We start from the raw sequence: 55681 nt of genomic DNA, 5'->3' as shown, positions 1-55681 counted from the left end.
GCAGCTTCAATATTGCCAAGGATAAATTATACCGCCAGCCTGCAGGCGTCAGCCAGCCGCGCGCAAAGTCCGTGACATGACGCAACAATGCCGCCCCCGCTTGCGCAAGGGCGGCATCAGCTTGACAAGCAGGCACGGTCAGCGGCGCGCGCCCGCCAGGCGCTTGACCACGACGATCATGCGGTCGATTTCCTCGTACGTGTTGTAGAAGGCGAACGATGGCCGCACGGTCGCTTCCACGCCGAAGCGGCGCAGGATCGGCTGGGCGCAGTGGTGGCCCGAGCGCACGGCGATGCCCTCGTCGTTCAGGGCGCGCCCCACTTCCGCCGGCTCGTAACCGGCCAGCACGAACGAGGCCACGCTCGCCTTTTCAATCGCCGTGCCGATCAGGCGCACGCCGGGAATGGCCTGCAAGTGGTGCGTCGCGTATTCCAGCAGCGCGTGCTCGTAGGCGGCGATGTTTTCCAGGCCGATGCGCTGCACGTAATCGATGGCAGCGCCCAGGCCCACAGCATCGGCGATATTGCCCGTGCCCGCCTCGAAACGATTGGGCACGCCCTGGTAGACGGTGCGCTCGAACGTGACGTCGGCGATCATGTTGCCGCCGCCCTGCCATGGCGGCAATTGCTCGAGCAAGTCAGCCTTGCCATACACGGCGCCGATGCCCGTCGGACCAAATACCTTGTGGCCCGAGAACACATAGAAATCGGCGCCCAGCGCCTGCACGTCCACGCGCAAATGCGACACGGCTTGCGCCCCGTCAACCAGCACGCGCACGCCGGCCGCATGCGCCAGCGCGATGATCTGCGCCACGGGCGTCACGGTGCCCAGCGCATTCGACACCTGCGTCACGGACACCAGTTTCGTACGGCCGTTGAGCAGCTTGCGGAATTCATCGAGGATGATCTGCCCGCTGTCGTCGACGGGAATCACGCGCAGGGTGGCGCCCTTTTCCGCCGCCAGTTGCTGCCACGGCACGATGTTGGCGTGGTGCTCGAGCTGCGAGACGATGATCTCGTCGCCGCTGCCGATGTATTTGCGGCCGAACGTGTTGGCGACCAGGTTGATGCCTTCCGTGGCGCCCCGCACGAAGATGATTTCGTTAGGCGAAGCCGCGCCGAGGAAATTGGCCACCTTGGCGCGTGCCGCTTCATAGGCATCGCTGGCGCGCGCCGCCAATGCGTGCGCCGCGCGGTGGATGTTCGAATTCTCGTGCGCATAGAAATACGACACGCGGTCGATCACCGACTGCGGCTTGTGCGTGGTAGCCGCATTGTCAAACCAGGCCAGCGGCTTGCCGTTGACGCGCTCCGCCAGCACGGGAAAGTCGCGCCGCACGGCATGCACGTCGAACGGCGCCGGCGTTTGCCCTTGCTGCCGCGCTGGCAGCTCGGTCTGGAAATAGAACGCGGGCTGGCCACCAGCTGGCGATACGGGCAGCTGGCGCGCGGGCGAGCGCTGCGGCGTGGCAAACAGCCCCCGCACATCATCGGGCGCGGCCTGTCCCAGCCCCTGCTGCGCCAGGCCATCAAGCTTGCCGTTCGACGCGGGATAGCCATGCGCGCCGCCGACAAAATAGTAGGGCGACGGCGCACCGAGGGCGGATGCCCGTGGCGTCGGCACGGAGGCCGGCGCCGGCGCAACCGGTGCTTCCAAAGGTGGCGTCACGGGCGGCACTTGCGCCGTCGCCACGCCGGGGGCAATGGCGGCGAAGGAAGGGCCGGGCTGCGGCGGCGGACGATTCGCATAGCGGGGCGCCGCATCGAGCACGCTGCCGGAACCGCCAAGGCTGGGTGACTTGTCCAAGCCCGGCAAACGGGCAAAGAATTCACCGGCCAGGCGGTTCAGGGTCGCCTCATCGGGCGAGAACGGGACGGCAGGCAAGCCCGCCGCGCCATCACTTGTAGGTGTCTGGGTAGTCATGGTATTTACCGATCTCCACGTCTTCCAGTACGGCCAGCGCATCGTCGGTCAGCACGGCCAGCGAGCAATACAGCGAAATCAGGTAGGACGAAATCGCGTGGCGGTTGATGCCCATGAAACGCACGGACAGGCCGGGGCTTTGCTCGCCCGCCAGGCCAGGCTGGAACAGGCCGATCACGCCCTGGCGCTGCTCGCCAGCACGCAGCAAGATGATCTTCGTCTTGCCGTCTTCGATCGGCAGTTTGTCGGACGGCACCAGCGGCACGCCGCGCCACGTGAGGAACTGGGAGCCGAACAGACTGACCGTCGGTGGCGGCACGCCGCGACGCGTGCATTCGCGGCCAAAGGCGGCAATGGCCAGCGGATGGGCGAGGAAAAAGCCCGGCTCCTTCCACACTTTCGTCAGCAGTTCGTCGAGGTCGTCCGGCGTGGGCGCGCCCGTCAGGGTAAAGATGCGCTGGTCATCGTGCACGCTGGCCAGCAGGCCGTAATCGGGATTGTTGATCAATTCGCTTTCCTGGCGCTCCTTGATCGTCTCGATGGTCAGGCGCAGCTGCTCCTTGATCTGGTCGTGCGGGCTGCTGTACAGGTCCGACACGCGCGTGTGCACGTCGAGCACCGTGCTGACGGCATTGAGAAAATATTCGCGCGGCTGGTCGTCGTAGTCGACGAAGGTTTGCGGCAATTCCGACTCGTCGCGCTGCGAGCAGGCCACGCGCACGTCCTTCGGATTTTTCACGCGATTGAGGCGGTAGATACCCGCTTCCACGGGCAGCCATTGCAGCAGGTGCACGAGCCAGCGCGGCGTGATCGTGGATAACTGGGGGACGCTCTTGCTTGCATTGGCCAGCTGGCGCGCGGCGTTATCGCCCAGCGCGAACTGGTTCTCTGTTGCTTCTGCCATGACTACTCCTGATGAGAAAAGTGAATATGCTTATCTGAAAAACGAATAAAGTATCGAGCGTCTCCCCATTCTTCTCAACATGCTATCGCCACCAACGCGGCGTTTTAATCGACCCGCTTTAATCCACCAATTCCGGTTCGCAGCGCGCCATCAGTCCCGCCAGGCCGATGCCCAGCGCGCCGGCCAGTTTTTCCACCGTCAGCAGCGACGGCGTGGCGGCGCCCCGTTCGATTTCGCCGATGAACGAGCGGTTCAAGTCGGCCGCTTCGGCCAGGCGCTCCTGCGACCAGCCATGCCCTTCGCGCAACTGGCGCACGGCCAGTCCAAACTGTTTGATCAACATGCTGTCCTCATGGGTGGTGGGCAAAGGCGGGGTGGGATGGCGCCGGCAATTCCGGTGCCTCCTGCTGGTTGTGCGCTTGCGTGACATGGCTGCCGGGCGCCACGCTGCGGGTCAGCCAGACATTGCCGCCGATGACGGAGCCCTGGCCGATGGTCACCCGTCCCAGGATCGTCGCGCCCGCATAAATGACCACGTCATCCTGCACGATGGGGTGGCGCGCCAGTCCCTTTTTCAGCGCGCCGTCGGCGCCGGCGGGAAAGCGCTTGGCGCCCAGGGTGACGGCTTGGTAAATGCGCACCCTGTCACCGAGGATGGCCGTCTCGCCGATCACCACGCCCGTGCCATGATCGATGAAAAAGCTGCTGCCGATGATGGCGCCCGGATGGATGTCGATGCCCGTCTGCGAATGGGCCACTTCGGCGATGATGCGCGCCACCAGAGGCGCGCCCAGTGCATACAGGGTGTGCGCCAGGCGGTAATGGATGATGGCCAGGATGCCCGGATAGCACAGCAGCACTTCGTCGACGCTGTGCGCGGCCGGATCGCCATGGAAGGCGGCCGCCACGTCCGTGTCGAGCTGGGCGCGGATGCGCGGCAGCGCGCGGGCGAAGCGCTGCACGATGGCCAGCGCCTGCTGTTCGATCGACACCGTCTGCTGCAAGCCGTGCTGGCGCGCGTGGTAACTGAGTTCGCGCCGCACCTGTTCGTGCAATCCCGTGAGGGTCGTGTCGAGCGTGTGGCCGACAAAGAAATCCTCGCTCTCCTGCTGCAGGTCGAGGGGCCCCAGGCGCATGGGGAACAGGGCCGCACACAGGGCGCCGACGATATCGCGCAAATGCTGGCGCGACGGGAATTCGCGCGCGCCGCACTCCTGGTTGCTGGCCAGCCCTTCGCGCCACTGCTCGCGCACGGCGCGCAATTCATCGACGATCTGGCGCAATTCCCATTGCGGCTGCGCGGCAAGGGAAGCGGGGGGAATGGCTCGCTGGTTCATGGTGGTCCCGGGAAGAGGTTTAATCTTGCAGCCAAGGCAGCGCATGCCAGCGCCAGCCACCGCTGTGGCCGCGCTGCTGCTGCTCGTCGAGATCGCCCTCGAAGCCTTGCGCGATATTGAAGACGTGCGTGAAACCGGCCTTGGCGGCCGCTTCGGCAGCCGCGGCCGAGCGCTTGCCGCTGCGGCACAGCAGCACCACGACGGCATCCTTGCCGCCCACCTTCGCTTCCAGTTCGCGCGTAAAGCGGGGATTGCGGTTCATGGCCGTGCCGGTCGCCCACGCCACGTGCAGCGAGGCGGGCACATAGCCGACGAAAGTGCGCTCTTCATTCGTGCGCACGTCGACCAGCACGGCCTTGCCGGCCTGCACCAGCTGCCACGCATCCTGCGCGCTGACGATGCCCGCATACGGCAAGCCTCGCGCCTGCGCCTGGGTGCGCGCCAGATTGAGCACTTCGTCAAAAGCCGCCTCGCCATGCGCGGCGCGGGGATCGAAAATCAGTTCTGCAGCAGTCATCTTTCCACCTCTTTATTCCGTCGTCAAAAACCAGCACGAGTCCACTGTAGCGAACTTATGTTGTTCGGAAAACAAATTAAAAAGAGTTTGGAAAGCTGAAAAACGTATATGGAGATATTGCAGCGTAAAGCCGGGGTCAGACCCGCCGGGTCTGACCCCAGAACTTGTTTTGGGGGTGAATTATAAAAAGACCAGAATCAATATGCTCTACGACGCTCTCGTAATAAAAAGCGCGCAGGATCCAAGGCAGCGGCCAATTGACTCTCCAGCGGCAGCGGCTCGCCCTCCAGCTGGCACGCCAGCAGCTCGGCCGCCAGCGGCGCCCAGATCAGGCCGCGCGAAGCGTAACCGAGCAAGCCAAACAGGCCAGGCCAGCGCGGTACGTCGCGCAGGCGCTCGCAGCGGCCTGGCACGCCCGGGTCGGGCAAGGCCCCCGCCAGCGGCAGGCGGTCCGGTGCCATGCAGCGAAAGCCCGTGCGACCCGCCAGCGGCGCGTCGAACGGAGCCACATCAAGGATGTCGGCGATCTTCCCGATATTGTCTTCCTGGCTCGATGGGCGCAAGCTGGTGTCAGCGTCCGCATCGTAGCTGGCGCCCACGCAGACGACGCCCTCGTGCGCCGGCGTCATGTAGGCTTCGCGGCAGACGACGAACGGCAACGATGGCAAGCTGCCTTCGGCCAGGTGCGTGACCTGGCCGCGCACGGCGTCCAGCGGCAAGCCGGCCGCCTGTTCGAAATCCACAGCCCCCGTGCCCGCCGCCAGGATGACGGTGGGCGCCGCCGCGATCAGGGCGCCGTCCGCATCGCGCACTAGCCATTCCTGGTCGCCACGTTCCAGGCGCAGGGCGCTGCTGGAAAAGCGCCGCGTGAGCAAGGCGCCGCAGGCGTTCAGCATGGCCGCGCAGACGGAAGACGGGCGCGCCCAGCCGCCCTGCTCGAACCACCAGGCGCCATCGGGCGCCGGCGCGCCCAGCATGGCGGTCGCCTCGGGCGCTTCCAGCCAGCGGGCGAATTCATGCGGATACAGGCCGCTGGCGGCAATCTGCCGCTGCACCTGCGCATGCGCGCCGTCGCGCGCCAGGTGCAGCACGCCGCTTTGCACACCCTCGATGGCGGCGCCGATGCCGCCCAGGTCTTTCCAGCGGCTCAGCGAATACAGATAGGCGGCACGCACGAGGCGCGTGGCGATATTGTCGTCCTTCGACATCAGCGGCATGAAGATGCCAGCCAGGTTGCCCGACGCCTCGCTGGCCGGCTGCGCGTGGCGCTCGACCAGGGTCACCTTCCAGCCGCGCGCGGCCAGCCGTTCGCAGGCGGCCGCGCCGGCCACGCCCGCGCCGATGACGATGGCGCGGCGCTCGGGCACGGTGACGGCCGCATACTCTGCGCGCCGCGCATAAAACATGGCGCGCAAACGGCTCTCGTCGAAAACAAAACCATGCTTTTGCAGCGCCGCGCGCTGCGCCTCGTCCAGGTGCACGGCTTGCAGGCGGGCGCCGTCGACCATCAGGCGCGCCAGCACCGACGTGGCTGCCGGCACCCAGGCCAGGTGCACTTCATCGACTTGCGCCGACAATTGCGCCAGGCAGGCATCGGCCTCGCCGATCAATACATCGAGCGTAACGAGGCCATCGTGCGAAACCATGCGGTGCAGGCCCGGCACGCAAGGCGGCCACTGTGCGCGCCACTGCTCGGGCAAGTGGCGCGCATCGACGGGACGCGGCGCCAGCGCGATGTAGTGCAGGCGGCGGCCGCCATGCGCCGCACAGGCGGCGCGCAAGCGGGCGCCGTCAAAATCCGTGTCGAGCAGGACCAGTACGCGGCGCATCAGCGCCCCGCGCGGCAAAAGCAGGTGGGCGCATGGTCGTTGACCATGCCGATGCCCTGCATGTAGGCGTAGATGATGGTCGAGCCGACGAACTTGAAACCCAGCTTGAGCAAGTCTTTCGACAGTTTGTCGGACAAGGCCGTCTTGGCGGGAAATGCGCCCGGCTGCCAGCTGTTGACGATGGGCTGGCCATCGACATACGCCCACAAAAAGCTGTCGAGGGTCTGCCCTTGCGCGCGCAGGCGCAAATAGGCTTGCGCATTCGTGATGGCGGCCGCCACCTTCAGGCGGTTGCGCACGATGCCGGGGTCCGCCAGCAGTTGCGCCGCCTTGTCCGGGCCATACGCGGCGATCTTTTCCGCGTCCCATCCGTCGAAGGCGGCGCGGTAGGTGTCGCGCTTGTTGAGGATGGTTTCCCAGCTCAGGCCAGCCTGCGCGCCTTCGAGGTTGAGCATCTCGAACAGCCGGCGCTCGTCGTGGCAAGGTACGCCCCACTCCGTATCGTGATAGTCGAGATAGCGGGGATTGGCCGGATTGGCCCAGGCGCAGCGGGTAATATTCATGGTCGTGTTCTTCGTGTGCAGGCAAATGCCAGTATAGTTTATCGGCCGCGCAGGATGCGTCCCAATTCCTGCAGGCCGTGCACCATCTCGTCCGGGGGAATGGCCGCAAAGCCCAGCAGCAGCCCCGGCGGCGTGGCGCACTCGGACCCGGCCGCCGGATCGGCATAGTGGCCCAGCGGGCGCAGTTCGATACCGCGCGACAGCCCCGCGCGCGACACTGTTTCTTCCTCGTGGCCGGCGCGAAAATACGCACACAGTTCCAGGCCGCTGTCGGCCGGGCCGCACGCCAGCAGGTCGCCCAATTCGCGCGCGATGCCGCGCACCAGCAGGTCGCGCCGCTCGGCATTGCTGTCGCGCGTGCGGCGGATATGGCGGCCAAAGTGTCCCTCGGCGATGAAGTCGGCCAGCGCCATCTGCGGCACGATGGCCGTGTGCCGGTCCATCACGGACTTGGCTTGCACCAGCGCGTCGGCCAGCGCGGGCGGCGCCACCATGTAGCCCAGACGCAGCCCGGGAAACAGCACCTTCGACAGGGTGCCCACGTAGACCACGCAGCCGGCCCGGTCCAGGCTTTGCAGCGAGGCCAGCGGCGCGCCCGCGTAGCGGTATTCGCTGTCGTAATCGTCCTCCACCAGCCACGCCTTGTGCTGCGCGGCCCAGGCCAGCAAGGCCAGGCGGCGGGGCAAGCTCATGCTCACGCCCAGCGGCATCTGGTGCGACGGTGTCACGTACGCCAGCTTCGCCTGCGGGCAATGCGCCACGCCGTACGCCACGTCCAGCCCCTGCGCATCGACGGGAACGGGAAACACGCGCGCGCCGGCCGCGCGCAGCGGGCCGCTGGCGCCCCGGTAGCCGGGCGACTCCATCCAGACCGGATCGCCCGGCGCCAGCAAAATGGTCGACAGCAGGAACAGCGCCTGCTGCGAACCGGAGGTGATGACGATCTGCTGCGGCGTGCACTGCACCCCGCGCGACGCTTTCAGATACACGCACAGCAGCTCGCGCAGCGGCAGGTAGCCGGCCGGGTCGCTGTAGCCGAAATGGTGGTCGGGACGGCGCCAGCGCCGCGCTTCCAGGCGGTTCCACACGTCGAACGGGAAATGGTCGATGCGCGGCATGCCGACACGGAAGGCGCGCAGCGGGCCACGGTGATATGCCACCTGGCGCATGGCCGTCACCACGCCCTGGCCGCGCGCCGACAGGGGCCGCAGCAGGCCCGGCGCGGGGGCGTCCGCCTCGGCCGCCGGCGCGGCCATGGGCACGTCGATGCTGACAAAAGTGCCGCGCCCCACGGCGCCATCGAGATAACCTTCGGCCGTCAGAAGCGCATACGCATTGAGCACCGTCTGGCGCGACACGGCCAGCAGGCGGCAAAAGTCGCGCGTGGGCGGCAGCTGCATGCCGGGACTCATGCGGCCATCGAGGATGGCCGCCTTGATGGCCGCATACAGCTGGCGAAACAGCGGCTCGCTGGCGCCGCGCCGCAACGGCAAGGCGGCGATGATCTGGTTCAGGTGGGATGCAGGCATGGTGGCATTCTTGAATTGGTAGCCTCAAGATAGCACTTATTGGATATTTTAAATAGCCAAGACTGGCGCTAAGATGGCGCATCCCCCTCTACTCTCGCGGAGCACCCATGCATCAGTTTTTCGCCACCGTGGCCTGGCAGCGCGACGGCCAGGATTTTGCCGGCCAGCGCTACAGCCGTGGCCATGAATGGCAGTTCGACGGCGGCCTGACGGTAGCCGCCTCGTCGTCGCCCCTGTCCGTGCCGCTGCCCATGTCGGTGGCGGCAAATATCGATCCGGAAGAAGCGCTGGTGGCGGCCACGTCGAGCTGCCACATGCTGTTCTTCCTGTCGCTGGCAGCGCAGCGCGGCTACGTCATCGACGACTACCGCGACGACGCCGTCGGCGACCTGGGCAAGAATGCGGCAGGCCGCCTGGCCATGACGCGCATCGTGCTGCGTCCGCGCATCGCGTTTGCGGGAACGCCGCCCTCGCCCGAGGCGCTGGCGGCCCTGCACCACGACGCGCACGAGCGCTGCTACATCGCCAATTCGCTGACGGCCGACGTGGTCGTGGAAGGAGCCGATTAAATGTACTCGCCCGCCAGCTTTCGCGAAGAACGCCTAGAGGTGCTGCATGGCTTGATCGACGCGCATCCGCTGGGCGCGCTGGTGCGCCACGATGACGATGGCTTGTGCGCCGACCATCTGCCGTTCGAGATCGCCGCGCCCACGCCCGAGGCCCCATTCGGCATACTGCGCGCCCACGTGGCGCGCGGCAATCCGCTGTGGCGCGCCGCCGGCGGGAACGATGAAGCACTGGTGATCTTCCAGGGCCCGCACGCCTACATCACGCCCGCCTGGTACGCGGAAAAGCAGCGCAGCGGCAAGGAAGTGCCGACCTTCAATTACGCGGTCGTGCATGCCCACGGCCCGCTGCGCGCCATTGACGATGCGGCGTGGCTGCTGGGATTGGTGGAGCGACTGACGGCGCGCCATGAGGCGGGGCTAGCCGCGCCGTGGCAGGTGAGCGATGCGCCGGCCGGCTATATCGAGAAACTCCTGAAAGCCATCGTCGGCATCGAAATCCCCCTCACGCGCATCACGGGCAAATGGAAGCTGGGCCAGAACCGCAGCATGCAGGACCAGGCCAGCATGGCGCATGGCCTGGCGCTGGAGAATCAGCCCGGCGCGGCGCAGGCGCTCGGCGCGCTGATCGCCGCCAACGTCACGCCAGCCAGCTGACGGCCGCCGAAAACGTCAGGAACGACAGCGCCGTCGAGACCAGGATGATGCGGGCGATGCGCGCCGTATTCGCCCCGAAACGCTCCGACAGCAGCGAAACGTTGCTGGCGCTGGGCAGGCACGCCACCAGCACCATGCAGGTCAGCGCGAACGGATCGAGCGGCGCGCCCAGCGCGATGGCCGTGTGGCCGATGCCCCACACCAGCAGCGGATGCAGCAGCAGTTTTTTCAACGCCACGGGTACATATTCCCCCAGCGGCGCCGGGTCGGCCGTGCTCATTTGCGAACGGGCCAGCACGGCGCCGATGGTAAACAGGGCAACGGGCGAGGCGGCATCGGCCAGCAGGCCCACCGTCTGCATCAACGGCTTGGGCAAGGCCAGTTCCAGCCACGACGACATGGCGCCCAGCACGATTGCCCACGGCATCGGATTGCCCAGCATGCCCTTCATGGCGTTGGCGACGGCGGCGCGGCTGCCGTGCGCGCCGCCGCTGCCGATGCGCGACAGGGCGATGCACAAGGAACTGGTAATCAACATGTCGACGACGATGGTGACGATGACGGGGCCCGAGGAACGGGGTCCCAGCAAGGTCAGTAGCAGCGGCACGCCCATGAAACCCGTATTCGGGAAGGCCGCCACCAGCGCGCCGAAGGCGGCGTTGTTCCAGTCGATGCGGTGGCTCAGGGTCATGGCCGTTGTGACGCCCACCATGATCAGGGCGCACAGCAAGTACACGCCGAACACGCTGGCGTCGAGCAACTGCGCGATGGGCGTGGCGGCGCCAAAGCGGTACAACATGCACGGCAGCGCGAAGTACAGGACAAAACTGTTCAAGCCGCCGATGGCGGCCAGCGGCAGCAGTGTGCGCCGCACGGCCAGGTAGCCGCACAGCACCAGGGCGAAGAAGGGAAAGGTGATGGCGAGAATGGTCAGCATGAAACGCCATTGTAGCGCGCGTTACCGGCTGGCCGCCGGGCGCAAAAAAAGGCCGCTCGCGCGGCCCAAGGAGGTTTCGGGGAAAACGCCGCTGGCAGGCTAGGGCTTGAGCTGGGCGCGGATCTCGCCGGCCGGGTAGGCGGCGCTGTGCACGTTCACGTACAGGTTGCCGGCCTGGTAGCTCGCATACTGGGGCGGCGTCAGCATGGTGTTCGGCGGCACGGCAAACATGCCTTCGGCCGTTTTTACGAGCGGCACGATGACGGGGCCGTTGGCGCCCGCCGGCGCTTCATGGATATGCGCGACGGTGGCCACCATGCCCGTATAGCGCACGCCGCCGCTGACGCTGCGGTCTTGGGCGACGCGAATGGTGCTGCTGCCGCTGGCCGTGCTGGTATTGGCCGGTACTTCCTGCGCGCCCGTCAAGGTGACGTCATGGCCACCCGGGTGATGCGGGCCGTGGGAACAGGCGCCCAGCAGGGCCGCCAGCGCCAGCACGGTGGCGGCGCGGCGAGCATATTGTGGTAATGCAGTCATCGCAGTACTCCTTCAACGGACATCGGGTCACGGATGGCGCCACACCCTGCACAGCCGGGCCTGCGCCGCACTTGAATTGCATAGTGCGACGGTAACGCCATGCCGTGCAGTCCGTCTTGCTTTGCGCCAAACTCGGCGCACCTCCGCCAGCGCGTTTTCAGGCCAGATGCCCTTCCGCCACCCAGCCGCGGTTGGCGGCTGGCGCCTTCGGCTTGGGCGCGATGCCGTTGCTTTTTTCCGCATCGAGGATGATGCTGCGCATGCTGTCGCTGGCGGCCGGCCCTGGCGCAAACGCGTAATACTCATCATTGATGGGCAAGCCCGTCGTCGCGTCGACCAGCACCGGGTCGGCGGCCAGGCCCGTGTCGCGGCTGGCGATGACGAGGCTGGCGCCTTCCGGCGCAAAGTTTTCATTGCCCCAGGCGATAAACGCCAGCAAGACGGGCTTGAAGGCGCGCCCGGACTTGGTCAGCACATAGTCGTAGCGGGGCGGCTTGGCGCAATACAGGCGGCGCGTCATCAAGCCGCCCTCCACCAGGTCGGCCAGGCGGCGCGTCAGGATGGTGGGCGCGATCTTGAGGCTTTTTTCAAATTCGTCGAAGCGCGTCTTGCCATAAAACGCTTCGCGCAGGATGAGGATGCTCCACCATTCGCCCACCTTGCCCAGGCTGCGGGCAATCGGGCAAGGCAGATTATTAAAATTGGTATGTTTCATGGCCATCTCCTCACATTGATTCAACACAACAATCGAAAGTATTTAAGTTGCAACACGGAAACTTAGTGACTATCATTTTGAAAGTGAGGTGCTTGCCCTTGCGGCGGGCTGAAAATACACGAAAACTCACACTTTCCTTGTTCAAGTACAATCATGGCTGGTTCTGCTCCCCCAATCCCGGTGCGAAAAACGGTGCCAGCCACGCCTTCCAGCGCTGCTGCCCACGCCCGTTTTTCACTCGATGCGTTCACGATGACCCCTTTGAAGCTTGCCGTACTGCCTGCCCTGCTCGCCCTGTCCCTTTGCCAGACCACCACCGCCGGTACCGCCGCTTCCGCAACGCTGCAGGCCACCTTCGTCGTGCAGGAAGCGTGCACCGTCGTCTCGCAGCGCAGCGGCACCCAGGTGCACTGCCAGCACAACACGCCCTATCTGCTGCACCAGCAGGCAACGCCATCGGGCGCCGGCCTCGTTACCGTCACGTTCTAAAAATAAATCGTTGCCGTCACCGTGTCCTTGTAGTCGCCGGGGCGCGGCGACACCTGCGCCGGCACGCGGCCGTAAATCGTCAGCGGCACGCTGGCGCCCGTGCCCGTGCCTGTCACCATGCTTGTGCCCGCCGTGCCATCGCCCCATGGCGCACCATCGAGGCTGGCTGACAGCAGGTAGCTGACCTTGTCCGTCGTTAAGAGGTTTTTCATTTGCCGGTTGGCCACGTTGGCCGCCACGCTGCCGCCATTGAGGGCAATCTGGTAGGCGTTGTTATTCACGCAGCGCACCGACAAGGTGCTGGTGCTGCGCAAGTTGCCCGTCAGGATGGAGGCGTTGGCGAACGCCATCGGGCTGGCCGCGATGGTGCAATCGTTGACGGCCGTGGCACTCACCGTGAAACCGAAGCTGCCGCTGGTGGCCGTGCAACCCTGCAGGTTGACGAGGCCATACGTCGTGTACGTGTAGGTGCCCACGCCGGCAAAGCTCGACGTATAGATGGTATTGGCATTGGCGACCGTGGGCACGGCGGCCAGCGCCGTGCCGGCAGGAATCTTGGCGTACACGGTAAAGGTGGTGGAATACGTGCCGGGCGGGGCCAGCAAGCCGGCCGACAGGATCATGCCAAAGGTCGATGGCGCGCCCGCCACGCCGGCGCCGCCCCAGATCTTCGCCGTCGCATACGAATTGTCCACATACACGTTGTATTCCATGCGATTGCTACCGTTGCCCAGCTTGCGCGGCAGGGCCGACGTGGAATTCGTGCCCAGTCCCAGCGAAATGCACACTTGCGCGTTGGGCGTGAGCAACTGCCCCAGGTTCAGCGACGAAAACAGGCAGCTGAAGGTGCCCGTGGCCTGCGCCACGTAGTCGGTGCCGGAAATCGGGCTGACGGAGCCGAAATTGATATTCGTCATGCTGACCGTGCAGGTATCGGCCGCCTGCGCCCCACTGCCCCAGGCGCAGCCCAGCAGCAAGGTCAGCCATAGCAGCAGGCGGCGCATCAGCGTCCTCCCCCGGCGCCAGCGCAGCGCAACGGGCCGATCACGGGCAAGCCGCCCGCGGCCGGACGCACATACGCAAAGCCGACCGTGCACGCGCTGTCGCCCTCGCCCACTTGCAGCTGATTCTGTTCGCGCAGGTCGTCGACGAAAATGATGCCGTCAAATCCCACGACCGTCTGCTTGCCGCTTTGCACATGCAGCACGGGCAAGCCCGTGGTCAGCGGCTTGCCATCGGCGCCTTGCACGATGACGGTGGCGGCGCTGTAGCGTTCGACGGGAAAGGCCGCCAGCACGCCGGCAAGGTGTTGCGGCACGACAGTCATATTGGTCACGGGCACGCGCGCGTCGACGTCGAGTTCATCGGTGGCGATGCTGATCTGGTTATTGCCATAGGGATTCAAATTCGGCACCAGCAGATAGCCGCTCCTGCCCGTCACGCCGATCTGGCGGTTTTCATGCAGCACAGGAATATTGCCCACGCCGCCAGTGGAGACCAGCGCAAAACCGTTGCCCACCTGACGCGCCGTCTCGACATGGCCATCCATCAGCACCAGCGCGCCGGCCGCGCCCAGCGAAGAGGCATTGCCCATGCTGCTGCTTTGCGTGCGCGCGCTCACGCGGCCGTCATTGCCCAGGTATTCCACTTGCGCTTGCCGGTAGGCATTGCCGCCAACCGTGCCAGCTTGCAAGTTCCAGCCAAAGCCGCCGCCAAAGTCCGCCGCGCGCTGCGCGCTGACGCTGCGGCCGCTCTCGCCGTTTTGCCGGCTGCCGCTCGTGCTGATGGACAGATTGTTGTCGAAGGCCATGCTCAGGCCGACATAAAATCCCCGCTTCTCGCGTTGCCGCAAATCCTGGAACAGGCTGGCGTTCAGGAACAGGCCGTGAAACAGGGTGGCCGAATAGCCCAGGGTGGCCAGCTTCGATGGCGGCGCGCCGGGCGTGCGGTAGCTGATATAGCTGCTGCTGATGCTGCTGCCCGCCGGCAAGGGCAAGCTCACGGTGACGCGGTCCGCCGCGCGCACCACGGGACTGCCGTCGCGCGAAGCCAGGTCGCCAAACCGGGCGCTGGCGCGCACGCTTTGCACGTCGACGCTGAAGCGCGGCCCCATGTACTGGTAGCCGGCGCCCAGCTGCACGCCACGGCTATGGCCGGCGCTGGCCGACAGCGAGCCGCTGAGCACGCCCGCCTGGCCCAGCCGCACCAGCGCGCCCGCCCCCGCCTGATACAGGCCGGCAGCAAGTTCCGCATGGCCTTCGATGGTGAAGTTGTCGCTGACGCCGTGGCGGACAGAAGCGCTGGCAACGAGCTGGCGTTCATAGCCGAACAGGCGGCGGCCATAGTCGCGCCGCACGGCGCCCGCCTCGAACGAATAATCGCTCAAGCCGCTGGCCAGCATGCGCGTATCGACGTACAGGGGCAGCACGGTCGTCACGCTGCGCCCCAGCGCGTCGCGCGTGATGAGGGTGGCTTGCCCGGCGCCATTGATGCCGGCCACCTGGTTCAGCACGAACGGGCCGCTGGGCACGCTGGCAGCATATTGCTGCACGCCATTGACGTACAGGCTCAGCGACGAGGGCACGAGCGCCGTGCCATCGACGGAGGCGACGGGAAAGGTCAGCAGGTCGGGACGCAGCTGGAAATTCTTGCGCCACTGTACGCCGCCCACGCGCACGGCGCGGCTCCAGCTGAGCGAAGACGAAATCAGGTCGCCCACTTGCCACGTTTGCAGGGTCTCGGGGTCGGCATGGCTCCAGAAGGTGTCAAAGCGCATGTACTTGCGCTGGTCCGACCCCAGGTTCACGGTGCCGGTATTGCTGAACACGCCGCTGTCATTGAAATAGCGCAAGTCGTTGAAGATGGCGGCGCGCCGCGTCCGGCCCAGTTCCGCATAGGCTTCGTAATTGAGGACGGCGCCGGGCGTGACGCTCGACGGCGGCGTCTGCGGGGCCAGGCGCGCGTTGATGCGGTACGGCGAACGCAAGTCGTCCGCCACCTGCAGCGACACGCTCTGGCGCGCCGCATCATAGTCATAGCTGAGTCCGGGAATCGCATCGAGCGCCACCTCGGTCTGACCGGGTGCGACCAGGCGCGCCGGGTCCAGCCCCAGCTGCTGCAAGTTCGCCACACTGCTGCGCAAGCCTTTGCCCACCTGGGTAAAGCGCAAGATCAGCCCGGTTGATTCAGCATTCACAGTCACCTCCAGATACAGTTCATTCGGCGCCATCGGATCGCTCGGCAAGCTGGCCGGACCCGGATCGGCGCCCGTCTCGGCGGCAGATCCATCGGCCCTGGCCCCCGGTGCCATGGCCAGCAACAGCAACAGCAAGGATGCCAGTGCGCGTCTCATGGTTTAACCCGGTTCGCGGCAAGCCCGCCCGCCATGGCGGCCCAGTTCAAGGTGTCGAATTCGTGGCAACGAGCGCCTTTGCATTCACGTTTGCCGCAATACTCAACGGTCCATCCAGTTCAGCCTCGCTGGCGACGGGCAGGCGCCATACGCGCATGCGTGCCGCCAGGACATAGCCAAACAGCCCCTTGCTGACGACAAATTCCTTGCCCGCCTGGTTCGTCAACGTCATCGCACCGATCTGCGCATGGAAATTGCCGCTGTTCTTGACGCGCAACATCCACTCACCCCGCTCGCGAAAGACTTGCCAGTCGAGTATTTCCTTGCCCGGCGCACCGGCCGGCAGCACGAACACGGGCACCGAGTAGCGCAGGCGGATATCGACGCCGCTGCGGCCCGCCGCATCCTCGCGGCTGACTTCATCGATGAGCACGCGATACGTTTTTTCCTGCGCGACGGGGCCAGCCTGGGCACGCACGAGGCGGATGGTCTGCCGGCTGTTGGCGGCGATTTCGACGATGGGCGGACTGGCCACCAGTTCCTGTGTCGGCGCCAAGGTTTCCTCTCCATCGCGCTGCTCCCAGGCGAACACCCGCACCTGCCCGTAGATGGGCTGGTCGCCGAGGTTTTGCAGGCTGATGCCGGCCGCGTTCTGTGGGGCGCGCAAATTGAGCGTCACCGGCGAAATCTGCAGATTGGCGCCGTGCGCGCCCGCCGCACAGCAAGCCAGCAGCGCCAGCACGCTTTTCATCAGGGAAACAGCACCGGCCTTCACGCGGCGCCTGGCTTAAAAGTACACGGTGGCCGTGATGGTCGACTTGTAGGTATCGGGCGCCGGCGTCGCCTGCGGCGGAATATTGCCGTACACCGTGATCGGCTGCGATGAGCCGTTGCCGGTGCCGCCGACGGTATTCGTGCCCTGGGTATCGCCCCACAAGGTACTGCCGGCCGTCTGGTACAGATTGAATTGCACCGTCCCCAGGTTGCCGCCCGTGCCGCTCATATAGCGCGTGGTGCCGCTCGATCCCGTGCCCGAGCCGGCCGTCAAGCCCACGTTATACAGCGTGGTATTGGTGCAGGTGACGTTCACGGTCGTATTGACGTTCACGGCAGTAGCCAGTACACCCTGACTTTGGCCAAAGTCGAGATTGGCCGCCGCGATGGTGCAGTTGGCGATGATTTTCAGGGTGACGTCAAAGGTGGTGGTGGCGTTGCCGTTCAGATATACGGCGGCGTCGGCGTCACGCGGCAGGAGCGCCGTGGCGGCAACCGCCACGCTGGCGGCAACGATAAGGCGGGGAAAAATAACTCGCAACATGATACCTCCTGATGATGGAACATCATTAATGAGCCCACCAATATGAGGGGCGTCGAGGATAGTCACGGTATTGCCGGCGTTTTCTTGGGCACGCAAACCAGGACGACAAAATACTTGTGCCGAGAGTCAGGAACCCGGGGACTCCGGCATTGTTTGCAGCATTTGCAAAACAGATTTTTTTGCAATCGACATTGCTTAAAATCAATGCATGAGTGGATTATTGGCGATCTGGGAAATCCGCGCTTCTTCTGGCGGAGAAACATCTTTTGAAATACGAGAAAAGCAGAAAAAAAAGAAAAAGCGAGGCATAATAAGCCACAACTTGCTATTTGGTTAAGTCATCCATGCCATGCCATTGACCAGCGAAACCGTCAAAAAGAATATCCTGCTCGTGGACGATTCCGCGTTCGAGCAGCGCATGCTGATGGAGCTGCTCAGTGAGCAGCCCTACCGCTTCAGCATTGCCTTCAATGGCTACCAGGGCTACCAGCTGGCATTGGCCACGCACCCCGACCTGATCCTGCTCGACGTGCGCATGCCCGAGATGGATGGCTACACGGCGTGCCGTTTGCTCAAGGCCAATCCCGAGACGGAAGAGATTCCCGTGATCTTTCTCAGCGGCGCCGATGCCGCCAAGGAACGCGTCATGGGCTTGCAGGTGGGCGGCGTCGACTACATTTCCAAGCCCTTCCTGCCGGAAGAACTGGCCGCACGCATCCATATCCACCTGGGTTTGATGCGTAAAAGCAACAGTACCTTGCCGGCCGCGCCCCAAGTCAGCGACCGGCAGCAACATCCGGACCTCGTGTTCGTCAATGCCGTCAAACAACTGATTCTCGACAACCTGGGCAGCCTGCCCAACCTGTCCGACATCTCCCGCAGCGTGGGCACCTACCGCGAAAAGCTGACCCTGATGTTCCGCGAGCAGACAGGCATGACGGTCTTCGCCTTCATCCGCGAAGCGCGCATCGCCCGCGGCGTGGAATTGCTGCAGCAGACCGAGATCGACGTGCAGGATATCGCCCTGCTGATCGGCTTTCACAACGCGGGCAACTTTGCCACGGCCTTCCGCGAACGCATGGGCGTCACGCCCAGCGCCTACCGCCAGCGCCTGCATGAGCAGACGGGGCAGCGGCAGGCGACTGGCTAGAACTTGTAATTCAGCTTGAGCGACGCGAAGCGCCCGCGCGGATCGGCCTGCGTATAGTCGAAGCCCGAAGCCGAGTAATCCCACGGCGCGCGCTTGTTGGCCAGGTTCTGCACGATGAAGGTGACGTTCGCCTTTGGCGTGACCTGCCAGCTGGTGGTGACGTCGAAGGTGCTGAAGGCCGCCACGGATTCATCCAGGTGCGTATTCTGCGCATAACTGCCCACGTAATTCCAGGTGAGCGTGGACGACCACTTGCCCTGCTCCCAGGTGGCCGACGTGACCCCGCGCCATTTCGGAATCGAACCGAAATAATTCGTGCCGGCGCCATCGGTCAGCGGCGCGCCATCCGACAGCGGTTCGGCAAAGCGCAGCACGCGGCTCAGCTGACCGGCCAGGGTCAGCTTGCCCCAATCCTTGTCGACGAAGCGCTGGCGCAGGTCCAGGTCGATGCCCGACACTTCGCGCTGGCCCTGGTTGCGGTACTGGCGATACAGGGTCGTGATGCGGCCATCGGCGTCGCGCGTGATCTTCTGCGGCGCCGACGCTTCGTTGGCGAGGGTGGTGGTGGCGCTTTCCGTGCCGATCACGCCATCTTGCTTGATGCGGTAGTAATCGAGGCCGATGCTCGAACTGCTGGTCGGCGACACCACCACGCCCAGGTTCAGGTTATTCGACCGTTCCGGACGCAGCGCCGTATTGGCGATGGTAATGGCCGTCACGCCGCGCGTCTGCGTGGGCGTGATCGGGTCGCGCGGATCGAGCACGCTGACATAGCTGACGGCCGTGCTTTGCGTGATTTCCGGCAGCGACGGCGCACGGAAGCCGCGCGACACGGTGCCGCGCACCAGCAGCCACGGCGCCGCCTGGTAGCGCGCGCTGGCTTTCGGCGAAAACGCATTGCCGAAATCGCTGTAATGGTCGGCGCGGCCCGCCAGGTTGACGGACAGGTCTTTCACGACGGGCACGTTGAATTCGGCAAACAGGGCCGACACGCTGCGCGAACCGTTGATGATGTTGATGGCCGGGCGCAGCTCCGTGCCCGACAGCACGGCCGTCGAGGTTTGCGAATCCATCTTTTCGCGGCGCCACTGGGCACCCGCGGCAAAGCCCAACGGACCGGCTGGCAATTGCCACAGGTCTTTCGCGGCCGAGAAATCGACGGTGTCGAGAGTCGACTCGGCCGGACGCAAGGTCGACAGGCGCAGGCGGTTGCGCACGGCTTCGCTGTTTTGCGACTGGTCGAAGAAGTTATAGCTGCCGTCAGCCAGCACCTTCTGGAATTCGTAGCGGTTGACGAAGTTCTGCACGGTTTCTTCCAGCTTGCTGCTCGAGTGCCCCACGGCCGCATCCCAGTCCCAGCCCGCCAGCGTGCCTTTCACGCCCGCCAGCGCGCGGTAGAACGTGACCTTGTCCTGCTTCAGGCGCGGCCCCAGGTCGAACAGGGTGGCCGTGAACGGCAAGGGCGTGGCGCCCGGATTGTTCGGGTGGCCCACGGGCAGCACGACGGGTATCGTGTCGAGCGCCTGCGTGGCGTTGTTCCACACGCGCGTGGCATTGTTGACGGTGAGCGGCGCGCTGAAGGTCTGGTCGGCGCGCGAATAGCTGTGCAGCAAATCGACGTACGCTTCCGTGTCCGCATTCAGTTTGAAGGTGGCGCGCGCGGCCGTGTGCACGCGCTGGATGCCGGGTATCAGGGTTTTATATGGCGACGGGTTATACGCCAGCACCTGCCCCGTCTTGCCGGGCGAGATGTCGCCATAATTGACCAGTTCCAGCGGGCTGCGCACGCCGCCCAGGGTTCGCGTGGGGTCGCTGCCCGCATAATTGGTGGCGACCCAGCCCAGCGCGCCACGCTGCTGCTTGCGGAAATCCGCGTCGCGCATCCACGCCACGTCGCTTTGCTGCAGCTTGTCGCGCTGCTGCGCGTCGATCGAGAAGACCAGACTGTAGCCGTCTTCCTCGAGCTTGCCGAAACCCGTCTGCAGCGCCGCGCTCTTTTCATGCTGGCCCGTGCCTTCGGTCGAGCCGCCCCACTGCGCCGTGATGTCCGTGCCCGTGAATTCCTTGTACAGGATGATGTTGACGACGCCGGCCACGGCGTCGGAACCGTAGATGGACGAAGCGCCATCCTTGAGCACCTCGATGCGCTGCACGGCCGCCATCGGCAGGCTGTTCAGGTCGACAAAGGTTTCCTGCAGATTTTGCGCCGTCGCATAGCTGGCCACGCGCTTGCCGTTCACCAGGATCAGGGTATTTTTCTGGCCGATGCCGCGCAGCGACAGGCCCGACGTGCCGGCCGAGAAACTGCCCGTATATTGTTCGTTATAGCTGTTGCCGCTGTTGGCGGAAATGGCGCGCAGCACATCCGACACGCTGGTCTTGCCGCTGGCTTTCAATTCCTTGGCCGTGATGACCTGCACGGCGCTGGCGCCCTCCTTTTCGCTGACGCGGATATTCGATCCGGTGACGTTGACGCGCAGCATGTCGTCCTCGGCGTGGGCGATGCTGGAGACGGCGGGAAAGGCGGCGGCGATGGCAAGACTGATGGCGAGTGGTTTGAACATGGTTTCCTCTTATTGGGATTGCAGCCTTTTTCAGATAAAAAAGGCCGAGCAGGGGCACGCGGACCGGATGGGCCTGCGGGCAAAACGACGACGGGGGATGAAGGAATTACGGGATGCGTGGACGGGCACGCATCGGCATCCACTGCGCCATGCATTGCATGGTCAGCTGGTGCCGGGCGGCGTAAAAACAGGCAGAAAGGGTAAAGCGCAACATAAAAGACACCGGTAAGCGGGGAAAGGTCACTATATCCCGGTGTCTTTATGGGGTGAACGAATTAAAAATTGAATGTATATACGATTTGGATCTAAGGACTTGGTTTTTGGCAATATCAGGTGTCGGCCAGCGCCTGCGGCATGGCCGCCGCGCGGCGTGCCTGCACGTTCCACCAGTACCAGGAAATGACGGCGTTGACCCAGTAGGCCGCATACAGCACGGCCGTCAGGTGCAGGCCGCGGCTGTAGTAGAGCGGCACGGCCACCGTGTTGACCAGCAGCCAGAAGGCCCACGTCTCGATGCGCCGGCTCATCAGCAGGAATTGCGCGATGATGCTAAATACCAACACCGCCGAATCGATGAACGGTGCGTAGGCATTCGTGAAGCGGTGCAGCAGCATGCCGTAGATCACCACGGAGGCGATGCCGGCCGGTACCACCCAGGCCAGGCTGCGCCAGCCCGTGCGCGTGATCGGCAAGGGCTTGCCGCCGGCGCCGCGCCGCCATTGCAGCCAGCCGATGACGCAGGTGACGATGAAAAACAGCTGCAGCATCACGTCGGCATACAGGTTGACCTGGAAAAACAGCACGGCAAACAGCACGCAGCCGACGATGCCGATCCACCAGGAATGAATGTTGTTGCGTCCGGCCAGGACGATGGAGGCAGTCATCAAGACATTGGCGGCGATTTCGAGCGGGGGAGTCAAGCGGATTTCCTTGGAATGAAGGCACGCCGCCACTATAGCCCATTTGATATCCGCAACCCGCCAAGCACTGCTTGACTTCCGTGGCCATTCTGGCAAATTGGGAAGCACTACCCCCTGAACCACTGCGGAGATGTCCATGCGCTTGCGCCACGTGCTGCTTGCGGCAACACTACTCGGCAGCGTCCTGCCCGCCCTGGCGTGCCGCATGACGATGGCGCTCGAGCAGTGGCCGCCGTACGTCTACCGCGACGCCCAGGGCGGTTATACGGGGCTGGACCTGGAACTGCTGCGCGCCATCTTCAAGGAAGCGCACTGCACCTTGGTCACCTTGCCGGAATTGCCGACGGCGCGGCGCCAGCTGCTGTTCCAGAAAGGGGGACTGGATCTGATGCCTGCCGCGTCCGACACGTTGGAACGCCACGCGTATGCGCGTTTCAGCGTCAGCTACCGCGATGAAACCGTCGGTGTCTTCGGCAAGGCCGGCGCGCCCGCCGTGCCGCACCACGCCGGCAGCTTCGCGCAACTCGCGCGCGGCAAGTCCACCCTGCTGGCGCCCAAGGTGGGCTGGTATGGGGCAGACTATGCGGCGGCCCGTCCGGCGCTGGAAAAGAATGGCCGCCTGAATACCTTCGGCAGCTTCCGGCAAGGCATCCTCATGCTCGACGCGGGCCGCGCCGACCTGCTGCTGGGCGACGTGCTGGCCGTGCGCCACGAAGCGCGCCAGCAGGGTGTTGCCTTGAGCACCCTGCCCTTCCTGGCCTTGCGCGCACCCGTGCACCTGATGCTCAATGCGCGCACGACCAGCGCCGCCGACCTGGCGCGCCTGAACGCCGCCATCACGCGCCTGGAACAGCGCGGCGTGCTGGCGGCGATACGCAACAGCTACGCAGCGCCGTAGCGGCAATCAGCCCTTGGCAGCCGCTTCCAGGATTTCCAGCTTGGTTTCACGGCCATTCTTTTGCACGCCCTGCGCCTTGTCGTAGCTTTCGATCAGGGCGCGATACGGCGGCACGATATGGTCCGTCATGATGGCGGCGAATTCCATCGCATCGGCGCGGTTCCAGGTGCTCATCACTTCAGCCAGCACGGCATACGTGTCGATCGGCACGGCGCCCGCCTGCGTCACGCGCGCCATGGTGATGTCGGTGGCCATCTTCGACCAGTTGCCCGAGGCGTCGATGATGGCAAACACCTTGTAGCCGGCCGCCAGCGCGCTGATGGTGGGGAAAGCCATGCACACGCTGGTGAGCGTGCCGGCGATCAGCAGGGTCTTGCGGCCCGTCTTTTCGATGGCATCGACCCAGGCCGGATTGTCCCAGGCGTTGATCTGGCCCGTGCGCGGGATGTAGACGGCTTCCGGGTTGAAATGGTGGATTTCCGGGATCAAGGGGCCGTTCGGGCCGTCAGGCACGGACGCGGTGGTGAAGGTCGGCATGTTCGCCAGGCGGGACAGCTTGGCCAGCGCCGTGACGTGGCCGCGCAGCACGTGCTGCTCGATGTCGCGCACCAGCTGGAACAAGCCGCTCTGGTGGTCGATCAGCAGCATGACGGCGTCGTCGGGATCGATCATCGGTGGCAAACCTTGGAAGTTGGCGGGGGTGCTCATGGTGGTCTCCTGAAAAACCGTGCCGCGGGATGCGGCACGGGTACTACACAAATTCACTGCACAAATTACTTTGCGATGCGGGCGAAGCGGCCGCTGTTGAAATCCTCGAACGCCTGCGCGATTTCCGCTTCGGTGTTCATGACGAAGGGACCATGGCCGACGATGGGCTCGTCGATCGGCTCGCCACTGAGCAGCAGCACCACGGCGTCGTTGTTCGCTTCGACGGTGATGCTGTCGCCATCACGCTCGAACAGCGCCATCTGCGCTTCGCGCACCACGCTCTCGCCATTGACCAGCACCGTGCCATGCAGGACGATCAGCGCCGTGCTCCAGCCTTTGTTCAAGGGCAGCTCCGTCAGCTTGCCCTGGGCCAGGCGCACATCCCACACCTGCATCGGCGAGAACGTGCGGGCGGGGCCATGCTGGCCGTCGAAGTCGCCGGCGATCACGCGCACGGAACCTGCAGCATCGGGCAGCGCCAGCGTGGGAATCGTGTCGCTGGTGATGGCCTGGTAGCCGGGCGCCGTCATCTTGTTTTTCGCCGGCAGGTTCACCCACAGCTGCACCATTTCCAGGGTGCCGCCCGACTGCGTGAAGGCAGGCGAGTGAAACTCTTCATGCAGGATGCCGGCGCCGGCCGTCATCCATTGCACGTCGCCGGGGCCGATCACGCCGCCCTGGCCCGTCGAATCGCGGTGCGCCACTTCGCCCTTGTAGACGATGGTCACCGTTTCAAAACCGCGGTGCGGGTGCGAGCCGACGCCGGGCGGACGGGTGCCGGGCGCAAATTCGGCGGGACCGGCATAGTCGAGCAGCAGGAAGGGGCTCAGCTGCTTGCCATGGCCGCTGTACGAAAACATCGAGCGCACGGGAAAACCGTCGCCGACCCAGTGCTGGCGCGGTGCGCTGTAGATACCTGTGACTTTGTTCATCTCGATCTCCTGTTGGGGTTTGCATTACGATGGAGACAGAATACGCTTGCAACGATGAAGCGGGTAGACGGTAAAATAGGTCATCAGCGTTCCAAAAATAGAACGATCCAGGAGGCGGCATGCAGGACCTGAATGACTTGTATTACTTTGTGCAGGTGGTCGATCACGGCGGCTTCGCGCCGGCCGGGCGCGCGCTGGGCATGCCGAAATCCAAACTGAGCCGGCGCATCGCGCTGCTGGAAGAGCGCTTGGGTGCGCGCCTGCTGCAACGCACGACGCGGCATTTTTCCGTCACCGATGTGGGGCAGACGTTTTACGAGCATTGCAAGGCGATGCTGGTGGAAGCGGAGGCGGCGCAGGAGGCGATCGAACTGACGCGGGCCGCGCCGCGCGGCACGGTGCGCCTGTCCTGCCCCATCGCCCTGCTGCAATCGCTGGTCTCTCCCATGCTGGCCGGTTTCATGCGCGCGCATCCGCAAGTGACCCTGCTGCTGGAAGCGAGTAACCGCCGCGTCGACCTGGTGGCCGAAGGCATCGACGTGGCCATCCGCGTGCGTCCGCCGCCGCTGCCCGACAGCGACCTGGTGCTGCGCGTGCTGGCCGAACGTGGCCAGTGCATGGTGGGCAGCCCCCTGCTGTTCGCCGGCGCACCGCTGCCGAAGGCGCCGGCCGACCTGGCCGACTGGCCCAGCCTGGCCCTGGGCATGCCGCAACAGCACTATCAGTGGGATTTATATGGCCCCGATGGCGCGCGCGCCCAGCTGCGCCACTTACCGCGCTTCGTCACGGGCGACATGCTGACCCTGCGCGACGCGGCCGTGGCCGGCGTGGGCGTGGTCCAGCTGCCGACCATGATGATCACCGAGCAGGTGGCCAACGGCAGCCTGCTGCCGCTAATGGAGCAATGGCGGCCGCAACGCGAAATCATCCACGCCGTCTTCCCGTCGCGGCGCGGCCTGCTGCCGGCCGTGCGCGCGCTGATCGACTACCTGGCGCACAGCTTCGCCGCGCTGCCGGAAGAGTGAAGGTTTTCAGGTACGATGGTGCTCTTTCAACAGGCGTGAAAACAGCATGCGTTTATTGATACTGTCGGACCTGCACCATGAGTTATGGCGCAACGACGCGCCGCAGGGCGACCTCGCGCTCAGCTGCCCCGACGCCGTCATCCTGGCCGGCGACATCGACACGGGTACCCGCGCCGTCACCTGGGCCGCCAGTGCATTCGCGGGCCTGCCCGTGCTGTACGTGCATGGCAACCACGAAGGCTATGGCCACCATCTGGACAAGGTGCGCCAGGAGCTGCGCGCAGCCTGCGCCGCCACGCCCAACGTGCATTTTCTCGACGCCGATAGCCACGTCATCGCCGACCAGGCAGGCAACAAGGTGCGCTTCCTGGGCGCCACCCTGTGGACGGATTTCCGCCTGCTGGGCGACGACACCCGGCAAGCGGCCATGCGCGACGCGGAAGCCGTCATGAACGACTACAAGCGCATCCGCCTGGCCGGCATGGGCTTTCGCAAGCTGCGCGCGGCCGACACGGCCATGTTCCACGCGCAGCAAAAAGCGTGGCTGGCGCGCGAACTGGCGCAGCCCTTCGACGGACGCACGGTGGTCATCAGCCACATGGCGCCGTCGCTGCTCTCGGTCGACGATGCCTATGGCAGCGAAGGATGTTCGCCCGCCTATGCCTCGCGCCTGGACGACCTGGCCGCGCAAGCGGACCTGTGGGTGCATGGCCACCTGCACGTCTCGCGCGACTACCGGATCGGCGCGTGCCGCGTCGTATCGAACCCGTGCGGCTACAAGACGCGCAGCGGCGCGCCGCAAAATCCCGATTTTGATCCGAACTTCATCATTGACCTAACGGCCGGCTAATCGTCAGCTTTGAGACGGCCCGCCAGCCATTGCTGCAGGCGGTGCTTGCCGGCCCGGCGCGCCACGCGCGGCGACGTCTCCGACTGGTGCGCGCCGGCGCCGCCGCGCAGTTTCGCTACCGCCACCAGCGGATTGCGCGGCTTGGGCGTGGCTTTCAATTTAATTTTCATGGTGTTTCCTTTCAACCCGCTCGTCCAAAACAAAAAAACCCGGCAAGTTTCCTCACCGGGGTTTGAAAGACACCGGCTCGGGATCGGCAACATGCCGATGGCCCCGAGCGTCATGCGCGGGGCTAGTGGAGGTACAACTTGCTGCCAGCCTGCTCAAACATGGGTATCCTTTCTTTTGTTGGGTTAATCTGCGCTGCGGACGCTGATTCTGCGCCGCATGCTGCGGTGCGTCAACCGCTTTTCGTGGCGACTGCACCAACGTTGTTATTCTGTCGCAGCCGCTTTTTCTTTCGCGATACGGGCATCGAGCTTCGCTTCATTTTTGACAGCGTACTGGCTGCACGCCTGGGCATCGATGAAGGGATTCGGCGTGACACCTTCCAGCAAGCGCCTGAGTTTTTCGTCGGCGCCGGAATGGTCGGGGTGGGCCGAAATGAGGATATCGCAGGGCAGCCTGGCGAAATCCTGCATGGTGCGACGGAAGGCCGGCGTCATGTCGCCATGCGCCGCATCACCGCTGAAGTGAAAATGGCCCGCGCCCACCGGCGTGAGACTCGCACCGAACACCACGTTCAGGCATTCCTGCCCTGCCGCGTCCTCGCACGACACCCAGGTCCAGCTGGTGCTGCCAGGCGTGTGGCCCGGCGTATAGCGCGCCGTCACCGTCACGCCGCCCAGTTCCAGGGTCTCGCCATCGGCGATCTCGCGCACATCTTGCACGGCCGGCATGGGATCGATTGCACCCGCTTGCGGGTCCGTATCGAGCACCCTGCCAGCGCGCAGCGCCTGTGCGCCGAGCGGGCTGGCGACCACTTGCGCGCCGCTGTCGCGGGCCAGGGCGGCGATGCCGCCCGAATGGTCGAAATGCGCTTCCGTATTCAGGATGAACTTGATGTCTTCCAGGCGAAAACCCAGCTCGAGGATATGTTCCTTGATGGCGGCCACCGATTGCGGCAGCGCGCCGTCGATCAGGATCAAGCCTTCGCGCGTGTGGATCAGCACCACGCTCAAGCCGCCCACGCCCACGTAATACGTGTCGCCGTGGATGCGCGCCGGTTGCTGCGGGCGGTTCCACTGCGCCGCATACGGCGAGGCGATCGGCTGCGTCAGGGGATCGACGGCGGGCGCGGCGGCATGCGCGGCAAACGGCAGCGCCGAGGAGGCCAGCGCGATACTGAGCAAAGTCTTGGAAAGGAAGAAAGGCGGCATGCGGCTCCAGTAATGAGTGTGCGGTAATCGATGCCACAGGGTAACGTCGTCCCCTCATGCGGTCAAGCAGCCGGACGCGGCAACTTGCGCTACGATAGAGGTCCATAGACCTGCCGTGCGCCTTGCCGCGCCCACTGCCATGCGTTTGCTGATTCTGTCCGACCTGCACCTGGAAGTCTGGGGTGAAAACACACCCGCCATCGACCTTGCCGCCAGCCGCCCCGACGTGGTGATCCTGGCCGGCGACATCGACACGGGCTGCAACGCCATCGCTTGGGCCGCGCGCACCTTCGGCACCCTGCCCGTGCTGTACGTGCACGGCAACCATGAGGGCTATGGCCACCAGCTGGAACACATGCAGGACGCCGTGCACGACGCTTGCGCCAGCGCGAATGCGCACGGCGCCAACATCCGCCTGCTCGATGGCGACGCCATGGTACTGAACGGCGTGCGTTTTCTCGGCGTCACGCTGTGGACGGATTTTTTGCTGTTCGGCGCGGAGCGCCGGGAAGAAGCCTTGAGCGCGGCGCAAAGCTACATGCCCGACTACAAGCGCATCAGCACGGGCGGCGACACGCCGCGCCTCTTGTGCGCGGCCGACACGGCGCAGCTGCACGCGCAGCACCGCGCCTGGCTGGAACGGCAGCTGGCGCAACCCTTCGATGGCAAGACCGTCGTCATCACGCACATGGCGCCCTCGATGCTGTCGGTGGAAGAGCAATACGCAACGAACCTGGGCTCGCCCGCCTTCGCCTCGCAGCTCGATGCACTGGTGGCGCAGGCCGACCTGTGGGTGCATGGCCACATGCATGCCTCGCTCGATTACCGCGTCCAGGATTGCCGCGTCGTGTGCAACCCGTGCGGCTACAAGCAGCCCGATGGCATGCCGGAGAATGAACGCTACGATTCCGGCTTCATCGTCGACCTCGCCGGCACGGTTTAATTTTTTCGATAGCGCAGCTGCACCACGCCGCTGGGCAGCTGGCGCGTGTCGTCCAGGCGCCAGTCGCTGCGCGGCAAGCCATCCTCGAACAGGCGCACGCCCTTGCCCAGTACCACGGGCAGCACGGACAAGGTCAGGCTGTCGATGACGCCCTCGCGCAAACCCGTGCGGATGACGGCGCCGCCATCGAGATACACGTGGCGGCACCCCTCATCTGCCAGCGCTTCCAGTACTTCCCCCACGCTGCCTGCGCGGCGCTGCTCGCCATGGCGCGGCGCGAAGTCGCGGTGGCTGAGTACCACCACGCGCTTGCCCGCATACGGCCATGGTTCAAAACCCAGCACGGCGTCATACGTGGTGCGGCCGATCAGCAAGGTATCGACTTGCTCCAACAACGCCGTGTAGCCGGTGGCGTCGGGCGAGTCGGGCGCCAATTCCGCCAGCCAGGACAGGTCGCCGTTTTCTCCCGCGATGCAGCCGTCGAGGCTGATGCCGAGAAATACGCTGACGAAAGTTTTTTGCATGGGTGCTCCTTGATTTAATTCTACGGTGTAGAATTATGCCCATGAAAACCCCAAAACTTCAAGCCATGGAATCTCCCGTGCGCCGTGCCGGGCGTCCGCGCCGCGCTCTGCCCGCGCTGGACAGCGCCAGCATCCTGCAGACGGCATTAACCCTGCTGGAAGAAAAAGGCGAAGCATTTTCCATGCGCGCGCTGGCGCAGAGCCTGGGCGTCGATGCCATGGCCTTGTATCACTACTATGCGGGAAAAGAGGAGTTATTGCTGGCGTTGATGGTGCAGCGTTTTGCCGCGCTCGATCCGTGCCAGCCGCCATTTACGCAACGCCAGGGGCCGCAGCGGCGCCTGCTCGCGCTGTGCGCGCTGTACCTGGAACTGGTCAGCGCCACGCCGTATTTCGTGCGCCTGATGGCGCGCGGACTGGTAGAGCAAGCCGACGTGGCCGAGCGCTTCACGGCGCTGTTTGAGCAGGCCATCGAAGGCCTCGGCCTGGACAAGAAAACCCGGCTGCGGGGGCGCGATGCGCTCGTCGATTTCCTGCACGGCTATGCGCTGGCGGGCCGGCCGGCCAGCGAGACAGCCTGGCACGCCTCGGTCAGCCTGATCCTGGCGGGCATGGCCGCTGGACACACTGCTGTGTGACGACGAGCGGCCGGACGCACTAGCCTGGCATCAGGCCAGCAGCTTGAGCAGCGCCTGCGCGGCCGCTTCCGACGATGCGGGATTCTGGCCCGTGACCAGCAAGCCATCGGTAACAGCGTACGGCTGCCAGTCGCCCAGCTTCGAGTACACGCCGCCATTTTCCTTGAGCATGTCCTCGACGAGGAAAGGCACGATGGCCGTCAAGCCGACGGCATCTTCCTCGGTATTCGTAAAGCCCGTCACCTGCTTGCCGCGCACCAGCGGCGTGCCATCAAGCGCTTTCACGTGGCGCAGCACGCCGGGCGCGTGGCAGACAGCGGCGACGGGCTTGCCGGCGGCGATCATCTGCTCGATCAGTGCGATCGAGTGCGGGTCTTCGGCCAGGTCCCACAGCGGGCCATGGCCGCCCGGGTAGAACACGGCGTCGAAGTCCCCCGCCTTCACGTCGGCCAGCTTGCCCGTGTTGGCCAGCACGGCTTGCGCAGCGGCGTCCTGCTTGAAGCGGCGGGTAGCATCCGTTTGCGAATCCGGCTCGTCGCTTTTCGGGTCCAGCGGCGGCTGGCCGCCATTGGGCGAGACCACGGTCAGCTTGGCGCCCGCTTCCTGCAAGGCATAGTAGGGCGCGGCGAATTCTTCCAGCCAGAAGCCGGTTTTCTTGCCGGTGTTACCGAGTTGATCGTGCGAGGTCAGTACCATCAGAATGTTCATGTTGTTTCCTTTTATGTCAGGGTTACAGTGCTGCTTCGAGGATACGGCGGCTGCGCGCGAGGTCGATATCGCGGTGTTCGCCGAGGGAGGTCATGCCATGTGCTTCCAATTGTTTCAGTACCGCGTCCACCGCTTCCTGCCCCAGCTGATAGGCCGACAAACGGGTCGGGATGCCCAGGCCTTCAAAGAAGGCGCGCGTGCGGGCGATGGCGGTATCGATGCGCTCGTCGTCGCTGCCGCTGGTGATGTTCCAGACACGTTCGCCATACTGTAGCAATTTGCCGCGTTTCTGCTCGCGCTGTACGTCCAGCAGCGCCGGCAGCACCAGCGCCAAGGTGCGTGCATGGTCGATGTCGTACAGGGCCGTCAGTTCGTGGCCGATCATGTGGGTGGCCCAGTCCTGCGGCACACCGGCGCCGATCAAGCCATTCAGGGCCAGGGTGGCCGTCCACATCAGATTGGCGCGGGTGGCGTAATCGTCGGGCAAGGCCACGGCCTGCGGCGCGATCTCGACCAGGGTTTGCAGCAAGCCTTCGGCAAAGCGGTCCTGCACCTTCGCCTGTACCGGATAGGTCAGATACTGTTCCGTCGTGTGGACAAAGGCGTCGACCAGGCCATTGGCCACCTGCGTGGCCGGCAAGGTAAACGTTTTGCTCGGGTCGAGCACGGAAAACTGCGGGTACAGCAGCGGGCTGCGGAAACTCAGCTTGTCATGCGTGGCTTTTTTCGTCACCACGCCGCCGCTGTTCATTTCCGACCCCGTGGCAGGCAAGGTGAGCACCGTGCCAAACGGCAAGGCGCGCTGCACATTGGCGCCGCCGCGCTCGGCGATTTCCCATGGCTCGCCGTCGTACAGAGCGGCGGCGGCGACGAACTTGGTGCCGTCGATCACCGAGCCGCCGCCGACTGCCAGCAGGAAATCCACCTTATCGCTGCGTACCTGGGCGACGGCGCGCATCAGGGTTTCATAGCTGGGATTGGGTTCAATGCCGCCAAACTCCTGCACGCTGCGCTGGCCCAGCGCAAGAGCAGCTCGCACTTCGGCCAGGGTGCCCGTCTTTTCGGCACTGGCGCCGCCGTACAAGATCAGCACGCGCGCGTCGTGCGGCACCAGGGTGGACAATTTGGCGACGGTGTCGGCGCCGAACACGATCTTGGTCGGGTTATGAAATTCAAAATTCTTCATGCTGCTGCTCCTTTATTATTAGACTGGTCGTCTAGAATGCAGTTCAAAAAACGCGGACATGGTGCGTCCGCTTGTTTGCCTTGTTTACCGTTTATCGGTCGCTGTCCGGCGGCAGCTGCAACATGGCCAGGGTCGCACGCCACGCCGTTTGCAAGGCGCTGGCGTCGCGCCGCAGCTTGGTCAGCATGGCCGCACCCAGCCACAGCTGGTACAAGGTGGCGGCCATCTGCGCCGGATCGGCCACCGATGGCAAGGTATCGTCCACCCTGCCCCGCGCGATGGCCAGGGCCAGCCTGGCGATGATGCGATGCGTGCCATCGAGCAGCGCCACGCGCATCGGTTCCGACATGTCCGCCACCTCGCTGCTGAGCTTGACCACCAGGCAGCGGCAGTCGCAACCGCTGCCATCAAGGCTTGCGCTGGTCCAGCTGGCCCAATACGCCATCAGCGACTGCGCCGCGTTCTGGCCGGGCTGGCTCAGCACGAGCTCCATTTCAGCCAGGTAGCCGGTGACGTAATCTTCCAGCATCGCTTCGCCAAACAATTCCTTGGACTTGAAGTAATGGTAGAACGACCCCTTGGGCACATCCGCAGCCGACAGGATCTCGTTCAGCCCCACCCCGGCAAAACCCTTGCGCGTGATGATGGCCTTGCCCTGGTCGATAATGTGCTGGCGCACGTCGGTGTATTCAGCTTTCATGCGACGCATTGTAGCACAATTAGACCAGTCGTCTAGGTCCTTCTATTTCAATGCAACGACTGCGACCTAAGCGCGCTTGTCACGCATGGCGTCTTCATCAGGCTGCTCGCGAAGATCAAGGGCGCCATGATCTTGGGCGCGCCATTCGCGGCGCAATTGCGCCATCCGGCTGAAGGCGGTCCTTGCCAATTTCCACCAGGCAAACGGACGCGGGTCGGCCAGCATGCTGAGCGCTCGGGAATAATCGAGCGTCAGCCCGGGCGTCCACGCCATCGTCACGGCACGCTTGCGGATCTGGGCGGCGACCCACAGTTCCGGCGTCGCCAGGATGCGGAAAAACACTTTCCAGCCTGCGCGATCGCCATACAGGCGGCCAACGGCGCCGTCGATAGCCGCTTCCAGGGCCCGGGCAACCGTACTGGAACAATTACGATGCGTGAGATTGTAAGTCGCGTCCTTGCGATAATGCCGCCAGAACGACTGCAGCTGGCGCGGGTCGTAATTCCGGATACGGACCTGAACGGTGGACGGGCACCATGCCTTCGACTCTGTCGCGTAATCGGGCTGGAATACGCCCGGTACGTCATTCTCGCGGGTGGCGCGCAGCAGGCGTCCGAAATCGTCGGGCGAACGGTCGATCTCCACACTCGGATACAGGCTGATATAAATACCCTCCGGCGACTCCAATGCCGCATGCCCGGTGGAGATCACGCCGTTGACATCGACCGCGGCGATATAGCGGTCGACGATCGGATAATTCTGGGTGGGCGACTTGGCTGAACCGGAAGGCGTCCAGACATGCACCGTCAGCGCCTGTTCATGGTCCGCTGGAGGCCCCTCCCACTCCACTTGCGTGAATGCGGAAGCAAGCTGCTCATCCGGCTGAACGTCAGGCTGCACCGATTCCGACAGCGCCGGGTTATCGCTCATGCGGCGAACACGGGCGGCCAGGGCGATCAAGTTGGCGCCGCCAAACATCAGGAACAAGCCCAGGCAATACGGCAGTGTGCCGACATAGTGCGTCGGGTAGGGCTGGTAAAAGAAGATTGCCAGCGCAATTTCGGCCACGCCCCACGAGAAGGCCACGCGCCAGCGGCGATAGCGGACCATGTAAGCGGAAATACACTGTATCAGCCCGTCGGCGAGAAACAGCGTCCCAAAAATCATCGATAACAGGAAATTGCCATGGTGGTGACCGGCGAAGATCAGCATCGCCGCCAGCACGACGGCGCAACCTTTCACGTATCGCAATATCCGCTGGCCGCCGACGCCGGTCCATGCCACAGCCAGCGTTGCCAGGCCTTCGGCCAAGAACAGGTAAGCAAAGAAATTGATCGGGAAGTACAGCGCGTTATCGAGTGCGTCGATAAATATGACCAGGCCTGCGAGCAGCCATATCAATCCGATCAACAGGATACTGCGCCAGCGCTTGCGCAGATATTCAACGCCCAATAACAGCAACACCAATCGAATCATGAATGCTCCTCCTGTTTTTAACTTCAGCAGCAGTACTCGAACAATACGTATTCACTGGCCGTCATGGCTGTGAAAGCGTATGGCCACGGACTCTCACATCATTTGAGAATGACAATTGTCGCAATCAATGAATTAAGTAACCCCCAATAAATTATTGTGATTTCTGACTTCCATAACCGGCGCTCTGCGGCGTTGCCCGCTGCTAGCAGTGCTCGCACTGCGTCGCAGCGGGCGCCTTGCATAGCATCCGGTTCTGTTCGTCATAAATTCACAATAATTTCCTGAGGATTACTTAGCGTAAAAATGAAATTCTTCAGAAAAGTATCATAAAAGATAAAAATGTCAGGTTTGCTTGCCGGCAGCCGTATCAACAGCAGGCAATCGGTTCGCCCACTGCGTCACACATTAACGGGGCGTGAGCATGTCGCCCTGGTGACGGTGTCCCAATACCTCATAGCCGACGACCGTGATGACCGGCGCAAAGAGCAAAATACCGAGACATTCAACGATATTCGCGCCAAAGATCGCCGCCATGATCGCCGTCGCGATGACGGCAGCTGTTGCAAGCAAAAGCCATATATGCAGTTGATCGAAGCGGCGCACAAGAAAATAGTGGAGCGCATAAATCAAGGCGAGGAAAATGGTCACGGGAATCGCCGTGGCAAGCAGGGCCGGGAGTGTGCCGATATGGGCCTTGTTTTCAATCAGGTTCGCCGCGACGTCAAGGCCAGCCCCCGTTGCCACAATAGATGCAATGATCAATATCTGCCCATAGCTCCAGATGAAAGCGCGTGAGCGATGCACGTGCAGCACATTCGCCGACGGCAGAATGGAATACACCCACCACATGCCAAAGGTCAGTCCGACGCCTGCAATGCAAGCGAGCGCCGTTTCCAGTGTCCAGCCCTGGTGCTCTATTTCGGCAGACAACGTCGCGACCGTACCGACCAGGCCTTCCCCCAAGGCAAGGATGGCGAACAGGCTGTAGCGTTCCGCAATGTGCTCCGCGTGCCATGGCGTATCGCCATCCTTGCGCTCCGCCAGCACGGGGCCGGCGAACTCAATGAGAAACCAGAGGACAACCAGGACAATGGTCACGCCCATCGAGAAAGGGAAAAGAATAATCGCTATCCAGCCTATCTGGGCAATCGCAATGGCGGCGGCATAGGTGAGGCAAGCGCGGCGTCGTGCGACGTCTTGCCTCGCTGCCCGCAACCATTGAAATATCAGCGCCACGCGCATGATCACGTAGCCGAGTACCATCACCGAGTTATCCAACTGCTGGCCGTGTTCGAGGGAAGAGAACAGGCGCGGCAAACCGACCGCCAGCACCAGCACACCCGTCATCTGTACCATCGTGGTGATGCGGAAAATCCAGTCGTCAGTGTCGTAGGCGGATGCAAACCACGTGAAATTGAACCAGGCCCAGCAGATGCAGAGGCTCGAAAATCCAAATCCGATGAGCGCGCTGGCGTAATGGCCTGCCGCGAGTGCGTGTGCGAACTGTGCCGCGGCAAACGCAAAGCATGTGACGAAAGTCAGGTCGAATAACAATTCCAGAGACGATGCGACACGGTGCGGCTCGTGCGGATCGCGTCCTGACATCCGCCGTATGTGATGGTGGAGAACTTTGCCAACAGAATCAGATGTGCTCATGCGTTATTCCTTGCCAGCGAACGCGATATCAATAATGGTTTCAAGAATCAGGTGCAGTGTAGCCTGCGAATTGCTCATATGGCAAAATTCAAGCATGGCTCACACAATGCCGGGTATTGCATCCATACCCGGCACACCCCGGTCAAACTCCGTTAAGCGGGAAAATCCGTCGATGCGGAGAGCTCGCGCCACGTCTCCATTTCCTGTGCCACAAAGGCATTTTTTGCGGCAATCGCAGCCAGCGTATCGGTGCCCATGGGAAGGCGCAGTGGCGGATTGGGCGCGTCGGCAAGGCGGAGCATGGCGGCCGCCAATTTTTTGGGATCACCGGGCTGATTGTGGTTCAGCGATAACGCTTGTTTGCGCACGGCGCCCGAAGTCGCCGCGTAATCGCCAATTTCATCGGGCGCTACGAGCAGCGACGAGGCATCGAGGAAATCGGTGCGGAAATAACCTGGTTCAACGATGGTGGCGTGGATGCCCAGTGGCTTGAGTTCGGTATGCATGGCTTCCGTGATGCCTTCGACGGCAAATTTTGTCGATGAATACACCCCGAACCCTGCCGCAGCCTGATAGCCGCCGATCGATGAAATATTGATCACGTGACCGGAACGCTGAGCCCGCATTATAGGCAGCACGGCGCGCGTCACGTTCAGCAAGCCGAAGACATTCGTGTCAAACATCCGTCTCACATCCGCATCGCCAGACTCTTCCACGGCAGCCAACAGACCGAAGCCCGCATTATTGACGAGCACGTCAATACGCCCAAAATGTTCCAGCGCAACGCGCACGCCCAGCCTGATTTGCTCCTCATTCGTCACGTCGAGCGCAATCGGCAGCAACGCGGCGGACGTGCCAAGCCGCTCGATGATCGCTGTCGCGTTGCGCCCGGTTGCGACCACGGCATTGCCGTCCGCCAGTGCCGCCTCTGCAATCAATGCGCCGATGCCCCTGGATGCACCGGTAATCAACCAGACGCGCTTGAGTTCGTGCTGTTGGACGTTCTTCATCATTCTGCTCCCGAGCTGCTTAAAGGGCGAATGATAGAAGCAAAAATTGGCATGAACTAGTGGTCAAATGCTAGAATGATAATCAACTAAAACTTGCTAATCATTCTCGCTCCATGAACGATATCCGCGCCATTACCGTCTTCGTCCGTACGGCAACGCTGGGCAGCTTGCGGCGCGCGGCCATCGACCAGGGCATTTCCCCGCAGGCGGCCAGCCAATCGGTGATCCAGCTGGAAAAATCACTGGGCGTGCGCCTGTTCCACCGGACCACGCGCAAGCTGAGTTTGACGGAAGAAGGCCAGCGCCTGTTCGACAGCGTGAAACCGGCACTGGCCATACTGTCGTCATCCCTCGACGAAGCGCGCCGGTCAAAGGAAGAAGTGAACGGGATATTGCGCATCAACGCTCCCCAGTCGCTGGGGCTGTCCGTGCTTTGGCAATTTTTCGAATTATTCCACCAGTCCCATCCCAAAGTGCAGCTCGACATCCAGCTCGATGACCAGTTCACCGATCTGGTGAGCGGGCGCGCCGATGTCGGTTTCCGGGGTGGCCCCCCGCCCTCGGGAGGGTCGATTGCGCGGCGGCTCGTGCCCATTCAGCTGATCGTTTGCGCATCGCCGGACTACATCCAGCGCCACGGCGCTCCTCAAACGATAGACGAACTGAGCCAGCACAGCTGTACCGGCTATCGGTGGGCAAACACAGGCAAGGTCGCCCAATGGCAGTTCCAGATCGGCGACGAAATTGTGCATCGGGACATACCGGCCGTCATTTGCGTGAATGACACCGCGATGGAGACACGGGCGGTGTTGTCGGGCCTTGGCATTGGACAGCTAGGGAGTTTCGAGGCCATGCCGCATATCCGTAGCGGCCGGCTCGTGCCTTTGCTCATGCAGCATGTCAGCCAGTGCGGCGCCATCTATATCTACTATGGGCATCGGGCGGAACAGTCGCTGCGGGTGAGGACCTTTATTGACTTCATGATCGAAAAACTCGCTGACAACCGCGCATTCTTCCTGGAGAGCTCGGAATTGGCCGCTTCCATCCCCCGTTGAAGGCACATCCTCATACGCAGGGGCTGAGAAAAATCCATTCCATGAATTGCGGCAGCACCGGCCACCGCATTCTCATCACCGATCGTCATGTCCAAATCAGATGGTGCTGGGCCCGACAAGATGTCAGGCCCCGCCTTATGCAAACTTCTTGAAATCGGGCTTCCTCTTTTCAAAGAAGGCCGTAAACGCTTCCTTCGCCTCGGCGCCGCCCAGCATGGCGCTGAACAGTTTGTTTTCCTCGGCGATGGCAGCCTTCATCGGCTCCAGGCGGCTTTGTTTCATCAATCGCTTGGTGGCGCGGATGGAGGCGGCCGGCAGGGCCACCAGCTTGGCGGCCTGGCCTTGCGCGTACGTCATCAAGTCGTACAGGGGCACGACTTTCGAGACCAGGCCCATTTCCAGCGCTTCGCTGGCCGGGAACGACTCACCCAGCATCAGTTTTTCCGCCGCGCGCGGGTAGCCGGCCAGTTGCGTGAGCAGCAGGCTGGAGCCGAATTCCGGGCACAGGCCCAGCTGCGTGAACGGCATCGAAAAGCTGGCGTTATCGGCCGCGTAGACGAGGTCGCAATGCATCAGCAAGGTGGTGCCGATGCCGATGGCGGGACCGGAAACGGCCGCCACCACGGGCTTGCTGCTGCCGTACAGGGCGCGCATGAACTGGAACACGGGACGGTCATGGTCGAGCGAGCCATCTTTCGGGCGCGCCGTTTTCATGAAGTCATCGAGGTCGTTGCCGGCCGTGAAAATCTCGCGCTTGCCGCAGATCAGGATGGCGCGTACTTCATCATCGGTCTCCGCCGCCACCAGCGCATCGGCCAGGGTCTGGTACATGGCACCCGTGATCGCATTCTTGCGTTCCAGGCGGTTAAATTCCAGGGTCAGAATGCCCTCGCTCTTGCTCCACAAAATATCCATGTCGTCTCCAAAAAGATAAAGGGCGCCGGGGTAATCCCGCAGCGCCCTGTTTTATTGCTTTAGCCCGTCGAACTTAGACGCGTTCGAAAATACCTGCCGCGCCCATGCCGGCACCGACGCACATCGTGACCATGCCGTACTTCTGCTTGGTGCGCTGCAGTGCGTGGATCACGGTGGCCGCGCGGATGGCGCCGGTGGCGCCCAGCGGGTGGCCCAGGGCGATCGCGCCGCCCATCGGGTTGACCTTCGCCGGGTCCAGGCCCAGGTCGCCGATGACGGCCAAGGCTTGCGCGGCAAACGCTTCGTTCAGCTCGATCCAGTCCAGCTGGTCTTGCGTGATGCCGGCGGCGGCGCAGGCGGCTGGAATGGCGAATTTAGGACCGATGCCCATGATTTCCGGCGGCACGCCACGCACGGCGAACGAGGAGAATTTCGCCAGCGGGGTCAAGTTGTGCTCGCGCAGGATTTTTTCGCTGACGATCAAGAGCGCACCGGCACCGTCGGACATCTGCGAGCTGTTGGCGGCCGTGACGGAACCCTTGGCAGCGAAGACAGGCTTCAGCTTGGCCAGCGACTCCATCGACGAATCGGCGCGTGCGCCTTCGTCGGTGTCGACAGTGCGGCGCGTTACATCGACCTGGCCGGTAGCCAGGTTCGGCGTGCGCGTGATGATTTCCACGGGCGTCGTTTCCGCCTTGAAGAAACCGGCTTGCTGCGCGGCGATGGCGCGGCGGTGCGATTCAACAGAGAACGCATCCTGCTGTTCGCGCGACACTTTCCATTGCTGCGCCACTTTCTCGGCCGTCAGGCCCATGCCGTAAGCCATGCCGATGTTCTCGTCGCTGAACATGTCCAGGTTCATCGATGGGTGGTGGCCCATCATCGGTACCATCGACATCGATTCGATGCCGCCGGCGATCATCACGTCGGCTTCGCCCACGCGGATGCGGTCGGCCGCCATGGCAATGGCCGTGATGCCCGAAGCGCAGTAACGGTTGACGGTGACGCCGCCCACGGTTTTCGGCAAGCCGGCCAGCAGCACCGAGTTACGCGCGATATTGAAGCCCTGCTCCGCTTCCGGGAACGAGCAACCGATGATGGCGTCGGTGATCAAAGCCGGGTCGAGGCCAGGCGCTTGCGCCAGGGCCGATTGCAGCACGCGCACCAGCAGGTCGTCCGGGCGGGTGTTCTTGAACATGCCGCGCGGCGCCTTGCCGATCGGGGTGCGGGTTGCAGAGACGATGTAGGCGTCTTGAAGTTGTTTGCTCATTTTATGCTTTCAAAGATGTTGAACGAAGTTCGTGTTCTGTCGAATGTCCGGGATGCTGGCCTATCGCTTCTGCGACAAATACCAGTCCACCGTCACCTGTGCCGCCAGCGTGCCTTCGGCGTCGAAAATATCGACTGCCACGGGAAACGCCACCTTGCCGTCCTGCGCCAGCTGCGCCTTCAAGGCAGCCAGGTCGCCCGGTACCCGGCCTTCGGCGCGCGTCGCGCCCCGGGCCACCTTCTGGTACTGGATGCGCGACTCCTTGGCCACCGGGCGCAAGCCCAGTATCAGCTCGGCGAAGCCGCCAGCCATGGCCGCGCCGGAAGCCGTTTCGGCCAGGGTAAACAAGGCGCCCGCGTGCTGCGTGCCCAGGTGATTATTCAGTTTTGGATCTTCCGGCATCGACACCTTCGCAGTGCCGGCGCCGATGTCGTCGATGCTGATCCCCAGCAGCCGCACGAAGGGCAAGGTGTCCATCATCTGTTGTTTGATACGGTCATACACCATGCTTGGCCTCACGCGCAGCAATACTTTAAAAATAATGGACAGGATCGTCATCGACGTCAGGCTTAGTTGCGTACCGGCTTACCGGTTTGCATCATGCCCATGATCCGTTCCTGGGTTTTCGGATGGTTCAACAGCTCCAGGAATGCCTTGCGTTCCATATCCAGCAGCCACTGTTCGCTGACGAAGCTGCCCTGGTCCACGTCGCCGCCCGATACGATCTCGGCGATCATCTCGCCCAGTTTGAAATCGTGCGCCGAAATGAAGCCGCCGTCGCGCATGTTGACCAGCTGCGCCTTGATGGTGCCCCAGCCGTAACGGCCCGTCACCTGGATCAGCGAAGGGAGCGCTGGACGGAAGCCCGCGTCGAACATGGCGCGCGCTTCGACCTTGGCCACATGCAGCAGCTCGTAGGCGTTGAACACGATCACGTCGTCTTCTTTCAGGTAGCCCATCTTCTTCGCTTCCAGCGCCGATTTCGACACGTTGGCGGTGGCCGCATTGGTGAAGCCCGTCTTCAGGAATTGCAGGATGTCGTTACCCTTGGCTTCCTTGTAGGCGCGCTGCGCCGCTTCCTTCAAGCCGCCGCCGGCGGGAATCAGGCCCACGCCCACTTCCACCAGGCCGATATACGACTCGATCGAGGCCACGCGTTTCGATGCGTGCAGGGCCAGTTCGCAACCGCCGCCCAGCGCCAGGCCAGCGACCGCGGCGATCACCGGCACGTTCGCGTATTTCAGCGACATGAAGGTGTTCTGCAGTTCGGCGATGATCGGATCGACGGCTTTCACGCCGCCTTGCATGAACGCCGGCAGGGCCGATTGCAGGTCGGCGCCGGCCGAGAACGCGCCGCCTTCGGCTGCATCGGCGTGCCAGATCACCAGGCCCTTGAAATTCTTCTCGGCTTCGGCCAGCGCCAGTTTCAGGCCGTTGATGACACCTTCGCCGATCACGTGCATCTTGGTCTTGAACGAGATGATCAACACATCGTCGCCCGTATGCCAGACGCGCACGGATTCGTCTTCGAAGACGGTGGTGCCGGCGGTCTTGCCGTCGATGGCGCCGCTGCCCAGGACTGGCGCGCGGAATGGCTGGCGGTCATACACGGACAGGGTCGAACGTGGCACGAAGCTGTTCGACACGGCGGAGTACGAACCTTCCGGCGTGTGCACGCCGCCTTTTTCAGCGACCGGACCCTCGAAGACCCAGGCTGGCAGCGGTGCATTGCACAACGCGTGGCCGGCGTCGATGTCTTCCTTGACCCAGTTGGCCACTTGCAGCCAGTTCGATGCCTGCCACGTTTCAAACGGACCCACGTTCCAGCCGAAGCCCCAGCGCATGGCAAAGTCGACGTCGCGCGCATTGTCGGCCACGGTGTCGAGGTGGATGGCGATGTAGTGGAAAGCGTCGCGGAAGATCGCCCACAGGAACTGGCCTTGCGGGTTCGTCGATTCGCGCAGCGCCTTCATCTTCTTGACCGGATCCTTTTCCTTCAGGATGCGGGCGATGATGTCGGCAGCCTTGGCGCCGCCGGCCACGTACTCACCGGTGGCGAAGTCCAGGCGTTGAATCTCCTTGCCAACCTTCTTGTAGAAGCCTGCGCCGCTCTTCTGGCCCAGCGCGCCCTTTTCCACCAGCTGCGCCAGCACGGCCGGCGTCTTGTAGACGGCGGCGAACGGATCGTTCGGCAGGTAGTCCTGCATGGTCTTGATCACATGGCCCATGGTGTCCAGGCCAACCACGTCCGCCGTGCGGAAGGTGCCCGACTTGGCGCGGCCCAGCTTGGCGCCCGTCAAATCATCGACAACGTCCACGGACAGGCCGAATTTTTCAGCTTCGTGCACGATGGCCAGGATGCCGAACACGCCCACGCGGTTGGCGATGAAGTTCGGCGTATCCTTGGCGCGGACCACGCCCTTGCCCAGGGTGGTGGTCAAGAAGCCTTCCAGCTGGTCGCTGATTTCAGGCTTGGTGAACTCGGTCGGGATGATCTCGACCAGGTGCATATAGCGCGGCGGGTTGAAGAAGTGCACGCCGCAGTAGCGCGATTTCAGGTCCGCATCGAAGCCTTCGGCCAGCTTGGTGATCGACAGGCCCGAGGTGTTCGAGGCGAAGATCGCGTTCGGGCCGATGTGCGGGGCCACCTTCTGGTACAGGTCGTGTTTCCAGTCCATGCGCTCGGCGATGGCTTCGATGATCAGGTCGCAACCGGCCAGCAGGTCCAGGTTGTCTTCGTAGTTGGCGACCTGGATCAGCGCCGCATCATCCTTGTTGCCCAGCGGGGCAGGCGACAGCTTTTTCAGGTTCTCGATGGCGCGCAGCACGATTGCATTTTTATCCGTCCCGCCGGAGACATGCTCCGGCTTAGCCGGCAGGTCGAACAGCACGACCGGCACTTTCGCGTTGATGCAATGGGCGGCGATCTGCGCGCCCATCACGCCGGCGCCGAGGACGGCTACTTTTTTAACGATGAAATTGGTCATATTTTCCTCAAGTCTTAGAACAGGTCTGCGTCGAGTGCCATCAGGTTGGCCGAACCGGAACGCGCCTGACGGATCAGGGTTGCCGTCTCAGGCTGCAAGCGGGCGAAGTAGAAACGTGCGGTAGCCAGTTTGGCGGTGTAGAACTTGTCGCCGCTGGATTCTTTTTCGAGGGCGATCTTGGCCATCTGCGCGAACAGATAGCTGTAGATCATGTGGCCGACGACGCGCAGGTAAGGCACGCATGCCGCGCCCACTTCGTCAGGGTTCTGGAAGGCCTTCATGCCGATTTCCATGGTCAGCTTGGTGACTTTGTCGCCCAGGTCGCCCAGTGGGGTGACGAATTCACTCATCGCTTCATCGGTGCCGTTGTCTTCGACGAAAGCCTTGATCTTTTCGCCGAACTTGCGCAGCTTGGCGCCGTTATCGCCGAGGATCTTGCGGCCCAACAGATCCAGCGACTGGATCGTGTTCGTGCCTTCGTAGATCATGTTGATGCGCGCGTCGCGCACATACTGCTCCATGCCCCACTCCGAGATGTAGCCGTGGCCGCCGAACACTTGCATCGCGTCCGAAGTGGCGATCCAGGCGTTGTCGGTAATGAAGGCCTTGATGACAGGGGTCAGCAGCGCCACTTCGTCGGCCGCTTCCTTGCGTACGTCAGCGTCCGGGTGGTGCAGTTCGCGGTCGATCTGCAGCGCCACGTACGAGGTGAACGCGCGCGCGCCTTCGGCGTAGGCTTTGCCCGTCAGCAGCATGCGGCGCACGTCAGGGTGCACGATGATGCGGTCGGCCGGCAGTTCCGGGTTCTTGATGCCGGACAGCGAACGCATTTGCGTGCGGTCCTTGGCGTAGATCAGCGCGTTCTGGTAAGCGATTTCCGTCAGGCCCAGCGACTGCATGCCCACGCCCAGGCGGGCCGCGTTCATGAAGACGAACATGGCGTTGAGACCCTTGTTCGGCTGGCCGATGATCCAGCCTTTCGCGCCGTCCAGGTTCATCTGGCAGGTCGAATTGCCGTGGATGCCCATTTTTTCTTCGATGGCGCCGCAGGTGATCGGGTTGCGTTCACCGACCGTGCCGTCCGCATTTGGCAGGAATTTCGGCACCAGGAACAGCGAGATGCCTTTCGAGCCTTCCGGCGCGTCCGGCACGCGGGCCAGCACCAGGTGCAGGATGTTTTCCGCCATGTCGTGCTCGCCGGCCGAGATGAAGATCTTGTTGCCGGTGATGGTCCAGGAACCGTCCGCCTCAGGCAGCGCTTTCGAGCGCAGCAGGCCCAGGTCGGTGCCGCAGTGCGGTTCGGTCAGGCACATGGTGCCCGTCCATTCGCCCGACACCAGCTTCGGCAGGTAGACTTCCTTCTGGTGGTCGGTGCCGTGTTCCTTCAGGCACTCGTAGGCGCCGTGCGACAGGCCAGGGTACATGGACCAGGCCTGGTTCGACGAGTTCAGCATTTCATAGAAGGAGTTGTTCAGCACGACAGGCAAGCCCTGGCCGCCATATTCCGGATCGCAAGCCAAGGCCGCCCAGCCGCCTTCGACGTACTGCTTGTAGGCTTCCTTGAAGCCTTTCGGCGTGGTCACGCTTTTCGTGACGGGGTCGTGGTGGCAGCCTTCGCGGTCGCCGGAGTGGTTCAGCGGGAACAGTACTTCGGAGGTGAATTTGCCGCCCTCTTCCAGCACCTGGTTGATGATGTCGGCGTCGACGTCGGCGTACGACGGCATTTGCTTCAGTTCTTCTTCCACTTGCAGGAACTCATGCAGGACGAATTGCATATCCCGGATTGGCGCGACGTATTGACCCATAATTTTCTCCTGAAGGCGATTAGCTAAAGTGTTGTACTTGTAAGTGCGTGTGCGTTGTTGCGGATACTGCCTGACGGCTTATTTGCTTGTGACGCAATTCTGGTACGACGCCAGCAGGCGGATAAAGCCCGCTTGCGCCCGTTCGATGCTGCCCGGCACGCGCAGGAAGCGCGCATCGTGATGCAGGGCCAGGATCAGGCCATACATCTCGTACACCAGCTGCTGGGCATCCGTGTCCGCTTTCAGGTCGCCCGTGGCGATCGATTGCTCGACACTGCGCAGCAGCGCGCCCTGCCAGGCCCGCACCATGGCCACCAGGGCCTCGCGGATGGGACCGGGACGGTCGTCATACTCGACGGCGCCGCTGATATAGATGCAGCCGGAAGCGATTTCCACGCTGACCCGCTTGACCCAGCGCGCAAACATCGATTGCAGGCGCTGGATGCCGCGTGGTTCTTTCATGCTGGGGAAAAAGACTTCTTGCTCGAAACGATAGTGGTAGAGCTTCAGCACTTCCATCTGCAAGTCTTCGCGCGAGCCAAAGTGGGCAAACACGCCCGACTTGCTCATGTTCATTTTGTCCGCAAGCAGCCCTATGGTCAGGCCTTCCAGGCCGTCACGGCTGGACAGATCCAGCGCCACGTCGAGGATGGCTGCACGGGTCAGTTCGCCCTTGCGCATGAATTTGACTGAAGTATTCAAAATGTCCGTTCTCAAAGTATGTTGCCGATTTGGCGGACTGAAGCGAGGGTAAAAAAAAGCACGCTTCGAAAAAATCCGAACGCTCGTACTATTATCCACTACCACGTAAAAGTCAAACGGGAACTTTAGAGCCGGCGTTCTATTGGTGCAGCGCAGCATTTTTTGCCTGCGTGTTTGTAGTGATTTCAGGCAGGCAAAAGCGGCATGCGCCCTGCCGCATGGCCTCAGTCGAGGCCGCCTGCCTTGTTCAATTGACGGCGGTCGCGCTTGGTCGGCCGCCCCTTGATGGTGGTGCCCGGCTCGCGGAACAGCTTGCGTTCCTCGGCCAGCTGTTCGCGGCGGGCGATGCTGGCCGGCGTTTCGCCATACAGCAAGCGCGCCACGGGCGCCGCGCCGCGCTTGTCGGACAGGCCCAGCACGGCCACTTCCCACGTCTCCGCGCCATTGTCGATGGCCAGCTCGTCGCCCACGCGCACGCTGCGCGCCGGTTTCACGCGCTCGCCGCCCACCTTGACTTTACCCGTGTCGACGGCTTCGCTGGCCAGCGAACGCGTCTTGAAGAAGCGCGCCGCCCACAGCCATTTGTCCAGCCTTACCGTTGTCATCTCGCTCATGCGTACTTGCCTACTGAAAAAATGCGCATCACCAGCCGGTACACGAGGAAGGCGGCTTCATAGCCGATGCGCCGGAAGCGGCCGATGTGCTTGAAATCATCCTGGTGAATCACGATGCCGTCGGCCACGCCCTGCTCGATATGCTGGCGCAAGCTTTGCGCGAACGCCACGTCCTTGATCACGACGTTCGCTTCCTGGTTGAGGAACAGGCTCAGCGCGTCAATATTGCTGGACCCCACCGTCGCCCAGTCGTCGTCGACGACGGCCACCTTGGCGTGCAGCTGCGTCTTGCGGTATTCCACAATCTTGACGCCGGCGGCCAGCAGTTTCGGGTAAAACGAGTGCGCCACGGCGTCTTGCATGCGGAACTCGCCCACGCCGATCAATAGCACCACGTCGACGCCCCGCTGGGCCGCCTGGGCCAGCGCGTGGCGCAGCTTGTGCCCGGGGGCGAAATACGGATTGGCCAGCATCACGCTTTTTCTTGCCTGGCCCAGCGCCTGCAGGTAGGCGCGCTGGATGGTGCGGCGGTTGCGCAGGTTGTCGCGCACGACAAAGCCGGCCACGACAGGGTTCTTCGCCAGTTCCTTGCTGACGACGCGCATCTTGCGGTACAGCTTGATACGCCGCACCAGATTCATCTTGCCCAGCCGCGCCCACTGCGCCTGCACCTCTTCGTGGATGGCGTCGACCAGCGGACCCTTCACCTGCACGGCGAAATCCCAGCGCGGCGCTTCCAGGCTGATGTTGTGGTCGTAGTCGCAAAACATGTCGTCGTTGATATTGATGCCGCCCACCAGGGCAATCTCGCCGTCGGCCACGCAAATCTTGCGATGCGTGCGCGTGATGCCGCGCTTGAACCACGGGTTGAAGATGCGGTGATGCACGCCGGCCGCTTCCAGCTCCGCATGCATGGCCTTGACCCGGCGGTTGCCCGTGCCGAACCAGTCCGTGATCATGCACACGAGCACGCCGCGCGCGGCCGCGCGTTTGAGCGCGTCGAGCACCAGGGTACCCGTGGCGTCGTCGGCAAAGATATACGTTTCGAAATAGACTTCCGAGCGCGCGCCATCGATGGCGGCTATCAGCGCGGGAAAGTAATCGGTGCCGCAATACAGCAGCTTGATGTCGTTGTGGGCGATGAAATTGACTGTGCGCATGCCGGCAGTCTACGCGAGTTTCAAAGCAGCAACGATCGGCGCGTGGTCCGACAGTTTTGCCCACAAGGTGCCATGCATCACTTGCGCACCTTCCACGTGGAAACCGCGCACATAGATGCGGTCCAGGCGGAACCACGGCAAGGCGGCGGGAAAGGTGCGCGCCGGCACGGGCGTGGGGGTCTTGCTCTGGCGCCGCGCCAGGGTGCGCACCAGGTCGCCCAAGGCCGAGTTCGAGGCGCGCTGGTCGAATACTTCCACCACGCCCAGCGCATTGCGCAGCTTGTCGCTGAGCGTGTTGCGCCAGTCATTGAAATCGCCGGCAATGATGACGGGTTCGCCATTCGGCGCCGACTCCATCACGGCGTCGATCAGCGCCTGCGTCTGGCGGCCCCGTCCCGACTCGAACAGGCCCAGATGGACGACATAACAGTGCACGTCGGCCTGCGGCGTCTTGAGCACGCAATGCAGGATACCGCGCTGCTCGTAGGCATGGTCGGAGACGTCATGGTTGGTTTGTGAGGCGATGGGGAATTTGCTGAGCAAGGCATTGCCATGGTGGCCATGGTCATACACGGCATTCATGCCGTAGGCGGAATGGTGCTCGGCGCCGGCAAAGAACTCGTGCTGCGACGCTTCCGGCCAATGCTTGTGGCCGTTTTTCTCGGCGCCAAAGCGGGCCGCATTGCGGTCATGCTTGCCTTGCACTTCCTGCAAAAAGACGACATCGGCATGAAACAGGGCGATCGCCTGTTTTAAAGCATGCACGCGGGGCAAGCCTCGCACGGAGGAGACACCCTTGTGAATATTATAAGTTGCTACGCGGATTTTCATGCATTGATTCTACTCCCTGACGGGCCTCGCGCGGCGCCAGCGTAGGTGCGCGTGCGCACCTATGGCAGCTTTATCTGCCCGTCATCGCTGCCAGCAAACTATCGATGGCGCTGATGCTGCCCACCACCATGCCGATCACCCACAAGCCCTTCACGATCCCGGGTGCGCTGCTCCAGCTGAAGGCGCCCCGTCCGCCGGCAAAGCAACGGGGATGCAACAGAAATCCCAGCATCAGCAAGGGCAAGCCTGCCTGTGGAAGGCGGGCATGCGGCTGATCGGGAAAACACACGGCATACAGAGCGCCAAAGATCCAGGACAGGAATACGACGCCCAGGAGACGCTGCTGAAAAGAAAGTTGAGACCAGTTCAGCATGTACACCTTTCGTCATGATGTGGAATTACTATTAAAGCAATAATACCACATGACAATAGTTTGCAACGCTTAAGCCAGCATGCGTCCCACGCCCGCCGTCACGCTGACGATCAGCGCCGTGATGCCGGCCGCCCAGACGATCTTGACCAGCAACGGTGCGCCGCGCCAGGCCACGGTGCGCTTGCCCTTGGCAAACGCGCCCGGGTGCAGCAGCCAGCCGATCGCCATCAGCGGCATGCCGATCGGTGGCGTGCGGCCAGGCACGGTGGAACTGAACAGCAGGAAGATAAAGCACAGGCAAAAAACGATGCCCAGGGTGCCCAGCAGTTTTTGCTGCGCAGTCAAATGTAACCAGTTCAACATGGAATGCTTTCTATCAGGTGGGGCGCGCCAGGCCCGTCATGGCCGGCAATTGCAGAATCGCTTCCGCGTTGGACGACGAAAAACAGCGGTCGGCCGCTGCCAGATACGGCAGCCACGCGTACTGCAAGTGTTCGCGCGGGCTCAGGGTGATGGCGATGTCGCGCGGCACCTGCACGCTGAACACGTGTTCCGTGTTGCGCGTCACGCCGGGCGCATAGCGGTGGCGCCAGATCGGATAGATCTCGTACACGTTCGACAAGTTCCAGTCGCGCAGCACGATATCGTGTCCATCGGCAACGATGCCGGTTTCCTCGAACAGTTCGCGCGCGGCCGTCTGCAGCAGCGGTTCGTCGACGGCATCGACGGAACCCGTCACCGATTGCCAGAAACCGGGCTGGCCCGCGCGTTCGATGAGCAAGACGTCAAGGTCAGCCGTATGAATGACGACCAGCACGGAAACAGGAATTTTATGAGTCATATCAACAATGAAAAAGGCGCCACGACAGCGCCTTTTTTTGCATAGCGGATCAAACAGCGGCCGCCAGGGCAGCCGCATGCTTCATTACACTACTTTTGGCTCGGCGCTGCGCAAACGGATGTGCAGTTCACGCAATTGCTTCTCGTCCACTTCCGACGGCGCATGGGTCAGCAAGTCTTGCGCGCGCTGGGTTTTCGGGAAGGCGATCACGTCGCGGATCGATTCGGAACCCGTCATCATGGTCACGATACGGTCCAGGCCAAATGCCAGGCCGCCATGCGGTGGCGCGCCGTATTGCAGGGCGTCGAGCAGGAAGCCGAACTTCAGCTGCGCTTCTTCGGCGTCGATCTTCAGTGCGCGGAACACTTTCGACTGCACTTCTTCGCGGTGGATACGGATCGAACCGCCGCCCAGTTCCCAGCCGTTCAAGACCATGTCGTAGGCCTTGGCGATGCAGGCGCCCGGATCGCTTTCCAGCATGTCTTCATGGCCGTCTTTCGGCGCCGTGAATGGATGGTGGGTTGCCGTCCAGCGGTCCGCTTCTTCGTCGTGCTCGAACATCGGGAAGTCGACCACCCACAATGGCTTCCACACGTCTTCGAACAGGCCGGCTTTCTTGCCGAACTCGCTGTGACCGATCTTCACGCGCAGCGCGCCGATAGCGTCGTTGACGACCTTGGCCTTGTCCGCGCCGAAGAAGATCAGGTCGCCGTCTTGCGCGCCCGTCTGCTCGAGAATCGTGGCCAGCACGTCGGCAGGCAGGAACTTGACGATCGGCGACTGCAAGCCTTCAGGACCCTTGGCTTTCTCGTTGACCTTGATGTAAGCGAGGCCCTTGGCGCCGTAGATGGCGACGAATTGCGTGTAGGCATCGATTTCCGAACGGGGCATGCTGCCGCCTTGCGGTACGCGCAGGGCAACCACGCGGCCGCCTTTCATGTTGGCGGCGCCGTTGAAGACTTTGAATTCGACCGACTTCATGACTTCGGTCAAGTCCGTGAAGGCCAGCTTGACGCGCATGTCCGGCTTGTCGGAACCGTACAGGCCCATCGCTTCGGCGAAATCCATCACCGGGAACGGGTTCGGCAGGTCGATGTCCAGGGTGTTCTTGAAGACGACGCGTATCATGTCTTCGAACAGGTCGCGGATTTCCTGTTCCGTCAGGAACGAGGTTTCGCAGTCGATCTGCGTGAATTCAGGCTGGCGGTCGGCGCGCAAGTCTTCGTCGCGGAAGCATTTGGTGATCTGGTAGTAACGGTCGAAGTTAGCGACCATCAACAGTTGCTTGAACAACTGTGGCGATTGCGGCAAGGCGAAGAAACTGCCCGCGTTCACGCGCGACGGCACCAGGTAATCGCGCGCGCCTTCTGGCGTCGACTTGGTCAGCATCGGCGTTTCGATGTCGATGAAGCCCAGCGCGTCGAGGTACTTGCGCACTTCCATCGTCACCTTGTAGCGCAGGCGCAGGTTGTTCTGCATTTGCGGGCGGCGCAGATCCAGCACGCGGTGCGTCAGACGCGTCGTTTCCGACAGGTTGTCGTCGTCCAGCTGGAACGGCACGGGCACGGAAGGGTTCAGCACTTCCAGCTCCGAGCAGACCACTTCGATCTTGCCCGACTTCAGGTTGTTGTTGATCGTGCCTTCGATACGGTTGGTCACGACACCCGTCACGCGCAGGCAGAATTCGTTGCGCACGGCTTCGGCGACCTTGAACATTTCCGCTTGTTCCGGGTTGCAGACGATTTGCACCAGGCCTTCACGGTCGCGCAAGTCGATGAAAATCAGGCTGCCGTGATCGCGGCGGCGATGTACCCAGCCGCACAGGCTGACGGTTTGTCCCAGCATGGCTTCGGTAACGAGGCCGCAGTATTCAGTACGCATAGACATAAAATTCTCAGTTCAGGTTAGTGAGTGTTCAATCCGGCCACGTCCCGCATGGGACGCCTGCCTTTATTCTTTGGCTGCCGGGGCCGGTACAGCAACAACTTCCGCAGGCGCCACCACGCCCATCGAGACGATATATTTGAGCGCCGCATCGACGCTCATGTCGAGTTCGACGACATCGCTGCGCTTCATCATCAGGAAAAAGCCCGATGTCGGATTCGGCGTCGTCGGCACGTACACGCTGACAAAGTCGCCCACCAGGTGGTTCGCCGCATCGCCGCCCGGCACACCGGTCAGGAAAGCGATGGTCCAGGAGTTCTGGTGCGGATACGGCACCAGCACGGCCTTGCGGAACGCATTGCCCGACGGGGAAAACAGGGTATCGGACACTTGCTTGACGCTCGAATACAGGGAATTGACGATGGGTATGCGTTGCAGCAATTTTTCCCACAGTTTCACCACGTAATTGCCGACCAGGTTATTCGTCAGCAAACCCGTGAAGAACACGATCAGTACCGTCAATACCGTGCCCAGGCCGGGAATGGTGCTCAGCGGGGGAACCTTGTGGCCGAACCAGACGCTGGGCTGCGTACTGCCGGGCACCAGCAGCAGCGACTGGTCCATCGTGCTGATCACCAGATTCAGGACCCAGGCCGTAATGGCCAGGGGCACCAAAATCAGTAATCCGGTAATAAAGTATTTACGCATCAGTTTCTCGGTAATGGATCGTATCGGCGCGGCGCGCTCTCAGTCCGCTTTCGGCGCGGTTGCAGCCGGGGCGGGCGCAGGCGCAGCGGCAGGCGCGCTGTCGGCGGCCGGGGCAGGCTTGGCGTTATCGGCCGGGCCCGTCGGAATGGCCGTGGTGGGCGCAGTGCCGCCGCGGAAATCGGTCGCGTACCAGCCAGTGCCCTTCAATTGGAAACCGGCGGCCGTCAATTGTTTCTTGAAACTGGGCTTGCCGCACGACAGGCACACCGTCAGTACTGGATCGGAGATCTTTTGCAAGACATCCTTGGCAAAACCACACTCGTCACAACGGTAAGCGTAAATCGGCATCTCTACTCCGAGAAAATCATCAAAAACCCTGAATTATAAAGCTTTTCCATTACTCCCAGCGGAAATTGCCCGGCCCGCCTCACTGCGCCCGGCGGCGCCAGCTCATCCAGCGCTCCTTGCCCGCGAAGACGGCGATGGAATCATCGACGGCTTCATCGGCCAGGCAGTCGAAATGCGGCGCCAGCAATTCCTGCAGTTTCTCACGTGAAATGCCGAATGGCGGTCCCTTGGCATTGTCGTCAAAGAAAAAATAACCGGCCAGCATGGTGCCCGGCGCCAGCAGCTGCGCCCAGCGGGCCGCCACTTGCGGCCACATGGCGCGCGGCATGGCGCACAAAAAGGCCCGTTCATAGATCAGGTCCAGCGGCGCTGCGGGCTGCCAGGCAAAGAAATCGGCTTCCACCACCTGCCCTGCCCGTTCGCCGACGATGGCGCGCGCGGCGGCCACGGCGGCCGGCGAAAAGTCGATGGCCGTGGCATCCCAGCCGTGATCGAGCATGAAAACCAGCTCATAGGCCGAGCCGCAGCCGGGAATCAGGCAGCGCAGCGGCGCCGGGCTGCCCGCAACGAAGCTGCGCAGGCGCGTGGGCACGCCGCCGTGGTCCCAGGGCGTGAATTGCTTCTCGAAACGCTCGTCCCAGAAGGCGGGCGAGAGCGGATCGCGGGTATCGAAGTCAGCCATCACTTACGTCCTCAGCCTTTAAAACGGGAGTTGATGCCAGCGCATGAACACTTGCAAGCCCAGCGCGCCGAGGGCGAAGGCGCCCACGAAGTACACGATAAAGCTCAGCAGGCGATTCGTCTGGCGTTGCTCCGCCAGCAAGGTTTTCATCAATTCCACATCGTTTTCACGCGGCTCGCCATGCACCGTCAAGGCCTGGTGCAGCAAGCGCGGCAGTTGCGGGAAGATGTGCGCATAACGGGGTGCCTCGGCGCGCAGGCGCTCCATGAAGCCTTGCGGTCCCACCTGATTGCTCATCCATTTTTCCAGATACGGCTTGGCCGTTTGCCACAGGTCCAGCTCCGGGTCCAACTGGCGGCCCAGGCCTTCGATATTGAGCAGGGTCTTTTGCAGCAGCACCAGTTGCGGCTGCACTTCCACATTGAAGCGGCGCGAAGTCTGGAACAAACGCAGCAAGACTTGCCCAAAAGAAATATCCTTCAGCGGACGGTCGAAGATCGGCTCGCAGCAGGCGCGCACGGCCGCTTCCAGCTCATCGACGCGCGTGTCCTTCGGCGCCCAGCCCGATTCGATGTGCGCCTCGGCCACGCGCTTGTAGTCGCGACGGAAGAAGGCGAGGAAGTTTTGCGACAAATAATCCTTGTCGTAGTCGTTCAAGGTACCCACGATGCCGAAGTCGAGCGCGATGTAGCGGCCGAACGAGTCGGGCGCGATGGACACGAGAATATTGCCCGGGTGCATGTCAGCATGGAAAAAGCCGTCGCGGAATACTTGCGTGAAGAAAATCTCCACGCCATCGCTGGACAGTTTGCGCAAATCCACGCCGGCCGCCACCAGGCGCTCCGTCTGCGACACGGGGATGCCATACATGCGTTCCATGACGATGACGCTGCTGGAACAGTAATCCCAGTGCATTTCCGGCACCAGCAGCAAGTCCGAGTTGGCGAAATTACGGCGCAGCTGGCTGGCGTTGGCCGCCTCGCGCATCAGGTCCAGCTCGTCGTGCAGGTATTTGTCGAACTCGCCCACCACTTCCTTGGGTTTCAAGCGCTTGCTGTCGGCCCACAGGCGGCTGGTCCAGTCGGCGGCGATGTGCATCAGCGCCACGTCTTCGTCGATCAGCTTTTTCATGCCTGGACGCAAGACTTTCACGGCCACTTCGCGCCCGTCTTTCAGGGTCGCAAAGTGCACCTGGGCAATCGAGGCGGACGCCACCGGCTCGCGCTCGAAGCGGGCAAACAGCTGGTCAGGGTGCGCGCCGAGCGACTTGGTGATTTGCGCGATGGCCAGATCGGAATCGAAAGGCGGCACCCGGTCTTGCAGGCGCGCCAGCTCTTCGGCGATGTCGAGCGGCATCAAATCGCGCCGGGTCGACAGCACCTGGCCAAATTTGACGAAGATCGGGCCCAGCTCTTCCAGCGCCAGGCGCAGGCGCAAGCCCCGTGGCGACGACAGGTCGCGCCAGAAAATCAGGGTGTCGATCAATTTGGCGGTGCGGGGAACTTGCAGACCAGAAATCGCTATCTCATCCAGACCGTACTTGATGGAAACACGGATGATTTTAAACAGGCGCAGGAATTTCAATATCATGTAGACAAATCCGGTGAGGAGGACTGCGGCTGGACGGCGGCGGCCGCCTTTTCCAGCCGGGCAAGGCGCTTGGCCAGGCGTTCGACGTCATCGCGCACGCGCGTCACGCCAGCGGAATACTCTTGCAAGGTAGAAGGACGGATCAGCATAGGCTGTTCGTCGAGAAAATATTCGGCCACGTTTTCCGCCAGCTTTTGCTGGCCCGTGCGCACAAAGGCGGCAGCATCCTTCGCGCCGGCAACGAGGCGCGTGGCCAGCATGGGGCCGACGACCTTTTCCAGGTCATGCTCGGCTTCCCAGCGCAAGCCCTTGCTCAATTGCGAAATCGCGTTGGCAAACTCGGCATCACCTTCGATCTTGACGTAGGAAAACGCCCGCTCGCGGTTTTGCAGGATCAGCGGCACGTCGGACAATTTGACGCGGATGGTGACGTTGGCCGGCATGTCGGCCGGCGCCGCCTCGAGCATGCCGGCGCTGTCAATGCGCAAGCGCAAGGCCACGGCGCCCGTGTCGATGCAGGCCAGCTTGCCTGCGTGCACGGCCAGCTGCTGGCGCGCCCACGGCTCTTGCGCCAGCAAATGGTTGAGTGTCGCGATGACGGGCGTCATCAGGGAAAGATCGGAAAGTGGTGCCATCATGTTGCGCGCTTCGCGCCCCCAAAAAGAAAAAACCGCCCGTAAAACAACGTGGGCGGTTTCGATCTTACCAGTTCAGCAGGAAATATCTGTTAAGCATCATGCATTCCGCATGGACTTAAGCCAGTATTCAGCAAGTTTTTACAATTAATTCAATTGCTGGATGCCTGCCAGGACCCAGCCGCTATTGCCGCTGACGGGTTTCGACATATTCCATACTTCCGCGAACGGTTCCGCGGCCGCGCCCGGCGCCGAACGGATCAGGCCAGTAAACTTCACGCTGGCCAGGTAATCGTTGACGCTCGTCTCGATGCCCAGCAGTTCGGCATCGATGGTGACGACGTCCGTAAAGTCCGGCTGCGCGCCCCGTTCCTGGATTTGCATGCGCAGTTCCGCATACACTTCCGGCGACGTGAATTCGCGGATATCGTTAACGTCGGCCTTGTCCCAGGCCGCTTGCAGGCGAATGAAATTGCTTTTCGCGTGACGCAGGAACGCTTCCTTGTCGAAGTCGCTTGGCACCCCCCATGGCGCGGCAGCCGGCACCGGCTTGTCCAGGCCTACGCCGGACGAGACAGGCTGCAGCGGCGGCAGCGGTGGAATGCGCGAACCGATGTCAGGCACGTTGCCAGCTGGCGCAGGCTGGTTGCCGAAACCGGCGAACGGCGCATTGCCGCTGCTATTGCTGTCGCGCTTGCCGCGCACCATACGGTAGATAAAGTAAGCCACGCCGGCCAGCAAGGCCACCATCAGCAAGGTGCTGATCATGCTGGCCAGGGCGCCGCCCAGGCCGAAATGCGACAGCAGCGCGCCCAGGCCCAGGCCCAGCAAGGCGCCGCCC

57 protein-coding genes are annotated in these 55681 nt (G+C 63.0%); 10 read left to right on the top strand and 47 right to left on the bottom strand.

Annotated features, from left to right (window positions below; all coding sequences use genetic code 11):
• Positions 1-138: 138 nt before the first annotated feature.
• The 8 genes from VM94_RS03255 to pdxR form a co-directional block, all read right to left on the bottom strand.
• On the bottom strand, positions 139-1923 hold the full coding sequence (locus VM94_RS03255; RefSeq protein ID WP_046682163.1) for a family 2A encapsulin nanocompartment cargo protein cysteine desulfurase: 1785 nt from the start codon (positions 1921-1923) through the stop codon (positions 139-141).
• Positions 1898-2827: a family 2A encapsulin nanocompartment shell protein gene (locus VM94_RS03250; RefSeq protein ID WP_034784363.1), complete on the bottom strand. Its 930-nt coding sequence runs from the start codon at positions 2825-2827 to the stop codon at positions 1898-1900. The genes VM94_RS03255 and VM94_RS03250 overlap by 26 nt, the downstream gene beginning before the upstream one ends.
• Positions 2828-2945: 118 nt before the next feature.
• Positions 2946-3170 carry a helix-turn-helix domain-containing protein gene (locus VM94_RS03245; protein WP_034784364.1) on the bottom strand — a complete coding sequence of 75 codons (225 nt, stop codon included), beginning with the start codon at positions 3168-3170 and terminating at the stop codon, positions 2946-2948.
• 7 nt (positions 3171-3177) lie between these two features.
• A complete protein-coding gene (epsC, locus tag VM94_RS03240; RefSeq protein ID WP_046682162.1) occupies positions 3178-4164 on the bottom strand; it encodes a serine O-acetyltransferase EpsC in 987 nt (328 codons plus the stop codon).
• 19 nt (positions 4165-4183) lie between these two features.
• Positions 4184-4681, bottom strand: coding sequence for a rhodanese-like domain-containing protein (locus VM94_RS03235; protein ID WP_082127529.1), 498 nt, complete (start codon positions 4679-4681; stop codon positions 4184-4186).
• A 197-nt stretch (positions 4682-4878) separates the two neighbouring features.
• Positions 4879-6510: an FAD-dependent 5-carboxymethylaminomethyl-2-thiouridine(34) oxidoreductase MnmC gene (mnmC, locus tag VM94_RS03230; protein WP_046682249.1), complete on the bottom strand. Its 1632-nt coding sequence runs from the start codon at positions 6508-6510 to the stop codon at positions 4879-4881.
• Entirely contained in the window at positions 6510-7073 is a 564-nt protein-coding gene (locus tag VM94_RS03225; RefSeq protein ID WP_046682161.1) for a DNA-3-methyladenine glycosylase I, read from the bottom strand. Before VM94_RS03225 ends, mnmC begins: the two co-directional genes overlap by 1 nt.
• A gap of 38 nt (positions 7074-7111) precedes the next feature.
• Positions 7112-8602: a MocR-like pyridoxine biosynthesis transcription factor PdxR gene (gene pdxR, locus VM94_RS03220; RefSeq protein WP_046682160.1), complete on the bottom strand. Its 1491-nt coding sequence runs from the start codon at positions 8600-8602 to the stop codon at positions 7112-7114.
• A gap of 107 nt (positions 8603-8709) precedes the next feature.
• Between pdxR and VM94_RS03215 the strand changes: the two genes are divergently transcribed.
• Positions 8710-9171, top strand: coding sequence for an OsmC family protein (locus VM94_RS03215; protein WP_046682159.1), 462 nt, complete (start codon positions 8710-8712; stop codon positions 9169-9171).
• Positions 9172-9825 (top strand): FMN-binding negative transcriptional regulator, encoded by a 654-nt coding sequence (locus tag VM94_RS03210; protein WP_046682158.1) that lies wholly within the window; start codon positions 9172-9174, stop codon positions 9823-9825.
• Here the strand turns inward: VM94_RS03210 and VM94_RS03205 are convergent.
• The 3 genes from VM94_RS03205 to VM94_RS03195 all read right to left on the bottom strand — a co-directional run bounded on the left by VM94_RS03205 (position 9809) and on the right by VM94_RS03195 (position 12014).
• Positions 9809-10762, bottom strand: coding sequence for an AEC family transporter (locus VM94_RS03205; RefSeq protein ID WP_046682157.1), 954 nt, complete (start codon positions 10760-10762; stop codon positions 9809-9811). The genes VM94_RS03210 and VM94_RS03205 overlap by 17 nt on opposite strands.
• Positions 10763-10861: 99 nt before the next feature.
• Complete coding sequence (locus tag VM94_RS03200) at positions 10862-11299, bottom strand: CHRD domain-containing protein (protein ID WP_052755490.1); 438 nt, start codon at positions 11297-11299, stop codon at positions 10862-10864.
• Between the two features lie 157 nt (positions 11300-11456).
• Positions 11457-12014, bottom strand: a complete 558-nt coding sequence (locus tag VM94_RS03195; RefSeq protein WP_046682247.1) for a winged helix-turn-helix transcriptional regulator — start codon at positions 12012-12014, stop codon at positions 11457-11459.
• 252 nt (positions 12015-12266) lie between these two features.
• Between VM94_RS03195 and VM94_RS03190 the strand changes: the two genes are divergently transcribed.
• Entirely contained in the window at positions 12267-12503 is a 237-nt protein-coding gene (locus tag VM94_RS03190) for a hypothetical protein (RefSeq protein WP_046682156.1), read from the top strand.
• On the opposite strand, the gene VM94_RS03185 is transcribed toward VM94_RS03190, so the two are convergent.
• From VM94_RS03185 to VM94_RS03170, 4 genes are read right to left on the bottom strand one after another with little or no spacing between them, the layout of a single operon-like run.
• A complete protein-coding gene (locus VM94_RS03185) occupies positions 12500-13507 on the bottom strand; it encodes a Csu type fimbrial protein (RefSeq protein WP_046682155.1) in 1008 nt (335 codons plus the stop codon). The genes VM94_RS03190 and VM94_RS03185 overlap by 4 nt on opposite strands.
• Entirely contained in the window at positions 13507-15855 is a 2349-nt protein-coding gene (locus VM94_RS03180; RefSeq protein WP_052755488.1) for a fimbria/pilus outer membrane usher protein, read from the bottom strand. The genes VM94_RS03185 and VM94_RS03180 overlap by 1 nt, the downstream gene beginning before the upstream one ends.
• 46 nt (positions 15856-15901) lie before the next feature.
• Positions 15902-16630, bottom strand: a complete 729-nt coding sequence (locus tag VM94_RS03175; protein WP_235432802.1) for a fimbrial biogenesis chaperone — start codon at positions 16628-16630, stop codon at positions 15902-15904.
• Positions 16631-16642: 12 nt separating this feature from the next.
• Entirely contained in the window at positions 16643-17173 is a 531-nt protein-coding gene (locus VM94_RS03170) for a Csu type fimbrial protein (protein ID WP_046682153.1), read from the bottom strand.
• Positions 17174-17522: 349 nt separating this feature from the next.
• On the opposite strand from VM94_RS03170, the gene VM94_RS03165 reads away from it, so the two are divergent.
• Positions 17523-18323 carry a response regulator transcription factor gene (locus VM94_RS03165; protein WP_046682152.1) on the top strand — a complete coding sequence of 267 codons (801 nt, stop codon included), beginning with the start codon at positions 17523-17525 and terminating at the stop codon, positions 18321-18323.
• Here VM94_RS03165 and VM94_RS03160 read toward each other — a convergent pair.
• Together VM94_RS03160 and pnuC are read right to left on the bottom strand one after the other, a co-directional pair.
• Positions 18320-20887 (bottom strand): TonB-dependent receptor, encoded by a 2568-nt coding sequence (locus VM94_RS03160; protein WP_046682151.1) that lies wholly within the window; start codon positions 20885-20887, stop codon positions 18320-18322. The two genes, VM94_RS03165 and VM94_RS03160, sit on opposite strands and share 4 nt — an antisense overlap.
• 329 nt (positions 20888-21216) lie before the next feature.
• A complete protein-coding gene (gene pnuC, locus VM94_RS03155) occupies positions 21217-21807 on the bottom strand; it encodes a nicotinamide riboside transporter PnuC (RefSeq protein WP_082127528.1) in 591 nt (196 codons plus the stop codon).
• A gap of 136 nt (positions 21808-21943) precedes the next feature.
• Here pnuC and VM94_RS03150 point away from each other — a divergent pair, with 136 nt between their 5' ends.
• Positions 21944-22705 (top strand): substrate-binding periplasmic protein, encoded by a 762-nt coding sequence (locus VM94_RS03150; protein WP_046682244.1) that lies wholly within the window; start codon positions 21944-21946, stop codon positions 22703-22705.
• A 6-nt stretch (positions 22706-22711) separates the two neighbouring features.
• Here the strand turns inward: VM94_RS03150 and VM94_RS03145 are convergent, their stop codons facing one another.
• Positions 22712-23413, bottom strand: coding sequence for an isochorismatase family protein (locus tag VM94_RS03145; RefSeq protein WP_200899194.1), 702 nt, complete (start codon positions 23411-23413; stop codon positions 22712-22714).
• A gap of 65 nt (positions 23414-23478) precedes the next feature.
• Entirely contained in the window at positions 23479-24345 is an 867-nt protein-coding gene (locus VM94_RS03140) for a pirin family protein (protein ID WP_046682150.1), read from the bottom strand.
• A 119-nt stretch (positions 24346-24464) separates the two neighbouring features.
• Between VM94_RS03140 and VM94_RS03135 the strand changes: the two genes are divergently transcribed.
• Together VM94_RS03135 and VM94_RS03130 are read left to right on the top strand one after the other, a co-directional pair.
• Entirely contained in the window at positions 24465-25370 is a 906-nt protein-coding gene (locus tag VM94_RS03135) for a LysR family transcriptional regulator (protein ID WP_046682149.1), read from the top strand.
• Between the two features lie 46 nt (positions 25371-25416).
• Complete coding sequence (locus VM94_RS03130; protein ID WP_046682148.1) at positions 25417-26220, top strand: metallophosphoesterase family protein; 804 nt, start codon at positions 25417-25419, stop codon at positions 26218-26220.
• Here VM94_RS03130 and VM94_RS28655 read toward each other — a convergent pair.
• Together VM94_RS28655 and bla are read right to left on the bottom strand one after the other, a co-directional pair.
• Positions 26217-26390, bottom strand: a complete 174-nt coding sequence (locus VM94_RS28655) for a hypothetical protein (RefSeq protein ID WP_185982099.1) — start codon at positions 26388-26390, stop codon at positions 26217-26219. The two genes, VM94_RS03130 and VM94_RS28655, sit on opposite strands and share 4 nt — an antisense overlap.
• A 264-nt stretch (positions 26391-26654) precedes the next feature.
• A complete protein-coding gene (bla, locus tag VM94_RS03125) occupies positions 26655-27599 on the bottom strand; it encodes a subclass B3 metallo-beta-lactamase (protein WP_046682147.1) in 945 nt (314 codons plus the stop codon).
• Positions 27600-27738: 139 nt separating this feature from the next.
• Here bla and VM94_RS03120 point away from each other — a divergent pair, with 139 nt between their 5' ends.
• Positions 27739-28542 carry a metallophosphoesterase family protein gene (locus tag VM94_RS03120; protein WP_046682146.1) on the top strand — a complete coding sequence of 268 codons (804 nt, stop codon included), beginning with the start codon at positions 27739-27741 and terminating at the stop codon, positions 28540-28542.
• Here the strand turns inward: VM94_RS03120 and VM94_RS03115 are convergent.
• Complete coding sequence (locus VM94_RS03115) at positions 28539-29066, bottom strand: dihydrofolate reductase family protein (protein ID WP_046682145.1); 528 nt, start codon at positions 29064-29066, stop codon at positions 28539-28541. The two genes, VM94_RS03120 and VM94_RS03115, sit on opposite strands and share 4 nt — an antisense overlap.
• 41 nt (positions 29067-29107) lie before the next feature.
• Between VM94_RS03115 and VM94_RS03110 the strand changes: the two genes are divergently transcribed.
• Entirely contained in the window at positions 29108-29704 is a 597-nt protein-coding gene (locus tag VM94_RS03110; protein ID WP_160309268.1) for a TetR/AcrR family transcriptional regulator, read from the top strand.
• 30 nt (positions 29705-29734) lie between these two features.
• On the opposite strand, the gene VM94_RS03105 is transcribed toward VM94_RS03110, so the two are convergent.
• The 6 genes from VM94_RS03105 to VM94_RS03080 form a co-directional block, all read right to left on the bottom strand.
• Complete coding sequence (locus VM94_RS03105) at positions 29735-30412, bottom strand: type 1 glutamine amidotransferase domain-containing protein (protein ID WP_046682143.1); 678 nt, start codon at positions 30410-30412, stop codon at positions 29735-29737.
• A 22-nt stretch (positions 30413-30434) separates the two neighbouring features.
• Positions 30435-31598: an iron-containing alcohol dehydrogenase gene (locus tag VM94_RS03100; protein WP_046682142.1), complete on the bottom strand. Its 1164-nt coding sequence runs from the start codon at positions 31596-31598 to the stop codon at positions 30435-30437.
• Positions 31599-31689: 91 nt separating this feature from the next.
• Entirely contained in the window at positions 31690-32298 is a 609-nt protein-coding gene (locus tag VM94_RS03095; protein ID WP_046682141.1) for a TetR/AcrR family transcriptional regulator, read from the bottom strand.
• A gap of 66 nt (positions 32299-32364) precedes the next feature.
• Positions 32365-33774, bottom strand: coding sequence for an HdeD family acid-resistance protein (locus tag VM94_RS03090; RefSeq protein ID WP_046682140.1), 1410 nt, complete (start codon positions 33772-33774; stop codon positions 32365-32367).
• A gap of 405 nt (positions 33775-34179) precedes the next feature.
• Positions 34180-35430 carry a low temperature requirement protein A gene (locus VM94_RS03085; RefSeq protein ID WP_200899193.1) on the bottom strand — a complete coding sequence of 417 codons (1251 nt, stop codon included), beginning with the start codon at positions 35428-35430 and terminating at the stop codon, positions 34180-34182.
• A gap of 152 nt (positions 35431-35582) precedes the next feature.
• Positions 35583-36440 carry an oxidoreductase gene (locus VM94_RS03080; protein WP_046682241.1) on the bottom strand — a complete coding sequence of 286 codons (858 nt, stop codon included), beginning with the start codon at positions 36438-36440 and terminating at the stop codon, positions 35583-35585.
• 113 nt (positions 36441-36553) lie between these two features.
• Between VM94_RS03080 and VM94_RS03075 the strand changes: the two genes are divergently transcribed.
• A complete protein-coding gene (locus VM94_RS03075) occupies positions 36554-37495 on the top strand; it encodes a LysR family transcriptional regulator (protein ID WP_046682139.1) in 942 nt (313 codons plus the stop codon).
• A gap of 135 nt (positions 37496-37630) precedes the next feature.
• On the opposite strand, the gene VM94_RS03070 is transcribed toward VM94_RS03075, so the two are convergent.
• From VM94_RS03070 to VM94_RS02980, 19 genes are all read right to left on the bottom strand, one after another.
• Entirely contained in the window at positions 37631-38410 is a 780-nt protein-coding gene (locus VM94_RS03070) for an enoyl-CoA hydratase (RefSeq protein ID WP_046682138.1), read from the bottom strand.
• Positions 38411-38483: 73 nt separating this feature from the next.
• Positions 38484-39680: an acetyl-CoA C-acyltransferase gene (locus tag VM94_RS03065; protein WP_046682137.1), complete on the bottom strand. Its 1197-nt coding sequence runs from the start codon at positions 39678-39680 to the stop codon at positions 38484-38486.
• Positions 39681-39740: 60 nt separating this feature from the next.
• A complete protein-coding gene (locus tag VM94_RS03060; protein WP_235432800.1) occupies positions 39741-40238 on the bottom strand; it encodes a PaaI family thioesterase in 498 nt (165 codons plus the stop codon).
• 11 nt (positions 40239-40249) lie between these two features.
• Positions 40250-42667 (bottom strand): 3-hydroxyacyl-CoA dehydrogenase/enoyl-CoA hydratase family protein, encoded by a 2418-nt coding sequence (locus VM94_RS03055; protein ID WP_046682136.1) that lies wholly within the window; start codon positions 42665-42667, stop codon positions 40250-40252.
• Between the two features lie 14 nt (positions 42668-42681).
• Entirely contained in the window at positions 42682-44472 is a 1791-nt protein-coding gene (locus VM94_RS03050; RefSeq protein WP_034753387.1) for an acyl-CoA dehydrogenase C-terminal domain-containing protein, read from the bottom strand.
• 78 nt (positions 44473-44550) lie between these two features.
• Entirely contained in the window at positions 44551-45153 is a 603-nt protein-coding gene (locus VM94_RS03045) for a TetR/AcrR family transcriptional regulator (protein ID WP_046682135.1), read from the bottom strand.
• A gap of 245 nt (positions 45154-45398) precedes the next feature.
• Positions 45399-45788, bottom strand: coding sequence for an RNA-binding S4 domain-containing protein (locus VM94_RS03040; RefSeq protein WP_046682134.1), 390 nt, complete (start codon positions 45786-45788; stop codon positions 45399-45401).
• The gene (clsB, locus tag VM94_RS03035) at positions 45785-46948 is read right to left on the bottom strand and encodes a cardiolipin synthase ClsB (RefSeq protein ID WP_046682133.1); all 1164 of its coding nucleotides are present in this window, start codon (positions 46946-46948) and stop codon (positions 45785-45787) included. The genes VM94_RS03040 and clsB overlap by 4 nt, the downstream gene beginning before the upstream one ends.
• A gap of 9 nt (positions 46949-46957) precedes the next feature.
• Entirely contained in the window at positions 46958-47779 is an 822-nt protein-coding gene (locus VM94_RS03030) for an endonuclease/exonuclease/phosphatase family protein (protein WP_046682132.1), read from the bottom strand.
• 70 nt (positions 47780-47849) lie between these two features.
• Positions 47850-48152, bottom strand: a complete 303-nt coding sequence (locus VM94_RS03025; protein ID WP_046682131.1) for a hypothetical protein — start codon at positions 48150-48152, stop codon at positions 47850-47852.
• Positions 48153-48221: 69 nt separating this feature from the next.
• Positions 48222-48515: a hypothetical protein gene (locus VM94_RS03020; RefSeq protein WP_046682130.1), complete on the bottom strand. Its 294-nt coding sequence runs from the start codon at positions 48513-48515 to the stop codon at positions 48222-48224.
• Between the two features lie 13 nt (positions 48516-48528).
• Entirely contained in the window at positions 48529-48993 is a 465-nt protein-coding gene (nudB, locus tag VM94_RS03015; RefSeq protein WP_046682129.1) for a dihydroneopterin triphosphate diphosphatase, read from the bottom strand.
• Positions 48994-49077: 84 nt separating this feature from the next.
• On the bottom strand, positions 49078-50874 hold the full coding sequence (gene aspS, locus VM94_RS03010; RefSeq protein WP_035824170.1) for an aspartate--tRNA ligase: 1797 nt from the start codon (positions 50872-50874) through the stop codon (positions 49078-49080).
• Between the two features lie 69 nt (positions 50875-50943).
• Positions 50944-51585 carry a DUF502 domain-containing protein gene (locus VM94_RS03005; RefSeq protein ID WP_046682128.1) on the bottom strand — a complete coding sequence of 214 codons (642 nt, stop codon included), beginning with the start codon at positions 51583-51585 and terminating at the stop codon, positions 50944-50946.
• A 39-nt stretch (positions 51586-51624) separates the two neighbouring features.
• A complete protein-coding gene (locus VM94_RS03000; RefSeq protein WP_046682127.1) occupies positions 51625-51933 on the bottom strand; it encodes an FmdB family zinc ribbon protein in 309 nt (102 codons plus the stop codon).
• A 79-nt stretch (positions 51934-52012) separates the two neighbouring features.
• Positions 52013-52615 carry a methyltransferase gene (locus VM94_RS02995; protein WP_046682126.1) on the bottom strand — a complete coding sequence of 201 codons (603 nt, stop codon included), beginning with the start codon at positions 52613-52615 and terminating at the stop codon, positions 52013-52015.
• Positions 52616-52633: 18 nt separating this feature from the next.
• Entirely contained in the window at positions 52634-54205 is a 1572-nt protein-coding gene (gene ubiB / locus VM94_RS02990) for a ubiquinone biosynthesis regulatory protein kinase UbiB (protein ID WP_046682125.1), read from the bottom strand.
• Positions 54202-54840, bottom strand: coding sequence for a ubiquinone biosynthesis accessory factor UbiJ (locus VM94_RS02985; protein ID WP_046682239.1), 639 nt, complete (start codon positions 54838-54840; stop codon positions 54202-54204). The genes ubiB and VM94_RS02985 overlap by 4 nt, the downstream gene beginning before the upstream one ends.
• A gap of 147 nt (positions 54841-54987) precedes the next feature.
• The coding region (locus VM94_RS02980) for a transporter (protein ID WP_046682266.1) at positions 54988-55681 on the bottom strand (694 nt) is incomplete at its 5' end.

Source organism: Janthinobacterium sp. KBS0711 (assembly GCF_000988085.1).
Classification (GTDB): domain Bacteria; phylum Pseudomonadota; class Gammaproteobacteria; order Burkholderiales; family Burkholderiaceae_D; genus Janthinobacterium; species Janthinobacterium lividum_E.
This window is presented reverse-complemented; position numbering and strand designations above follow the sequence as displayed.

Excerpts from the sequence above, each read along its gene's own strand:
- VM94_RS03255 (WP_046682163.1), bottom strand. The coding sequence starts at position 1,923 with ATGACTACCCAGACACCTACAAGTGATGGCGCGGCGGGCTTGCCTGCC.
- VM94_RS03250 (WP_034784363.1), bottom strand. The coding sequence starts at position 2,827 with ATGGCAGAAGCAACAGAGAACCAGTTCGCGCTGGGCGATAACGCCGCG.
- VM94_RS03245 (WP_034784364.1), bottom strand. The coding sequence starts at position 3,170 with ATGTTGATCAAACAGTTTGGACTGGCCGTGCGCCAGTTGCGCGAAGGG.
- epsC (WP_046682162.1), bottom strand. The coding sequence starts at position 4,164 with ATGAACCAGCGAGCCATTCCCCCCGCTTCCCTTGCCGCGCAGCCGCAA.
- VM94_RS03235 (WP_082127529.1), bottom strand. The coding sequence starts at position 4,681 with ATGACTGCTGCAGAACTGATTTTCGATCCCCGCGCCGCGCATGGCGAG.
- mnmC (WP_046682249.1), bottom strand. The coding sequence starts at position 6,510 with ATGCGCCGCGTACTGGTCCTGCTCGACACGGATTTTGACGGCGCCCGC.
- VM94_RS03225 (WP_046682161.1), bottom strand. The coding sequence starts at position 7,073 with ATGAATATTACCCGCTGCGCCTGGGCCAATCCGGCCAATCCCCGCTAT.
- pdxR (WP_046682160.1), bottom strand. The coding sequence starts at position 8,602 with ATGCCTGCATCCCACCTGAACCAGATCATCGCCGCCTTGCCGTTGCGG.
- VM94_RS03215 (WP_046682159.1), top strand. The coding sequence starts at position 8,710 with ATGCATCAGTTTTTCGCCACCGTGGCCTGGCAGCGCGACGGCCAGGAT.
- VM94_RS03210 (WP_046682158.1), top strand. The coding sequence starts at position 9,172 with ATGTACTCGCCCGCCAGCTTTCGCGAAGAACGCCTAGAGGTGCTGCAT.
- VM94_RS03205 (WP_046682157.1), bottom strand. The coding sequence starts at position 10,762 with ATGCTGACCATTCTCGCCATCACCTTTCCCTTCTTCGCCCTGGTGCTG.
- VM94_RS03200 (WP_052755490.1), bottom strand. The coding sequence starts at position 11,299 with ATGACTGCATTACCACAATATGCTCGCCGCGCCGCCACCGTGCTGGCG.
- VM94_RS03195 (WP_046682247.1), bottom strand. The coding sequence starts at position 12,014 with ATGAAACATACCAATTTTAATAATCTGCCTTGCCCGATTGCCCGCAGC.
- VM94_RS03190 (WP_046682156.1), top strand. The coding sequence starts at position 12,267 with ATGACCCCTTTGAAGCTTGCCGTACTGCCTGCCCTGCTCGCCCTGTCC.
- VM94_RS03185 (WP_046682155.1), bottom strand. The coding sequence starts at position 13,507 with ATGCGCCGCCTGCTGCTATGGCTGACCTTGCTGCTGGGCTGCGCCTGG.
- VM94_RS03180 (WP_052755488.1), bottom strand. The coding sequence starts at position 15,855 with ATGAGACGCGCACTGGCATCCTTGCTGTTGCTGTTGCTGGCCATGGCA.
- VM94_RS03170 (WP_046682153.1), bottom strand. The coding sequence starts at position 17,173 with ATGTTGCGAGTTATTTTTCCCCGCCTTATCGTTGCCGCCAGCGTGGCG.
- VM94_RS03165 (WP_046682152.1), top strand. The coding sequence starts at position 17,523 with ATGCCATTGACCAGCGAAACCGTCAAAAAGAATATCCTGCTCGTGGAC.
- VM94_RS03160 (WP_046682151.1), bottom strand. The coding sequence starts at position 20,887 with ATGTTCAAACCACTCGCCATCAGTCTTGCCATCGCCGCCGCCTTTCCC.
- VM94_RS03150 (WP_046682244.1), top strand. The coding sequence starts at position 21,944 with ATGCGCTTGCGCCACGTGCTGCTTGCGGCAACACTACTCGGCAGCGTC.
- VM94_RS03145 (WP_200899194.1), bottom strand. The coding sequence starts at position 23,413 with ATGAGCACCCCCGCCAACTTCCAAGGTTTGCCACCGATGATCGATCCC.
- VM94_RS03140 (WP_046682150.1), bottom strand. The coding sequence starts at position 24,345 with ATGAACAAAGTCACAGGTATCTACAGCGCACCGCGCCAGCACTGGGTC.
- VM94_RS03135 (WP_046682149.1), top strand. The coding sequence starts at position 24,465 with ATGCAGGACCTGAATGACTTGTATTACTTTGTGCAGGTGGTCGATCAC.
- VM94_RS03130 (WP_046682148.1), top strand. The coding sequence starts at position 25,417 with ATGCGTTTATTGATACTGTCGGACCTGCACCATGAGTTATGGCGCAAC.
- VM94_RS28655 (WP_185982099.1), bottom strand. The coding sequence starts at position 26,390 with ATGAAAATTAAATTGAAAGCCACGCCCAAGCCGCGCAATCCGCTGGTG.
- bla (WP_046682147.1), bottom strand. The coding sequence starts at position 27,599 with ATGCCGCCTTTCTTCCTTTCCAAGACTTTGCTCAGTATCGCGCTGGCC.
- VM94_RS03120 (WP_046682146.1), top strand. The coding sequence starts at position 27,739 with ATGCGTTTGCTGATTCTGTCCGACCTGCACCTGGAAGTCTGGGGTGAA.
- VM94_RS03115 (WP_046682145.1), bottom strand. The coding sequence starts at position 29,066 with ATGCAAAAAACTTTCGTCAGCGTATTTCTCGGCATCAGCCTCGACGGC.
- VM94_RS03110 (WP_160309268.1), top strand. The coding sequence starts at position 29,108 with ATGAAAACCCCAAAACTTCAAGCCATGGAATCTCCCGTGCGCCGTGCC.
- VM94_RS03105 (WP_046682143.1), bottom strand. The coding sequence starts at position 30,412 with ATGAACATTCTGATGGTACTGACCTCGCACGATCAACTCGGTAACACC.
- VM94_RS03100 (WP_046682142.1), bottom strand. The coding sequence starts at position 31,598 with ATGAAGAATTTTGAATTTCATAACCCGACCAAGATCGTGTTCGGCGCC.
- VM94_RS03095 (WP_046682141.1), bottom strand. The coding sequence starts at position 32,298 with ATGAAAGCTGAATACACCGACGTGCGCCAGCACATTATCGACCAGGGC.
- VM94_RS03090 (WP_046682140.1), bottom strand. The coding sequence starts at position 33,774 with ATGATTCGATTGGTGTTGCTGTTATTGGGCGTTGAATATCTGCGCAAG.
- VM94_RS03085 (WP_200899193.1), bottom strand. The coding sequence starts at position 35,430 with ATGAGCACATCTGATTCTGTTGGCAAAGTTCTCCACCATCACATACGG.
- VM94_RS03080 (WP_046682241.1), bottom strand. The coding sequence starts at position 36,440 with ATGAAGAACGTCCAACAGCACGAACTCAAGCGCGTCTGGTTGATTACC.
- VM94_RS03075 (WP_046682139.1), top strand. The coding sequence starts at position 36,554 with ATGAACGATATCCGCGCCATTACCGTCTTCGTCCGTACGGCAACGCTG.
- VM94_RS03070 (WP_046682138.1), bottom strand. The coding sequence starts at position 38,410 with ATGGATATTTTGTGGAGCAAGAGCGAGGGCATTCTGACCCTGGAATTT.
- VM94_RS03065 (WP_046682137.1), bottom strand. The coding sequence starts at position 39,680 with ATGAGCAAACAACTTCAAGACGCCTACATCGTCTCTGCAACCCGCACC.
- VM94_RS03060 (WP_235432800.1), bottom strand. The coding sequence starts at position 40,238 with ATGACGATCCTGTCCATTATTTTTAAAGTATTGCTGCGCGTGAGGCCA.
- VM94_RS03055 (WP_046682136.1), bottom strand. The coding sequence starts at position 42,667 with ATGACCAATTTCATCGTTAAAAAAGTAGCCGTCCTCGGCGCCGGCGTG.
- VM94_RS03050 (WP_034753387.1), bottom strand. The coding sequence starts at position 44,472 with ATGGGTCAATACGTCGCGCCAATCCGGGATATGCAATTCGTCCTGCAT.
- VM94_RS03045 (WP_046682135.1), bottom strand. The coding sequence starts at position 45,153 with ATGCGCAAGGGCGAACTGACCCGTGCAGCCATCCTCGACGTGGCGCTG.
- VM94_RS03040 (WP_046682134.1), bottom strand. The coding sequence starts at position 45,788 with ATGAGCGAGATGACAACGGTAAGGCTGGACAAATGGCTGTGGGCGGCG.
- clsB (WP_046682133.1), bottom strand. The coding sequence starts at position 46,948 with ATGCGCACAGTCAATTTCATCGCCCACAACGACATCAAGCTGCTGTAT.
- VM94_RS03030 (WP_046682132.1), bottom strand. The coding sequence starts at position 47,779 with ATGAAAATCCGCGTAGCAACTTATAATATTCACAAGGGTGTCTCCTCC.
- VM94_RS03025 (WP_046682131.1), bottom strand. The coding sequence starts at position 48,152 with ATGCTGAACTGGTCTCAACTTTCTTTTCAGCAGCGTCTCCTGGGCGTC.
- VM94_RS03020 (WP_046682130.1), bottom strand. The coding sequence starts at position 48,515 with ATGTTGAACTGGTTACATTTGACTGCGCAGCAAAAACTGCTGGGCACC.
- nudB (WP_046682129.1), bottom strand. The coding sequence starts at position 48,993 with ATGACTCATAAAATTCCTGTTTCCGTGCTGGTCGTCATTCATACGGCT.
- aspS (WP_035824170.1), bottom strand. The coding sequence starts at position 50,874 with ATGCGTACTGAATACTGCGGCCTCGTTACCGAAGCCATGCTGGGACAA.
- VM94_RS03005 (WP_046682128.1), bottom strand. The coding sequence starts at position 51,585 with ATGCGTAAATACTTTATTACCGGATTACTGATTTTGGTGCCCCTGGCC.
- VM94_RS03000 (WP_046682127.1), bottom strand. The coding sequence starts at position 51,933 with ATGCCGATTTACGCTTACCGTTGTGACGAGTGTGGTTTTGCCAAGGAT.
- VM94_RS02995 (WP_046682126.1), bottom strand. The coding sequence starts at position 52,615 with ATGGCTGACTTCGATACCCGCGATCCGCTCTCGCCCGCCTTCTGGGAC.
- ubiB (WP_046682125.1), bottom strand. The coding sequence starts at position 54,205 with ATGATATTGAAATTCCTGCGCCTGTTTAAAATCATCCGTGTTTCCATC.
- VM94_RS02985 (WP_046682239.1), bottom strand. The coding sequence starts at position 54,840 with ATGGCACCACTTTCCGATCTTTCCCTGATGACGCCCGTCATCGCGACA.